61 protein-coding genes and 1 tRNA gene (1 of these 62 running past the window's edge) are annotated in these 56408 nt (G+C 48.1%); 32 read left to right on the top strand and 30 right to left on the bottom strand.

Annotated elements, in window-relative coordinates; translation table 11 throughout:
- The first annotated feature begins 218 nt into the window (after positions 1-218).
- From MPF33_08955 to MPF33_08990, 8 genes are all read left to right on the top strand, one after another.
- Positions 219-1550: a DEAD/DEAH box helicase gene (locus tag MPF33_08955; GenBank protein MCI2415350.1), complete on the top strand. Its 1332-nt coding sequence runs from the start codon at positions 219-221 to the stop codon at positions 1548-1550.
- Positions 1537-2982 (top strand): DUF790 family protein, encoded by a 1446-nt coding sequence (locus MPF33_08960; protein MCI2415351.1) that lies wholly within the window; start codon positions 1537-1539, stop codon positions 2980-2982. The genes MPF33_08955 and MPF33_08960 overlap by 14 nt, the downstream gene beginning before the upstream one ends.
- Positions 2946-3608 (top strand): HAD family phosphatase, encoded by a 663-nt coding sequence (locus MPF33_08965; protein MCI2415352.1) that lies wholly within the window; start codon positions 2946-2948, stop codon positions 3606-3608. The genes MPF33_08960 and MPF33_08965 overlap by 37 nt, the downstream gene beginning before the upstream one ends.
- Before the next feature lie 769 nt (positions 3609-4377).
- Entirely contained in the window at positions 4378-4563 is a 186-nt protein-coding gene (locus MPF33_08970) for a DNA-binding protein (GenBank protein MCI2415353.1), read from the top strand.
- A 142-nt stretch (positions 4564-4705) separates the two neighbouring features.
- Positions 4706-5020 (top strand): twin-arginine translocase TatA/TatE family subunit, encoded by a 315-nt coding sequence (locus tag MPF33_08975; GenBank protein ID MCI2415354.1) that lies wholly within the window; start codon positions 4706-4708, stop codon positions 5018-5020.
- Between the two features lie 45 nt (positions 5021-5065).
- Positions 5066-5443 carry a translocase gene (locus MPF33_08980; protein ID MCI2415355.1) on the top strand — a complete coding sequence of 126 codons (378 nt, stop codon included), beginning with the start codon at positions 5066-5068 and terminating at the stop codon, positions 5441-5443.
- Positions 5427-6260 (top strand): twin-arginine translocase subunit TatC, encoded by an 834-nt coding sequence (gene tatC / locus MPF33_08985; protein ID MCI2415356.1) that lies wholly within the window; start codon positions 5427-5429, stop codon positions 6258-6260. Before MPF33_08980 ends, tatC begins: the two co-directional genes overlap by 17 nt.
- 10 nt (positions 6261-6270) lie before the next feature.
- Positions 6271-6546, top strand: a complete 276-nt coding sequence (locus MPF33_08990) for an ATP cone domain-containing protein (GenBank protein ID MCI2415357.1) — start codon at positions 6271-6273, stop codon at positions 6544-6546.
- Here MPF33_08990 and MPF33_08995 read toward each other — a convergent pair whose 3' ends face one another.
- The 11 genes from MPF33_08995 to MPF33_09045 form a co-directional block, all read right to left on the bottom strand.
- Entirely contained in the window at positions 6547-7722 is a 1176-nt protein-coding gene (locus MPF33_08995) for a mandelate racemase/muconate lactonizing enzyme family protein (GenBank protein MCI2415358.1), read from the bottom strand.
- 145 nt (positions 7723-7867) lie between these two features.
- Positions 7868-8209: a transcriptional regulator gene (locus tag MPF33_09000; protein ID MCI2415359.1), complete on the bottom strand. Its 342-nt coding sequence runs from the start codon at positions 8207-8209 to the stop codon at positions 7868-7870.
- Between the two features lie 61 nt (positions 8210-8270).
- Complete coding sequence (locus MPF33_09005) at positions 8271-8711, bottom strand: GNAT family N-acetyltransferase (protein MCI2415360.1); 441 nt, start codon at positions 8709-8711, stop codon at positions 8271-8273.
- Positions 8708-10054 (bottom strand): pyruvate kinase, encoded by a 1347-nt coding sequence (gene pyk / locus MPF33_09010; GenBank protein ID MCI2415361.1) that lies wholly within the window; start codon positions 10052-10054, stop codon positions 8708-8710. Before pyk ends, MPF33_09005 begins: the two co-directional genes overlap by 4 nt.
- On the bottom strand, positions 10055-10552 hold the full coding sequence (locus tag MPF33_09015) for a DUF1955 domain-containing protein (GenBank protein MCI2415362.1): 498 nt from the start codon (positions 10550-10552) through the stop codon (positions 10055-10057).
- 44 nt (positions 10553-10596) lie between these two features.
- Entirely contained in the window at positions 10597-11688 is a 1092-nt protein-coding gene (locus MPF33_09020; protein ID MCI2415363.1) for an FAD-binding oxidoreductase, read from the bottom strand.
- Positions 11685-12326: a hypothetical protein gene (locus tag MPF33_09025; GenBank protein ID MCI2415364.1), complete on the bottom strand. Its 642-nt coding sequence runs from the start codon at positions 12324-12326 to the stop codon at positions 11685-11687. The genes MPF33_09020 and MPF33_09025 overlap by 4 nt, the downstream gene beginning before the upstream one ends.
- A gap of 1 nt (position 12327) precedes the next feature.
- The gene (locus tag MPF33_09030) at positions 12328-12534 is read right to left on the bottom strand and encodes a MoaD/ThiS family protein (protein ID MCI2415365.1); all 207 of its coding nucleotides are present in this window, start codon (positions 12532-12534) and stop codon (positions 12328-12330) included.
- 42 nt (positions 12535-12576) lie between these two features.
- Entirely contained in the window at positions 12577-13407 is an 831-nt protein-coding gene (locus MPF33_09035) for a hypothetical protein (GenBank protein MCI2415366.1), read from the bottom strand.
- Position 13408: 1 nt separating this feature from the next.
- Positions 13409-15106 carry a glycosyltransferase gene (locus tag MPF33_09040; protein ID MCI2415367.1) on the bottom strand — a complete coding sequence of 566 codons (1698 nt, stop codon included), beginning with the start codon at positions 15104-15106 and terminating at the stop codon, positions 13409-13411.
- A complete protein-coding gene (locus MPF33_09045; protein MCI2415368.1) occupies positions 15093-16439 on the bottom strand; it encodes a glycoside hydrolase family 57 protein in 1347 nt (448 codons plus the stop codon). The genes MPF33_09040 and MPF33_09045 overlap by 14 nt, the downstream gene beginning before the upstream one ends.
- A 34-nt stretch (positions 16440-16473) precedes the next feature.
- On the opposite strand from MPF33_09045, the gene MPF33_09050 reads away from it, so the two are divergent.
- Genes MPF33_09050 through MPF33_09060 form a run of 3 tightly spaced genes read left to right on the top strand, consistent with a single transcriptional unit; the run spans position 16474 to position 21443 of the window.
- Positions 16474-17718: an NDP-sugar synthase gene (locus MPF33_09050; protein MCI2415369.1), complete on the top strand. Its 1245-nt coding sequence runs from the start codon at positions 16474-16476 to the stop codon at positions 17716-17718.
- Between the two features lie 30 nt (positions 17719-17748).
- Positions 17749-19602 (top strand): glycoside hydrolase family 15 protein, encoded by a 1854-nt coding sequence (locus MPF33_09055; GenBank protein ID MCI2415370.1) that lies wholly within the window; start codon positions 17749-17751, stop codon positions 19600-19602.
- A 5-nt stretch (positions 19603-19607) separates the two neighbouring features.
- Complete coding sequence (locus MPF33_09060) at positions 19608-21443, top strand: glycogen debranching enzyme N-terminal domain-containing protein (protein MCI2415371.1); 1836 nt, start codon at positions 19608-19610, stop codon at positions 21441-21443.
- A gap of 23 nt (positions 21444-21466) precedes the next feature.
- On the opposite strand, the gene MPF33_09065 is transcribed toward MPF33_09060, so the two are convergent.
- Both MPF33_09065 and MPF33_09070 read right to left on the bottom strand, forming a co-directional pair.
- Entirely contained in the window at positions 21467-22885 is a 1419-nt protein-coding gene (locus tag MPF33_09065; protein MCI2415372.1) for a phenylacetate--CoA ligase family protein, read from the bottom strand.
- A gap of 32 nt (positions 22886-22917) precedes the next feature.
- Complete coding sequence (locus tag MPF33_09070; protein ID MCI2415373.1) at positions 22918-24084, bottom strand: 3-hydroxyacyl-CoA dehydrogenase; 1167 nt, start codon at positions 24082-24084, stop codon at positions 22918-22920.
- Positions 24085-24152: 68 nt separating this feature from the next.
- On the opposite strand from MPF33_09070, the gene MPF33_09075 reads away from it, so the two are divergent.
- Positions 24153-25241, top strand: a complete 1089-nt coding sequence (locus MPF33_09075) for a succinate-semialdehyde dehydrogenase (protein MCI2415374.1) — start codon at positions 24153-24155, stop codon at positions 25239-25241.
- Position 25242: 1 nt separating this feature from the next.
- Here MPF33_09075 and MPF33_09080 read toward each other — a convergent pair whose 3' ends face one another.
- Positions 25243-25632, bottom strand: a complete 390-nt coding sequence (locus MPF33_09080; protein ID MCI2415375.1) for a CBS domain-containing protein — start codon at positions 25630-25632, stop codon at positions 25243-25245.
- Between the two features lie 145 nt (positions 25633-25777).
- Between MPF33_09080 and MPF33_09085 the strand changes: the two genes are divergently transcribed.
- From MPF33_09085 to MPF33_09110, 6 genes are all read left to right on the top strand, one after another.
- Positions 25778-26086, top strand: a complete 309-nt coding sequence (locus MPF33_09085) for a hypothetical protein (GenBank protein ID MCI2415376.1) — start codon at positions 25778-25780, stop codon at positions 26084-26086.
- Complete coding sequence (locus MPF33_09090; GenBank protein ID MCI2415377.1) at positions 26077-26547, top strand: hypothetical protein; 471 nt, start codon at positions 26077-26079, stop codon at positions 26545-26547. Before MPF33_09085 ends, MPF33_09090 begins: the two co-directional genes overlap by 10 nt.
- Positions 26535-28091 (top strand): hypothetical protein, encoded by a 1557-nt coding sequence (locus tag MPF33_09095; GenBank protein MCI2415378.1) that lies wholly within the window; start codon positions 26535-26537, stop codon positions 28089-28091. Before MPF33_09090 ends, MPF33_09095 begins: the two co-directional genes overlap by 13 nt.
- 103 nt (positions 28092-28194) lie before the next feature.
- On the top strand, positions 28195-29196 hold the full coding sequence (locus MPF33_09100) for an alcohol dehydrogenase catalytic domain-containing protein (GenBank protein ID MCI2415379.1): 1002 nt from the start codon (positions 28195-28197) through the stop codon (positions 29194-29196).
- Between the two features lie 32 nt (positions 29197-29228).
- Entirely contained in the window at positions 29229-29840 is a 612-nt protein-coding gene (locus tag MPF33_09105; protein ID MCI2415380.1) for a hypothetical protein, read from the top strand.
- Positions 29837-30322 (top strand): hypothetical protein, encoded by a 486-nt coding sequence (locus MPF33_09110; protein ID MCI2415381.1) that lies wholly within the window; start codon positions 29837-29839, stop codon positions 30320-30322. Before MPF33_09105 ends, MPF33_09110 begins: the two co-directional genes overlap by 4 nt.
- Before the next feature lie 302 nt (positions 30323-30624).
- Here MPF33_09110 and MPF33_09115 read toward each other — a convergent pair.
- Positions 30625-30726 (bottom strand) — tRNA-Glu (locus MPF33_09115).
- A gap of 72 nt (positions 30727-30798) precedes the next feature.
- Between MPF33_09115 and MPF33_09120 the strand changes: the two genes are divergently transcribed.
- Both MPF33_09120 and MPF33_09125 read left to right on the top strand, forming a co-directional pair.
- On the top strand, positions 30799-31230 hold the full coding sequence (locus MPF33_09120) for a hypothetical protein (GenBank protein MCI2415382.1): 432 nt from the start codon (positions 30799-30801) through the stop codon (positions 31228-31230).
- A gap of 23 nt (positions 31231-31253) precedes the next feature.
- A complete protein-coding gene (locus MPF33_09125) occupies positions 31254-32459 on the top strand; it encodes an amidase (GenBank protein MCI2415383.1) in 1206 nt (401 codons plus the stop codon).
- Here the strand turns inward: MPF33_09125 and MPF33_09130 are convergent.
- On the bottom strand, positions 32422-33963 hold the full coding sequence (locus MPF33_09130; protein ID MCI2415384.1) for a phosphoenolpyruvate carboxylase: 1542 nt from the start codon (positions 33961-33963) through the stop codon (positions 32422-32424). The two genes, MPF33_09125 and MPF33_09130, sit on opposite strands and share 38 nt — an antisense overlap.
- A 56-nt stretch (positions 33964-34019) precedes the next feature.
- On the opposite strand from MPF33_09130, the gene MPF33_09135 reads away from it, so the two are divergent.
- Positions 34020-34463, top strand: a complete 444-nt coding sequence (locus tag MPF33_09135; GenBank protein MCI2415385.1) for a peroxiredoxin — start codon at positions 34020-34022, stop codon at positions 34461-34463.
- Here the strand turns inward: MPF33_09135 and MPF33_09140 are convergent.
- The gene (locus tag MPF33_09140; GenBank protein MCI2415386.1) at positions 34460-35965 is read right to left on the bottom strand and encodes an NAD(P)H-hydrate dehydratase; all 1506 of its coding nucleotides are present in this window, start codon (positions 35963-35965) and stop codon (positions 34460-34462) included. The genes MPF33_09135 and MPF33_09140 overlap by 4 nt on opposite strands.
- A 324-nt stretch (positions 35966-36289) precedes the next feature.
- Between MPF33_09140 and MPF33_09145 the strand changes: the two genes are divergently transcribed.
- The 5 genes from MPF33_09145 to MPF33_09165 all read left to right on the top strand — a co-directional run bounded on the left by MPF33_09145 (position 36290) and on the right by MPF33_09165 (position 43176).
- On the top strand, positions 36290-36838 hold the full coding sequence (locus MPF33_09145) for a rubrerythrin (GenBank protein ID MCI2415387.1): 549 nt from the start codon (positions 36290-36292) through the stop codon (positions 36836-36838).
- A 126-nt stretch (positions 36839-36964) separates the two neighbouring features.
- Complete coding sequence (locus tag MPF33_09150; GenBank protein MCI2415388.1) at positions 36965-38452, top strand: ATP-binding protein; 1488 nt, start codon at positions 36965-36967, stop codon at positions 38450-38452.
- A 5-nt stretch (positions 38453-38457) separates the two neighbouring features.
- The gene (locus MPF33_09155) at positions 38458-39597 is read left to right on the top strand and encodes an exonuclease SbcCD subunit D (protein MCI2415389.1); all 1140 of its coding nucleotides are present in this window, start codon (positions 38458-38460) and stop codon (positions 39595-39597) included.
- Positions 39594-42191 (top strand): AAA family ATPase, encoded by a 2598-nt coding sequence (locus MPF33_09160; protein ID MCI2415390.1) that lies wholly within the window; start codon positions 39594-39596, stop codon positions 42189-42191. Before MPF33_09155 ends, MPF33_09160 begins: the two co-directional genes overlap by 4 nt.
- A gap of 94 nt (positions 42192-42285) precedes the next feature.
- On the top strand, positions 42286-43176 hold the full coding sequence (locus MPF33_09165) for a DNA double-strand break repair nuclease NurA (GenBank protein ID MCI2415391.1): 891 nt from the start codon (positions 42286-42288) through the stop codon (positions 43174-43176).
- Here MPF33_09165 and MPF33_09170 read toward each other — a convergent pair.
- Genes MPF33_09170 through MPF33_09180 form a run of 3 tightly spaced genes read right to left on the bottom strand, consistent with a single transcriptional unit; the run spans position 43173 to position 45047 of the window.
- Complete coding sequence (locus tag MPF33_09170; protein MCI2415392.1) at positions 43173-43958, bottom strand: cation diffusion facilitator family transporter; 786 nt, start codon at positions 43956-43958, stop codon at positions 43173-43175. The genes MPF33_09165 and MPF33_09170 overlap by 4 nt on opposite strands.
- 17 nt (positions 43959-43975) lie before the next feature.
- The gene (locus MPF33_09175; GenBank protein MCI2415393.1) at positions 43976-44581 is read right to left on the bottom strand and encodes a class I SAM-dependent methyltransferase; all 606 of its coding nucleotides are present in this window, start codon (positions 44579-44581) and stop codon (positions 43976-43978) included.
- A complete protein-coding gene (locus MPF33_09180; GenBank protein MCI2415394.1) occupies positions 44550-45047 on the bottom strand; it encodes a hypothetical protein in 498 nt (165 codons plus the stop codon). Before MPF33_09180 ends, MPF33_09175 begins: the two co-directional genes overlap by 32 nt.
- A gap of 261 nt (positions 45048-45308) precedes the next feature.
- Between MPF33_09180 and MPF33_09185 the strand changes: the two genes are divergently transcribed.
- Positions 45309-46115 (top strand): CBS domain-containing protein, encoded by an 807-nt coding sequence (locus MPF33_09185; protein ID MCI2415395.1) that lies wholly within the window; start codon positions 45309-45311, stop codon positions 46113-46115.
- Here the strand turns inward: MPF33_09185 and MPF33_09190 are convergent.
- Complete coding sequence (locus tag MPF33_09190) at positions 46105-46407, bottom strand: MTH1187 family thiamine-binding protein (protein MCI2415396.1); 303 nt, start codon at positions 46405-46407, stop codon at positions 46105-46107. The two genes, MPF33_09185 and MPF33_09190, sit on opposite strands and share 11 nt — an antisense overlap.
- Before the next feature lie 89 nt (positions 46408-46496).
- Between MPF33_09190 and MPF33_09195 the strand changes: the two genes are divergently transcribed.
- Positions 46497-46913, top strand: coding sequence for a transcriptional repressor (locus MPF33_09195; GenBank protein ID MCI2415397.1), 417 nt, complete (start codon positions 46497-46499; stop codon positions 46911-46913).
- Here the strand turns inward: MPF33_09195 and MPF33_09200 are convergent.
- Positions 46882-47790, bottom strand: coding sequence for a nucleoside hydrolase (locus tag MPF33_09200; GenBank protein ID MCI2415398.1), 909 nt, complete (start codon positions 47788-47790; stop codon positions 46882-46884). The two genes, MPF33_09195 and MPF33_09200, sit on opposite strands and share 32 nt — an antisense overlap.
- Positions 47791-47957: 167 nt before the next feature.
- Between MPF33_09200 and MPF33_09205 the strand changes: the two genes are divergently transcribed.
- Positions 47958-49706: an AAA family ATPase gene (locus MPF33_09205; protein MCI2415399.1), complete on the top strand. Its 1749-nt coding sequence runs from the start codon at positions 47958-47960 to the stop codon at positions 49704-49706.
- Here MPF33_09205 and MPF33_09210 read toward each other — a convergent pair.
- The 3 genes from MPF33_09210 to MPF33_09220 are packed head-to-tail and all read right to left on the bottom strand — an operon-like array spanning position 49672 to position 51538.
- Positions 49672-49998 carry a hypothetical protein gene (locus MPF33_09210; GenBank protein MCI2415400.1) on the bottom strand — a complete coding sequence of 109 codons (327 nt, stop codon included), beginning with the start codon at positions 49996-49998 and terminating at the stop codon, positions 49672-49674. The genes MPF33_09205 and MPF33_09210 overlap by 35 nt on opposite strands.
- A 34-nt stretch (positions 49999-50032) precedes the next feature.
- Positions 50033-50530 (bottom strand): CBS domain-containing protein, encoded by a 498-nt coding sequence (locus MPF33_09215; GenBank protein MCI2415401.1) that lies wholly within the window; start codon positions 50528-50530, stop codon positions 50033-50035.
- Between the two features lie 33 nt (positions 50531-50563).
- Positions 50564-51538 (bottom strand): metallophosphoesterase, encoded by a 975-nt coding sequence (locus tag MPF33_09220; protein MCI2415402.1) that lies wholly within the window; start codon positions 51536-51538, stop codon positions 50564-50566.
- A 73-nt stretch (positions 51539-51611) separates the two neighbouring features.
- Between MPF33_09220 and MPF33_09225 the strand changes: the two genes are divergently transcribed.
- Positions 51612-52247 (top strand): 2,3-diphosphoglycerate-dependent phosphoglycerate mutase, encoded by a 636-nt coding sequence (locus tag MPF33_09225; GenBank protein MCI2415403.1) that lies wholly within the window; start codon positions 51612-51614, stop codon positions 52245-52247.
- Here the strand turns inward: MPF33_09225 and MPF33_09230 are convergent.
- On the bottom strand, positions 52206-52913 hold the full coding sequence (locus MPF33_09230; protein MCI2415404.1) for a D-tyrosyl-tRNA(Tyr) deacylase: 708 nt from the start codon (positions 52911-52913) through the stop codon (positions 52206-52208). The two genes, MPF33_09225 and MPF33_09230, sit on opposite strands and share 42 nt — an antisense overlap.
- Complete coding sequence (locus MPF33_09235; protein MCI2415405.1) at positions 52910-53800, bottom strand: FAD-binding oxidoreductase; 891 nt, start codon at positions 53798-53800, stop codon at positions 52910-52912. Before MPF33_09235 ends, MPF33_09230 begins: the two co-directional genes overlap by 4 nt.
- Positions 53801-53861: 61 nt before the next feature.
- On the opposite strand from MPF33_09235, the gene trxA reads away from it, so the two are divergent.
- Both trxA and MPF33_09245 read left to right on the top strand, forming a co-directional pair.
- Positions 53862-54281, top strand: a complete 420-nt coding sequence (gene trxA / locus MPF33_09240; GenBank protein MCI2415406.1) for a thioredoxin — start codon at positions 53862-53864, stop codon at positions 54279-54281.
- Positions 54282-54288: 7 nt separating this feature from the next.
- Positions 54289-54927: a hypothetical protein gene (locus MPF33_09245; protein ID MCI2415407.1), complete on the top strand. Its 639-nt coding sequence runs from the start codon at positions 54289-54291 to the stop codon at positions 54925-54927.
- Here the strand turns inward: MPF33_09245 and MPF33_09250 are convergent.
- The 3 genes in view from MPF33_09250 to yjjX are tightly spaced (at most 23 nt apart) and all read right to left on the bottom strand, a layout consistent with a single transcriptional unit that may run on beyond the window.
- A complete protein-coding gene (locus tag MPF33_09250; protein MCI2415408.1) occupies positions 54913-55890 on the bottom strand; it encodes an FAD-dependent oxidoreductase in 978 nt (325 codons plus the stop codon). The genes MPF33_09245 and MPF33_09250 overlap by 15 nt on opposite strands.
- Positions 55796-56059: an NAD(P)-binding protein gene (locus tag MPF33_09255; protein ID MCI2415409.1), complete on the bottom strand. Its 264-nt coding sequence runs from the start codon at positions 56057-56059 to the stop codon at positions 55796-55798. Before MPF33_09255 ends, MPF33_09250 begins: the two co-directional genes overlap by 95 nt.
- A 23-nt stretch (positions 56060-56082) precedes the next feature.
- Positions 56083-56408, bottom strand: partial view of an inosine/xanthosine triphosphatase gene (gene yjjX, locus MPF33_09260; GenBank protein ID MCI2415410.1) — the 3' portion only. The gene runs 184 nt beyond the window's last position; the window shows 326 of its 510 coding nt (coding positions 185-510); its start codon lies off the right edge, out of view; its stop codon occupies positions 56083-56085.

The following is a 56408-nucleotide window of genomic DNA, read 5'->3' on the forward strand; positions in this document are numbered from 1 at the left end:
ATAAGCTTCACAGCGACGTCAACGGAGCGTTAAACATTGTAAAACTTGGAGTGAAGAAGATTGTTAACGCGTTGAAGAAGCCTTTTTCTTTTCTCTTCACATCACGGAGTAACTCCCATAAAGGGGAGTAACGCCTTAGACCTAGGCAGAACCCTCGCATGGCGGGGAGTAGGTCAGTTTGATTTACGTTTTTATTCCCAGTTGCCGTTACTTATTCTGTGGTAACTTTAAGATACTACAAGGGACTTCTGCTGTCTGACCACTACGCCCCTGGATTAAAGTGGAATGAGAAGTTCGACGCATATGTTTCCCTTGCCTATAAGTACAGGGAAGTGCTCAACTTCTTCAGGGAGGGAAACGTTGAAGTAGAGGACTCTGTCATGGACCCCTTGCCTTTTCCCTTCGTCGAGGACAAACTAACACTGAGGGAATACCAAGAGAGGGCTTTGGGCGCGTGGCTGAAGACTAAGCGCGGAGTTATAGTAATACCTACCGGAGGAGGGAAGACTGCCATTGCCATAAAGGCCATGACAAAGCTGAAGGTATCCACGTTAGTTGTGGTACCAACCCTTGAGTTAATAGACCAGTGGTACGAGAAGATCCTGACCTTTTTGGGTACAGAGCCAGGAAGGATAGGAGGGGGATACGACGAGTTAAAGGGGATAACGGTGATAACTTACGACTCAGCCTACACTAGAGCTGAGGAACTAGGAAACAAGTTCTACTTCGTAGTCTTTGACGAGGTACATCACCTCCCCTCAGAAGGGTACTCGCAGATAGCCGAACTAATGGCCTCTCCTTACAGGATGGGGCTCTCGGCTACCGTGGAGAGAGAGGACGGGAGGCACGTGGAGCTACCCAGACTGGTCGGTCCCGTTGTGTTTAGGTTAGCGCCTAAAGACCTCGTGGGGAAGTACATTGCCCCCTACGAGATAAAGAAAGTGTACGTGGAACTCACGGAGGATGAAAAGGAGAGGTACAAGGAGCTGAGGAAAAAGCTGAAGAAGTTCCTAGAGGAGAAAAAGATGAAACTAGACAGTCTGAGGGCATTTCACAGGCTCCTCTATATGAGCGCGAAGTCCAAGGAAGCAAGGGAGGCCCTCCTGGCGTGGCACGAGGCTTTGAGGCTAGCTGTGAACTCCAGGGCAAAGATAGAGAAGTTGAGGGAAATACTAAAGGAAAATCCAGACAAGAAGATCATAGTGTTTACCAGGGACGTGGAGATGTGTTACGCCGTCTCGAGGGAGTTCCTCATACCTGCAGTGACCTATGTTACGCCTAAGGACGAAAGGGAAGAGATCATGAGAAAGTTCAAGGAGAACAAGTATAGGGTAATAGCCGTGTCTAACGTCTTCGACGAGGGAGTGGACATACCAGACGCCGACATGGCAGTGGTGCTAGGAGGGTACGGGACTTCAAGGCAATTCATACAGAGGTTGGGAAGAATACTCAGGAAGAGTGGAAACAAAAGAGCTACCTTATTTGAGATAGTGACCAAGGGCACTTCTGACTACAACTTGAGCAAGAGGAGGTCCCGTGCTCCCGTATGAACTAGGAAGGTTTAAGGTAGTTGGAGACAAGGTGTTTCCCCTCTTCGCTACGGAGGAGGATAAGGACGTCGCAGAGGAAGTAATAGGACTGTTTACAGTAGGCAAGAAGTTCGGAGAGATCCAGGAAGAGGAAAAAATGCTGGAGAAGGCCTACTCGGGGAACTCAAACGAGATAAAGCTAGTCAGGGGACTCTTTAAACTCATGGCTAGGAAGGTCGCGCTTTCCGGCAAGTCCAACGTCGAACCCGTGCTGATTAGGAGGGATGCGTTCTCCAGGGGCCCTGCGTTAACGAAGGAGGAAAGGGAGAAAATACTAAGGGAGGTCTCCCAGAAACTAGGCGTCAACGCTGAGGAAAACTTGTACGCTGACCTAGACAGCGAAAAGGTAGTGTCCTCGGTGCAACAGACCTCCCCAATCCAGCTAATCAAGGAGTACAACCTCTCCCTACTGCAGACGCTCATGTTTAGGTGTTATAAGCTTACGGTTGAGGTCCAGGACAACTGGAAGGAAATAGCCAGGAGAATAAAGCTCCTGGGCCTAATGTACACAGCCTATAGCGACCCAGTGAGGATAGAGGTCGTCGGACCAGCGACGCTCCTAAAGCTAACCGAGAAGTACGGGAGGAACATGGCCGTGCTCTTGCCTTACATTGTGGCGTCAAAGGACTGGAAAATAAGCGCCGAGGTAGTGCTGGGAAAGAGGAAAAAGAGAGTGTACGCAATGGAAGTCTCCGACTTCCCCTTAATAGATTCAAACACCGCGTTGTACGAGAGCGAGTTCGACAGCTCACTAGAGGAGAAGTTCTTCAAGGACTTCGTGTCGTCAATAAGGGACTGGAAGCTCAGGAGGGAGCCATCTGCCCTGGTCGTCAAGGACAGACTCTTCATACCGGACTTCTCTGCGACAAAGGGCAACTTGGAGGTCTATATAGAGATAGTGGGCTTTTGGACCAAGAACTACGTGAGAGAGAAGCTAGAGAAGTTGAGAGAGGTGAAAGTCCCCATATTAGTTCTCCTCAATTCCGAGTTGGGCAAGGAGGACTTTAACGGCTTTGAGGTCATTAAGTTCAAGGGAAAGGTGAACGTCGCAGAGGTCTATAAGTGGCTCAAGGAATACGAGAGGAAGAACGCCAACTACAACGTGACCTTTACCTTGGACAAGGACGTGGTGTCCCTAGAGGAGATCTCAAAGTCGTTAAACGTACCGTTGTATGTGGTGAGGAAAAACGCCAAGCCCGTCATTGGGTACACGCTCCTCAGAAACTACTACGTTAAAAACGAACTACTAGAGAAGCTAAAAACGGAGGACTTCCAGGGCAGGAGGCTCAGCGATCTTATAAGCGAGTACGGGAGCTACATAGTGGAAGTCCTAGAGTACCTCGGCTATAGGCTTAAATGGCTCAACATTACAGATGCTATAGTGCAGAGATGATCAAAGGAGCTATCTTTGATTTAGACGGGACTTTGGTCTCCACTGCTGTAGCTCACAAAACCGCGTGGGAGCTAGCCCTAAAGGAGATGGGCATAGAGAGGGAAGTAAACCTTGACATGCTAATGGGAATGAGAACCTTAGAAATAGCTAAAATCCTAGCAAACGAGAGGTACATGGAACTCTACGAGAAAAAGAACAACCATTACAGGGAGTTAGTAAAGAGATTGGCTAGCCCCACTTGCTGTGCAGAGGAGATACTCTGGGAGCTAAGAAAAAGAGGAGTAAAGATTGCAGTAGTGACTTCGTCAATAAGATCGTCAGCCCAACTTTCCTTAAGCGTCCTTAACTTTAAGCCCGACCTCATCGTAGCAGGGGATGATGTTGAAAGGGGAAAGCCAGACCCCGAACCCGTCATTAAGGCACTAAAAGCCATGAATCTAAGTCCTAAGGAGGTCTTTGGAGTAGGCGATACATTGCAAGACGTAATAGCTTACTACAAGGCTAACATAGAACGAATATTTCTTGTTGTAAGCGAGTTAAACATAAACAGAGAAGAAGGTGTAAAGTATGGGGCAAAAATCATACAAACTTTATGCAAGTTAAGGGACTTAGTTAATACATCTTGACCACCCTCTCAACTTCTTAATCTCCTGTAGTTCACCCCATATTGGTAGTTCTTTCGTAAACTATTTCATGGCCCGTGTTTGACCCTCCGCAGATTTGTTAATTCAAGGCGGAAGTTCTTTGCCTTGAATGCATTTTTGAACATTTTTTGGTCAATACTAGCTATGTGCTTATCCATTTATGTTAGTTTTCAGGATAATACCAAAAACCTATTTTCTCTTTACGTAAATTAGATAAATAGTTTTTATACTTTTGCACTTTTCATAGACTAAGAATAAAATGAGTTTTAACATAATCTATCATTTGTTTTGCAGTTTAACGGACATGGAAAATTTTTATTACTTAGAAAAGGTAACACTTTGATTTCCTAATCAAAACGCTAGGTAAGTTTTCTCACAAAGTGCCCCCATATTGAGAGGTAAAAAGGTTCTCAGCTGGATTTACGGATATGGGGCTAGCACTTAACATCGAAAAGGAAACTAACTCAACGTCCAGTCACGAGTCTTTCATCGCCAGGCCAATTTTAGTACCTGCCTAAAATCCTTAATGCGCTAAGCATAAGCCTAAAGCTTTCGTCTAGGACCCTTTAATCTAATCGCTACTCCTGTTTTCTACTGTAGTAATACTATTACCGTGAATCCCTTGAAGCTTTGTCTTTAGACAATGTCATATTAAAGTCTCAACATATTCTACAGTTAGTATCATAAGTAGTACTTGAGTTGTTAACGTAAGGTTTATAACCCTTAAAGTTAACTATAATCTTGACCTAAAATGGCTGCCAAAGTAAAGTTCAAGTACAAGGGAGAGGAGAAGGAAGTAGAGATCTCCAAGATAAAGAAGGTCTGGAGAGTAGGGAAGATGATATCCTTCACCTATGACGACAACGGCAAGACCGGAAGGGGAGCAGTAAGCGAGAAGGACGCTCCAAAGGAGCTGTTGGAGAAGCTAGGCAAATAAATAAATATTCTTTCTTCTTTTTATTTATGCATTTCTTTCTTTTATTACAATTAAACCGTGTTAAAGTTTTTTCTTTTTTGTTTCCATGATAACAATCTTTATAAACTTACCCGCCAATTGGTAGTTAGGAAAAAGTGAGACAATGATTGGCGATCTTAACCCTTCGAATATAATAGTTTTGTTGATTGTAGCAGCTGTATTGTTTTTCGGAGCCTCTAAAATACCCGAGCTATTTAGGAACATGGGTAGAGCTGTCGGCGAATTTAAGAAGGGTAGGATTGAAGCTGAAATGGAGCTAAATCAGATGCAACAAACTACCCAAGTAACGCAACAGCCTCAAGTGATTCCAAGCAGTGCATCATCACAGAGCCACGTATCTCCTGAAGAGCTAGAGAAACAGATAAAGGATCTACAGAGCAAGCTCGAGCAATTAAAGAAGAACGGTTCTACGTCGTAACATCCCTTTTTGTTTTCATAAAGTCAAAAATTTTTGGGGTTTGCTATGATAGACAACATCTCAGACTTTCTAATTATCCTTGTTGTAGGTATACTGCTTCTGTCAGGCCAAAAGGACATAAGCGGCACTGTGAAAAACATTGGGAAGACCTTGAACCAATTGAAGAGGACACAGGAGCAGTTCAGGCAAGAGCTAGCTAGAGAAATCAACGGACTAGGAGACGTAGTAGAGGAGACAAAGAAGAGTGTGGTAACTGACGTCACACCAACGTACAGGAGGATTAACAAGATCTCTCCTCAGCCTATAACGACGCTCCCCAGCAACGGTAATAAGCAAGAAGACAAGATAAAGCAGATAGAGGACGAAATCAAGAGATTACAGATGGAGTTAGAAAGGTTGAAGCAAAATGGTAACAAGAACTGAACAAATAAAGGACCAAGAGAGGCCCCTGCTTGATCATCTAAGAGAGCTCGCTCTTAGGCTAAGAAGGGCACTAATCGTTCTCGCTGTTATCTTTGTCGTCCTGTTTGCTTTTGACTTCACTTTCGTAAAAGTCTACGGTTTTACGTTACCTGTCATCTACCCTAACCTCTTCCACAGTATCTCCTCTAGGCTCATTGTATTCTTTATACATCACGAACTACCTAAGGGTCTAGAGCTGATTAACATTAACCCGTTTGATACGATCTACGCTTCCGCATACATCTCCTTTTTCTTCGCTCTCCTCGTGTCCATCCCTGTAATATTCTACGAGCTTTGGGGCTTTATCGCCCCTGGGCTTTACGAGAACGAGAAAAAGGCGATAAAGAACTTCGTGCTCCCTTCGTTCGTGCTCTTTCTCGCAGGGTCCAGTTTCGCTTACTTCATTATCATACCCTTTATGATGAAGTTCATCGTTATATTCACCCAGTCACTAGGAGTTGAACCAACCTTAGGACTCAAATCCTTTATCAGTACTTTGGTCACCCTTATGCTAGCCACAGGACTGGCCTTTGAGTTCCCCCTTGTAATGATCTCCCTCACCTACGTTGGACTAGTTAAAGCTGAGACATGGCAAAGGAACTGGAGATGGGGGGTTATGGGATCTTTCATAATAGCATGGATGATTTCCCCTGGCACTACAGGCGGAATTATTGAGACGACCATAGGCGTCATACTGTCGACGCTGTTCTTTATAGGAGTAGGGGTATCTAAAGCGGTGGAGAGGAGGAGAAATCAAAATATTAATCGGGTGAGTTAACACTTAAATCATGAAAGTTATTAAAAGAGATGGGAGCGAGGAAGATCTAATATACGAGAAAATAGTGGTCAGCGTCCTGAAGACCGGGGCCCCCATCTCAGTCTCGAGGAAAATAGCAATAATTGTCATAGGTAAGCTCTACGATGAGGACAGGAAAGAAGTAACGACAAAGGAACTTGCCTCCATGATCCTTAGCCTCCTTAAGAAGGAGAACGAGGAGTGGTTTAGAAACTGGATAGTCTACGATAGAGTAGCTAAAAGGAGGGAAACCGAGAAAGAGCTCTAATTACTTCCACGTCCCCTTCACTACCCATACGGGCTCCTCTTGTACCTCCAACTCCTTTGGCTCTACCTTGAGTTCCTCGAGTAGTTTCTCGTTAACCTTAACCCCAATTCCGGGAGCGTCAGAGACGGAAACATGTCCGTTGCCTACCGTTATTGAGTTGTAGATGAGATCCCTCTTCCACTGGGGGAACCAGTCGTAAAATGACTCCATTAGCAGTAGGGTAGGAGTTGCTGCGCTTAGCTGTACGGTAACGGCATACTGTATTGGCCCAAAAGCGTTGTGGTACGCTACTTCCACGTCAAAGGCCTCCGCCAAAGCGATAACCTTCCTCGCAATAGTTACGCCCCCAATGTTAGTTATATCAGGCTGTAGGACGTCTACTAGCCTCTCTCTCACGTAAAACGCTGTCTCCTTTAAGCTCAACAACCTTTCGCCCAGCGCCACCCTAGATGAGGTAGCTGAGCGATATCTCTTTAACCCTTCCACGTCCTCGTGGTGCACTGGTTCCTCCATGAATAACGGCCTGTACTTTTCAAGGGCCTTCGCTATCATGATTGCTGAGTCGGCGTTAAATCTGCCGTGGTGCTCTATCATAATCTCCCTCTCCTTCCCTATTGCCTCTCTGACAGACTTGACCCTCTCCTCTGCGTCCCTCAGCCCCTTAAAGTCAATCCAGTTGTAGTACCTGCCAAACGGGTCGAACTTCATGGAGCTGTAACCCATCTTGACTACTTCCTTTGCCTTTTCAGCGAAGTCCTGTGGGGAGACGCAATCCAAATACCAGCCGTTGGCGTATATAGGAATCCTTTCTCTTACCTTCCCGCCGAGGAGTTTGTAAATGGGAGCTCCCAGCTCTTTACCCATGATGTCCCACGATGCTATGTCAATTGCGCTAAACGCCGTTACTGACTCAAAGGACCTCGAGTAGTAGAAGTCCTGCTTGTACCACTCTTCGTAATTCCTCTCCACATCTTCTACCTCTTTTCCCACGAATGCCTTACTGACTTGCCTTACTGCGCTGTAGACCGGTAAAACTCTAAGCGTCGGAACTGCTTCTCCAAAGCCAACCTCTCCCTTTGTAGTGACTACCTTTACTATAATCGAAGTTGAGGCCCAAGTGGCGCTCCCCTTTTCCTTGTGTGTTACAACTATGGGCTCGATCTCTGAGATTTTCATATTACTATTTTTAACGGTACCAATATAAACCTTCAGAGCTTGCCTTAGAGACGTGATTTAAAGCTAAATACCCTGAAAGGAAAGACATAATGGATGATGAGCTTTCAGGCTAGTGAGAAGTGATCAGAGGTGCAAACTCTGAAAATCACCAGTCGAAGGGGCAACTGTTTCCGTCCTTAAGCGTCTTTTTCCTCGCCAAGCTGCAAAGGGGACAGAGGTTTATTACCTCGTCCTCTTTGACTATCTTCTCGGCCGTAATCCTCACGGCCTCAACGAACTCCTCGTCCTGTTGAAGTTTAAATATCAAGTCCGAGTTTCCCCTCTTCCCTTTTATGTAATAGTTTACCTCTGCAGTGGTTATACCCAGGAAGGAGGCTATTTGTGTCTGTGGCACTTTCCTCCTATAGAGCTCTATAACTATCATTGCCTTTATCGCTGGGATTACACTTCTACTTACCACTTCACAAGGTGCAATAACTTTCTTCAAGGTTAAAATTACTTAGCATTAACAGTATTAAAGATTATTTTAGATAAAACTAAAACTTTAGTTATACCAACAGTTTTAAACCAAATACCTCATCCTCGCTAAACTTAAGATAAAAACCCAATCTTTTCCCTATTTTGATCATGGGTATGTTGTCCGGGAGCGTGTAGAACTTTACTTTCTCCATTTTTAGCCTCTTTGCTTCCTTTATTATGCTCTCTACTAGTTTGGTCCCTATCCCATTTCGTCTATACGCTGGGGATACCACCAGCGAAAACTCTCCGTCGTCGTAAAGGGATATCTCCCCCACCACTTCACCGTCTAGCCTTGCAATGAGCATGACTAGGGCCCTCTTGATTATTAACTCCTTTACCTCCTCTTTCGAGACCTTCCTAAACGAGAAAAACCTCATGTAGAGGTCGTCTGGACTGAGGGAGTTATAGAGCTTGTATACCTCCTCCACGTCGTCTGGAGTAGCTTTGGATATTCTTAACTTGGAGATCACTTTTGCTTCCCTATGACGTGAAGCTTTATGAAGTTAGTCCTTCCCTCCTCTAACTTGGGGTCTCCGCCAACCACTACTATTTCATCACCCTCGTTTACGTAGTCCCTAGAGCACTCCTCCGCAAGCTGGGTTACTTCGTCTAGGCCCTTTGCCTCCCTTACGTGTACTGGAAGGACGCCCCAACAGAGCCTCAAGCGCCTTACAAGCTTCTGGTTAGGGCAAAGCCCAAGGATCACGCTCTTTGGCCTCAGTCTTGATATCCTTATCACGGATATTCCGCTCCTGCTGTGGACTGCAATAACTTTAGCCTTGGATAGCTCTGCCACGTTAATAGCTGCAAAGGCAATAGCGTCGTCGCTACTACTCAAGGGCGACGGCCTAGTGACCTTGACCCTTTTCTCCACTGAGACAATAATGTCGTGGAGGTACTTCACCGCCTCCAATGGGTAGTTACCTATGGCCGTCTCGTCGCTCAGCATTATGGAGTCTACTCCTTGATAGACGGAGTTAGACACGTCTATTACCTCAGCCCTAGTAGGGATTGGATTGGTAACCATCGACTCCAGTACTTGTGTTGCCAGTATTACCGGCTTTCCGTAGAGTTTGGACGTCCTCACTATCTTCCTCTGGATAAAGGGCAAGTTCTCCAGCCCTATTTCTACACCTAGGTCCCCTCTTGCCACCATTATTCCGTCACTGGCCTTTACTATCTCCCTCAAGTCTGCAAGGGCGTTTTTCTTCTCTATTTTCGCAATTATCCAAGTGTCTCCTCCAGCTAAGTCCCTGGCCTTCTGTACATCTGCGTGGCTTATCACAAAGGAAAGGCCAACGTAGTCGGCACCCAGGTTCAACGCCTCCTTCAGCAGTTCTAGGTCCCTACTGGTAATTCCCTCTGACAGTGAGATGTCTGGGACATTTATGCCCTTCTTCGAAGTTATTATACCACCTTCTAGAACTACTCCCTCAACCTTGTCCCTCTCTACCGAGGTCACCTTCACCTTGACGTTTCCGTCAGCTATGAGAACGAGGGTACCCGGCTTGACCCCCCGGTAAAACAGTGGATCCTCTACCGGTATACCTTTATTCTGCGAAAAAGTTACCTTCTCTCCGGGCTTTACCTCAATCCTTCCCTCAATCTGGCCTACCCGGATCTTTGGACCAGGGAGGTCAACCAAAATAGAGGAGTCCTTTGCGTAGTCGTGGATTAGGTCAAAGTACTTCCTGCGGCTCTCCTCGTCTCCGTGGGCGAAATTTATCCTAAAAACGTTAACGTATTTGGAGAGCTCCTTTACTTTTCCCTCGCTAGAGGGCCCAAGGGTTGCGACAATTTTCGTCTTCCGCATTTAAGAATATGTGGAAACTTGATTTATATTTTCACAAGCCTCCCTCTCTCCCTGCTCGCACGCCTTCTTCATTAGCTCCTTTGCCTTCTTCTCCTCGAACCTCGCGTAGACTTGAGACAACTTTAGCAGTATCTTTCCGTAGGTAAGCTCTGGGAGGAGCTTGTCTAGCTGGTCCTTCTTCCCCCTGGCTATAAGTGCGTTGATGGCTATATCCACGAACTCGCTGTCCTTCTTTGCCGAGTCGTAGCACTTTATTACCCTCTTTACGTTGCCACATGCGGAAATGTCGAATATCTTACCAATCGAGTCCAGCACGCTTACGACAGCGTTGCAATTGGCAGCGTCTATTATGTTGCATATGACCCAGTTCGCCTCCTTTATGTTGCTTGAATTAACGGCCTTTTCTATTACCTCGATACCTTCCTTCACGTGACCGTTTATTATTAATTCCTTAGCGTAAGTGAGGCTCTTAAATAACTGCCTAGTTTCGCTCGCCATTAATATCATTATCCACTCCCCAGATTAAATACATTTCATCAAAATTAGTTTGAACCGCTAAAGTCCACTAGCCTCGATATAAACCCTAAGGAATTTTCCCTTCCTAATACTAGATCTGTTGCCTTTTTACCCATAGCTGGGGCGTAGCTCCACCCTAACCTGCACGCCCCTGTGGCTACAACAACTTTTCCCCTTTTACCTATGATGGGGAACCCGTCTGGCGAGCAAGGCCTAAATCCCATGTTCAAGTCGTAGACGTAATCAACGTCGACTATCCTCTTTGCCTTCTCTAGGAACATCTGAGCTCTGGTGGAGTCGTAGGAGAAGTCTGCGTCGAATCCCCCAGTTATTTTAACGTGGTCAGAAAGGGGTGATATTGCTACTCCCTCGTCTGCTATGACTACGGCATTCTTAAACCTGGAGGTCCCTTTAACCCTGTAACCATACCCCTTGAACGCTGTCAAAGGAATCTTGAGGAACTTGGTTGTCCACACGCCAGTTGCCAGCACAACGGAATCGAACTCCTTGAGCTCCTCCAGCGAGTTAACTTCCCTTTTTACTACCTTCGCCTTGTTTAGTTCCCTTGTTATCCTCTCTACGAACTTCTCCGTGGAAAGCCTTGAGAGCTCTGGAAAGTAAATTGCCCCCGCGAAGCCCTCCATTTCGACGACCTCGAACTTTGCGTGGAACGGGCTCCTCTTTTCTTCCTCTATTGCCCTCTCTAGGCTGTTCTTCCCGTAATGGGCCTCGTAGAGGCCGTCTTCGTAGTAGTCAAAGTCGTTTTTCTCCTCACTTTTGGCCTTGTAGAAGGATAGGGAGAACTTGGCCATTTCCCTTACCGTGTCCCACGCCTCTTGTGGCGGTTTCACGTTAAGTTCCCTCAGGAGCGCAAACAGCCAGTCCCTGTTAACGGACTTAATTACCGTGTCCTTCTTGACAACGTAGTTCAGCATTTTCACTATCATCCCAGTGGTGTTTATCCTGTCAAATCTGTAGGGTTCAATGAGTCCTGCAGCGTGAATCGAGTAACTTCCGAGTTCAGCCTTTTCGAAGAGCGTCACGTCAACGCCTTCTTGTTGGAGAAAATAGGACGTGAGTAGACCTACAATTCCCCCTCCGACCACTGCAACTTTCAAACACCTAGCACCTTCAATATACGTTGTGCCATTTTCTTTATATTACTTTCCTTTGTTAAAAGTTCATTTATATAGTTTAGATTATTTGAAATATCTTCTTTAGTTAGAAATCCTAGATTTACGAGTACTACTGCCTTCTGCCACGCCTTGATCCTGATGCTGGGTTTTGGGCTCCTCATAAAAGAGATGTACCTCTCCCTGTCACCTTTCTGGAACACTCCCTCCTTGACGAGGACCGGAAAGACGTTCCAAGCCCTCTTCCTTATAGTGGGATAGTAGCTCTTGAGGAGTTTCCAGAAGTGCTCCCTCTCCTTTATCAAGTCGTCCTTAGTCACTATTTCCAGGTTGAGCAGGTCATAATAGTGCGACCACGCCTCTATTTTCACCTTGTCAGATTTAGCTGACAACGTCTTTTTAAGGCCCTCAATGTAAAGCAACTTATACACTGCTAAGTGCTTCCACGCGTCCTCCCTAACGCTCTTCAGCCTGTGCCAGAGGAGGGATCTTAGGTACAGCTTGTACCTAGCCAAGTAGGATATGTCGTATTCGGCTATCTTCTCCACTTCTTCCCAAGACCTTTGCCTAACCTTCTCGTCAGGATCTCTCAGCCCATCTAATATCTTCCTAATTCTCGACAACTCACCCACCTGAGGCCGTTAATATAATCTTGAGCTCGTCTCCGTTCCTGAGGAAATCGTCCTCCACGATGGGGACGTCATTTCTCAGCACAACCACTCCTTGGACGTTGTAACCAAGGCTTTTTACTAGATCCTTCACCCTCGAGTTCTCCGGCAGGTCTACTAGAACTTCCCTCTTCTCCCTTACCAGTAATACCTTGACCTTCATAAAATTTCACTCTTAAGGCGTTTTAAGCTAAGGTATCGTTCCCTAGCTTTTTAATTTACCGCTTATTTCCCTTAACCTTTCCACGTCCTTAATAGCCCTCTCTAACGACTGCTCGATTGAGGAGTAAAGGGAGATTCCGTCGCCAAAGGCGCAGTAAGCTGGTTCCTCTAATCTAAACTTCCCGCATATCCTGGTCTTGCCCACGTGCTTAATGGAGACTGCCAAGAAAGGTTGATAAAGGTAGCCCTTTCCATTATCTAGCTCAAACTCCCCCTTGTATCCTCCTCTCAGTACGCTAAATAACGTTATGAACGCGGAGAGGTCGACGAACTCAGAGTATGGCTTTACAGGAAAACTGAGGGAACCTACGCTTACCTTCTCCCCTGTGACCTTGGCGTCGAGCTCTAGGCAGTTGACGAGGTCCCCGGCCTCGTAACTGAAGACGTTCCAGTCGACGTCGGAGCTGACAAGCGAGAACTCGTCCACGACCGTTACCGTATAACCCTTTAGCTTTGACCAGTCGACCTTAGAGAGTTCTAAGTTGTACTCCCTTTCCTCGAGAGAACCGTCGAGGAGTGCATGTGTGAGCCTTGAGAGGTTCTCATCTTCTAAGTCCACCTTCAGAATCCTGAACTCTCCGAAACCGAAGCCAAAGTTATACGTCAATAAGTACCCGTCAAGGAACGCGTACTTATAGCCCTTTCTCACAGCCTCCGTCAGCTTCCCTAAGGCTTCAACGTTAGTATCTCGAGACTTCCTTACCTCCACTCCCTTGGCTTTGATCAACACGTCTATTCCTCTGTCCAAGAGGAAGAAGTCCTTACCAATGTAGAACCTAAACCCGTCTGAAGCTCCGTTACCACAGACCTTCATTTTACATATAAGACATCGCCCTATACTTAGCCATTAATAAGGTTTTTTCGTAGCAGTTTAACGCGTCGTCCGCTACCTTGTCCCACCTAAAGTGGCTGTCAACTCTTCTAATAGCGTTCTGCCTCACTTTAGACCAGAACTTTGTGTCGTTTACCTTGACCAACCTAACTGCGGTAAGGTAGGCTGGGTCGTTGTTCTCCTCGGCTAGTGAGAGGTAGAGAGAGTCCTTTATGGCCCTGGCCAGGTAGTCTATACTGCCCTCGTCTACCAAAAAGCCAGTTCCCTCGGTGCTCCACCTCACGTCCTGGACGCTCTCTGAGAGGCCCCCGACCGAGGTAGCGACAACAGGAGCCCCCACAGACATAGCCTCAACTGCGTTTATGCCAAAGGGCTCCCACCTAGATGGGACAGCGAAGACGGATGAGGCATAATGGAACAGCTTGTACACGTTGAAGTCCAACCTACCTAAGATCAGCCTTACGTTGTCCCTGAGCTCTGAGGCCCTGTCTATGAGGTCTTGTAGGAGACCGTAGTCCCCTGCAGGTATCCCAAGGACTACCAACCTCGCGTTGTGTATCTCGTCCACTACCTGCCTAAAAGCCCTAAGTAGGATGTCAACTCCCTTCTGGTAAACTATCCTCCCGGTGAAGAGGACTAGGGGGCCTTGGCCTAGGCCCTCGTAAGTCCAGTCGTCGTTTATCCCAATCCTCCTCCTGTTGTTCCACAGCATCGAACCTGTGGAGAAGTCCTCTGGGACTGACTTTAAGCTGGTCAAGTATTTAAAGAGCCTCTCCCTGGCCTTGTGCCTCTCGCTCTCCCCAAAAAGCGAAATTGCGTAGTTTACAACTTCCTCTACCTTCCAGTCTGTGCCGTTGTAAGTTACACATCCCTTGTTCTCCATGAAGCTACTAACAAAAGGTAACACCTCCGAGGATAAGTAGTTCTTGCTAACGCTCGCTATAGTGTCCGCCTCGTAACACCCGAACCTCTCTATCTTTCCCTCGCACTTGTCCCACAAGTCCCTAGTCTTGTACAAGACGTGCCTGGAGACCATCCAGACGTAGTGGCCGTAGTTTTCGAGACCAGCCCAGTCCTCAGACGCGTAGTGCCACGGAGCCCCCACCTTATTAAGCAAGTGGACGGTGTACATTACCGGTACTACTATCCTCCTCTCCTCGAAGGAGAGCTTCGCCTTCACCCCTGGGAGAACCGAGTGCCAATCGTTTATGTGTATGAGGGAAGGCACATCCTCGAAACCGAGGTGAGAAATGTAGGTCTCAATTGCCCTAGTCATGAGGGCTGACTTTTCCATGGCGTAGTCGTATACTCCCCAGCTGTCCATGAGTTTCCCGGTCTCGTAGTCCAACCCCTTCACCATTAGCACCTTGACGCCTTCAATCTCTCCCTTTTCAAAGCCAAGTCTGTAGCCGTAGTAGTTCCCATCCACGCCTCTCCTGGCTCCGTATGATACTAAGGACAGGGGCTGTAGCTTCAGCCTCTGACGGTAGTACTCGTTCAAGTGCCTCCCATGACTGGGCATAATGACCGTTACGTCTATGCCCCTCTGCACTAGGGCCTTGCTCAAGTTAAAGACAGCGTTGCCCAGACCCCCCATAGAGGCTATTCCCTGTAGCTCAAAGGAGAACATCCAGACTTTGTCTACCTTTTCCGGCAACCAGAGGGACTCAATCCTTTTCATGCCCAAGCCACTCTTTCAAGTACTTCTCGCTATCCTTTAGGCTCTCGTCCCTTTTAATTATTTCATAGAATTCCTTTACGTTCCAGGCTACGTCCACCCTTTTGCCGTCCTTAACGAAGAAGAAAGGTTCGTTGTTCACCTTAAGCTCTTTCAGTTCGTCAAAGAGAAACGAGTTTACGGCGTAGAACTCGTTAAGGAAAGCGTCAACTGGAGAAGAGTACGAACTAAAGTAGGAGTGGACTTCCCCTGGGCCCCCTCCTCCAGTGAACAAGTAGTAGTAGTTGTCGCTGGTCGTGAAATACCTCCATGCCTTTAGGTAGTTCCCGCCCAGCTCCCTCGATGGCATTTCCGCCCTCCTCACAGCCTCGTCGTAAGCCCACTGCATCAAGTTTCCTAACCAAGAACTCTCGTCCTTGTTTATGTCCGCCCACGAGGAAGTAGACGTTATGTCGACCTCGTCGTACACGTCGTTGAGCACTTCTCTGGGCATCACCATTTTCACCCCCCTCCTGTTGAGTTCCCTGGGCAACCATCTTAGGAAGTCTAGAATACCGCTTTCGGGCCAGTGGTGTTCTCCAAAGGTCTCGTAGTCGACAAAGACTGTAACCACTTCCCCTAGAGAGTCCCTCACCCACGTAGCAAACTTCTCAGCAGTTAAAGGGTATTGGTCCCAGTTCCTGCTAGAGAACCTAAAGGCTATGTCGTCGCTCAGCCTGAAGTTCCTGAACAAAAGGGATATCTTACCGCCCTTTAGCCTGTACACGAAGTTTGGGCTCCTGCCGTTTAAGGTAGTCTCCTTTCCCTCGAGCACGTATCCCTTGAACCCCATCCTTTCCGCCTCTTGCACTATGTCCTTCCTCGTCAATAGCTCTGTGTTCTCAAAGACTACAGGTTCCTGTTTAAAGTATTCCCTTATCAAGGAAGTGTGAGCCTTGACCTGCTCCTTCCACTCGTATTTGTCCTTCCAAAGCGACGTGACTGAATGATAGTAGGTCTGGGCAAGGAATTCCACCTTTTTGGTGGACGCCAGGAGCTGTAACAGTTCAATTACCTCTTTTCCCCACCTCTCCGCTTGTTCGATAAAAGTCCCAGAAATCGAGAAGAAGAACTTTACGTCCTTACCCTCGTTCTCCCCGTTCTCTATTTCCTCGAGGATGATGTTGGTAGCAGGTATATAGCACTTTTTCTTGACCCTCTCGAAGATCTCCCTGTTTAGCTTGCTGTCAAAGTACTTTTCCGTGGGGTCTCCGGTGAATCTGGGGTTCCAAAAGGCGTCCTTCCTCACCCTGAAGGGCTGGTGTACTTCAAATCCAAGGGCAATTCTCTGTGTCATAAACTCTTATATGATTAATTATAAATAAAATTACATGGATTGGAGACCAGAGGACATTAAAGTTGTAGTCCCAATAGGTGGAGAGGCTACAAGGCTAAGGCCACTTACCATAGAGACGTCGAAGGCCACAGTAAGGCTATTGAATAGACCCCTACTAGAGTTCCCCATACTTGAGTTGGCGAAACAGGGAGTAAAGGAGTTCATCTTCGGCGTCAGGGGCTACATAAACTACAAGTCGTTGTTCGACACGTTCAAGGAGGGAATTGGGTTCTCCGCTAGGTATAAGATAAAGCCCAGGGTGCACTTCAAGTACCAACCTAGGGTAGACAGCGTAGGTAACGCAGACTCCTTGAGGATAAACATGGAGTACTACAGGGTCGAGGACATAACCTTGGTGATACAAGGGGACAACATCTTCAGGATAGACCTCAAAAAGCTAATTAACTTCCACCTTAGCAAGGGAGCAATGATGACCATAGCGCTGAAGAAGTGGGACAACGTGGAGGATTTCGGCGTTGCAGACGTAGCTGGGGACATGAGGATAAGGAGGTTCGTGGAGAAGCCCAAAAAAGAAGAGGCACCCTCCAACCTAATAAACACTGGCATTTACGTCCTCTCTCCAAAGATCCGAGAGGTATTTGAAAACGACGACATGAGGGAAATGCTGAAGCTGGGGAAGATGGACTTCGGGAAAGACGTTATACCGTACTTGATAGAGAAGGGGTACTCAGTCTACGGCTTCGAAATGGAGGACGTGTGGTTTGACGTCGGAACTCCGGATAGGTACTTAGACGCCATGGAGACCCTCTTGGCGACCTTGCCCGACAACGAGATAGGAGGTAAGAGGATAGACCAAGATAAGAGGATATTCGTCCAAGGCTCTAGCCCAGACTCCATTAGGAGGAGGAATATAATCATCAGCAAGTACAAGAAGGGCAGGCTGGACATTCAGGGAAACGCGTTAATAGGTCGCCACTGCCAGATAGGTAACGAGATATTCATACAGAACTCCACCATAGACAACTTCTCCATCGTGGAGAACAACGTGAAGATAATAAGGAGCGCTGTAATGGACAGGGTATACATAGGTAGGAATGTGGTTATTCAAAATTCCATAATAGGCAGACATGCAGAGATTAAGAGCGGTTCGAAGATAATAGATAGTGTCATTGGGGACGACGTCTCCATTGGAGAGGGAAGCGAGATCATTAGGTCCAAGATTTACCCGCACAGGGTTATAAACGCCGGTAGCAAGATCCACGACACAATTTTAACATAAGTAACAGAGTTAACATAAAGTAATAGGAACATGAGGTTCGCTACCCTTGGCAACGGGAGGTTGCTGGTAAACCTTGACGAGATAGGGAGGATCGTCGACCTTTATTACCCTTACGTAGGAATGGAAAACCAGACCTCGGGAAACCCAGTCAGGGAAGCCTTGTGGGGTAACGAAAGGCTAATCCTTGACGAGCAGTGGAAGACAAACGTAGAGTACATGGACGACGTTAACATAGTCGAGGTCAATAGCAAGGTAGATCCCTTAGGGCTGTCGATAAACAGCTACAGCTTCGTAGATCCCTCTGAGCCGATCTACTTCTCTATCATAAAGGTGTTGAACAACGGCAACAATAAGGCTAGGTTTAAGCTGTTTTATTACCACGACTTCAACATCTACTCTAACCCCTTTGGGGACACCGCGTTTTACGACCCGTATACGTTCTCTTTGGTGCACTACAAGTCCAAGAGGTACATTGCGGTAAAGTTGTTTACAACTGGGACTGCGGAACCCGACTTCTCCACATCAAAGGACAATCTCATCGATGACATGAAGGACGGAAAGCTTGGCAAGAACTCAATAACCCACGGGAACGTCCAGTCAGCTATGGGGATCGAGGGAGAAGTCGACCCAGGCTCCTTTACTAAGCTCTACTACGTAATCGTAGCTGACAGGACACTAGAGGGCGTCAGGAACGCTATAAGTAAGGTCACGCCAGCGCAGATAGAGTCCAAGTTCGTCTCCACTTACATGTTCTGGAAGAGCTGGCTGAACAAGGGGGGCAAGGGAGAGGAAGACCTCCTAAAGCTGTACAACGTGAGTCTGATAGTCATTAAAAACCACATGGACATCAACGGCTCCTTCATAGCCTCCTCCGACTACTCCTTTGTAAATTTGTACGGCGACTCCTACCAGTACTGTTGGCCGAGGGACTGCGCATACGCTGCCTACGCTTTGGACATCTCGGGCTACGGGGAACTGGCTGTGAGGCACTTCAACTTTATAAAGGACTTGGCCAACGACGAGGGGTTCTTGTACCACAAGTACAACCCCAACAAGACCTTGGCCAGCTCCTGGCACCCCTGGCTCTACAACGGCAAGAGGATATATCCCATACAGGAGGACGAAACGGCCCTAGAGGTGTGGGCAATAGGTAACCACTACGAGAGGTATAAGGACCTCGACGAGCTCGTTGAAATATACAAGAAGTTCGTTAAGCCCGCCTTACACTTCATGATCAGATTTACGGAGGACGGGCTTCCTAAGCCTTCATTTGACCTCTGGGAGGAGAGGTTCGGCATACACATTTATACCGTAGCAACCGTCTACGGTGGGCTCATAAAGGGCTCCGTCTTGGCCAGGGACATGGGAGATGAATCCCTGAGTGACGATGCTAAGGACGTGGCAAAGGTAATGGCTGAGCAGACAAAGAAGAGAATGGTCAAAAACAACGTGCTTGTGAGGAGGATAGACGAGTACGGAAACCTCGACACTACAATAGATGCAAGCATGTACGCACCGTACTTCTTTGGCATGTACAGCCCAAGAGACCCAGTAGTGGTAAACACGATGAAGGCAATCCAACAAACGTTGACCGTGAACGGCGGGATAATAAGGTACGAGAACGACTACTACCAGAGGAGGGATACCCAGCCAAACCCGTGGATAATAACCACGTTATGGCTTTCTGAGTATTACTCGGACATAGGCGACCTCAACAACGCAAAGAAGCTCATAGACTGGGTAAAGGGGAGGGCCACTCCCTCTGGCCTACTACCAGAACAAGTCCACCCAGTGACTCTAGAGTCCACTTCGGTAATACCTCTGGTCTGGTCGCACGCCGAGTATATAATTAGTTTAAATAAATACTTGAACAATAAAAGGTAAAGCAGATGATTAGCCCAGAGGAGTGCGAGGAGAGGGAGTGGATAATCCCAAACGGGGTCGGGGGTTACGCTTCTTCCACCATATGCGGTATTAACGCCAGGACGTACCACGGCTACCTTGTCGTCCCCCTCAACCCTCCTCACAAGAGGTACCTTCTGCTTTCCAAGTTCGAGGACTTCTTTCTCCTCGACGGCAAGGAGTACCCAATGAGCACTAACAGGTACAACTTTGACGTATATTACCCCCAGGGTTATAAGTACATAACTAGGACGACGTTCGGGGAAAACTTCGTCACGTGGGTCTACGACTTTGACGGCAACGAGGCGAGAAAAACCCTCGTTGTCAATAGGGGCTCAGACTCGGTAACTGTTGAGTACTCCTCCGATTCGGGGAAGTTTAGGATATGCCCGCTGGTGACGTTTAGGAGCCACCACTTAGCGTTGAAGAGCAGGCCCGGGTTCTTTTCCTACGCGGTTTCGGGGAATAAAATAACGATATTCCTAAACGAAAGGCTGATCCTCAACTTCGAGATATCTAGCGTCTATAAGGTTGAGAGAACTGAGTACTGGTACTACAACTTCTTTTACAAGCTCGACTACGAGAGGGGAAGCAACTACTTGGAGGACTTGTACAATCCATTTTGCATTACCACTGAAAACAGCGAAGTAACGATAGATGCCTACATGACTTCCTTGAAGAAGTGCGGTTTGGTTCACTTGAAGAGGGATATAGCTAAGCTACTAGCCTCCAGCAGTAAGAATTTTGTGGTCAAGGGGAAGGAGTGGGCTATAATTGCGGGCTACCACTGGTTCGACGAGTGGGGTAGGGACACCTTTGTTTCCCTCGAAGGAGTGCTTCTGCTCAACGGCGAGTACAATATAGCCAAGGAGATCATCTTGAGGTATCTTTCCTACGAAGAGAAGGGGTTACTGCCAAATAACTTCCTCCACAACGGCGAACCTCAGTACAAGGGAGTTGACGTGTCCCTCTGGGCTATAAACGCCATATACAAGTACTACCAATACACAAAGGACAAGGAACTAGCCAAGAAGGTGTTTCCCAAGGTACTCGACATAGTTGACTGGTATTGGAAAGGCAACGGCATCGTGATAAACAGGGGCGGCCTAGTGTTTCACTACGGGGCCCCTAGGACGTGGATGGACGCCCAGTTCGACGGCACGGTAGTGACGCCCAGAGAAGGGGCTGCAGTGGAGGTAAACGCCTTGTGGTACAACGCGTTAATGATAACCGCCAAACTGGCAGACGAGATAGGATATAAAGGAGACGAGTTTAAGGAAAAAGCGATGAAGGTAAAGTCGAGCTTCTTAGAGCATTTCGTCGGCAACTACGGCCTCTACGACTTTATCGACCACGACATGAAGCCTGACGAGAAAGTAAGGCCTAATCAGATCTTCGCGATTTCCTTGCCTTTCCCCGTTATAGACAACCCTAACACTGCTAAGGGCGTCCTGAAAATAGTGGAAGAAGAACTGCTAAGGCCATATGGGCTCAGCACTTTATCTAGGAACGACCCCTCTTACATACCATATTACAGGGGGGGCAGGGCAAGTAGGGATTTGGCATACCACAACGGGCCAATATGGCCGTGGCTAATAGGAGCATACGTAGACGCAAAGCTCAGGTTTGAGGACAACGTCATAGAGCTAAAGGGGTTGCTTAACAAGCTGAGGCCATTGCTTGACGTAGCGGAGAAAAACAACGGCTACATTCAAGAACTATTCGAGGACATCCCGCCCTATAAGCCTGGAGGTTGCTTAGCACAAGCTTGGAGCGTAGCTGAAGTGTACAAGGCGGTTAACAAGATAATTCAGTTCACATGAGGAAAAAAGAAAGACTAGACACTTTACTTCTTCCTCTGGTCCACGAACACTTGTAGCTTGTACCCTGTCCAGATTGTCTTCCCTGGCTCCACCCACTCTATTTCTACGTCGTCCGGTTGTAGCCCTATCCTGTTTGCCAGGATTTCCCTAGCCTTAGCGTCGTAGTCCTTGTCTACGCTGGTCTTGTAAGTTTCTATCCTTATCTTTAACTTTTCCATTTCGTTGGCGTAGACGAATATGTTAAACATTCCAGTGGTGTCAGGTATCTCGTTAACGGCGTCCTCAACGTAAATGGGAAGCAACAACTTCCCCTTAACCTTGAACATCCACTCTACCCTACCCGGTATGGGCTCTGTGAACTTCATGTGCGTAATACCAAACTGTGGGTCTGGATCAGTGGTGAACTCGTTCTTGACGTAGTCCCCAAGGCTGTACCTAATCAGGGGCATCGTGAAGTGGTTAAGCAGGGTAGCGATCAGTTCTCCCCTCTCCCCCTCGCTCGCCGGTTCGTCTGTCTTAGGGTCTACTATGTCGAAGATCTCCATGTCCTCCCACACTACTAGCTGGCCGTCTAGGCCAGGGACTTCTACTGCCATGTGGCCGTCAGTTGTACCCCAGACGCTTATGGCTAGCTTGGCGTTGGGGTGCACTTGGAACAGTTTCTCTTTAGTGTTCTTTGCAGCAGCTCCGCCGTGAAGCAGGAGGACTTTAAACGGAGTCTCCCAGCCCTCCTTCTTAGCCTCTTCCCCTATAAGCCTGTGTAACCAAGGGGTCGTTGCTAAAACATCAACTTTCCAGAGTCTAAAGATCAAGTTGTGTCTGCTCTTCCAGCTGAAGTACGTCTCTCCTCCTCCTGCAATCGCCGTGGCCCCGCACCTCCAAATAGCAGCCTCAACTACTGGGGGTCCCCAGCTGTAAAAACCGCTCATGTTCAAGTAGTTGGCGTATACGGTGGTCGGCTTCACTCCAGCGAAGGTCCATAAGTACCTAGCTTGGGCCTCCTCGAAGTAGTCCAGCTCCAGTGCGCCCCAACCCTGGAAGGTAGGCATCCCTGTGGAGCCAGAGGTAGCGCCCACGAATCTAATCCTCCTGGCCAGCTCCGGAACCATTATCGACCCAAAGGGCGGGTTCGCGGACAGGTCGTTCCTGAGGTCGTCCTTCCTCAGGATGGGGATCTTTACGACGTCCCTCCAGTCCTTTATTACTTCAGGGTCGAAGCCCTTTGACTTCCAGAACTTCCTATAGAACTCCGAGTTTTCCCAAGCCCACTTAACTATCCTCTTGAGCCTCTGGGTCTTCAGCTTGTCCAGCTCTTCCCTCTTCATTGTCATTACTTTCCTGTTCCACAGCTTCTCTGAGGGGTCTGGCATCGTCGTTGTTATGAAGCCCTCTCTCCTTAGCTCCTCGTGTACCGACTGGTAGAAACTTAAAACTGAGGACATGAATCTAATATTGCTTAAACTACTTAAAAACTTTAAGAGTACTTGTAGAAGCCCTCTCCTGCCTTCCTTCCTAGCTTCCCCTTTCTCACCATCTCGTCCAAGAGCTCATTTGGCTTGTACGCCTCGTAGCCCTTGGAGTAGATATCCCTTAGCTCCTCAACTATCCTGTCTAACCCTATGTTGTCTGCCATTTCCAATAGGCCCTGCGGGAAGTTGAAGCCGTACTTCATTACTGTATCTATCTCCTGGGCGTTCACTATCTTGTTCTGGATGAGCCACGCAGCCTCGTTCACAGCCAACGACAGCAACCTAGACTCTCTAACCGGCGAGTCAGCAGGTAAGGATGGCTTTACGTACTTGCTTCCCGGATACTCGTAGAAGCCCTTCCCGGTCTTAACGCCCAGCTGCTTTGCCTCTACCTTTTCCCTAAACATGTTACACTTAACGTCGCTAGCACTCCTCCCCACTATCACCTTCCACAAGTCTAGGGCGACGTCTAGGCCCACGTAGTCGGAAAGCTCAAACACCCCCATGGGCAACTTTAACTTGTTCCTAGCTGTGCTGTCTACCTGCTGTATTGTAGCCTCACCGCTCTCAACCTCCCTACAAGCCTCTTGCATGAGCCTCAAGTAGATCCTGTTTGACACAAAGCCGGGGACCTCTACCCTTAGCCTCACCGGTATCTTGTTCATCTGCCTAGCTATCTCGACGACCTTGTTGGTGGTCTCCTCTGAGGTGTACTTGCTCGGTATTACCTCCACAAGCTTCATAATGGGCGGTGGGTTGAAGAAATGCATCCCAATCACCTTGTCCTTCCTGTTGGTCGCCTCTGCTATGTCGGAGATGGGGATGGAACTAGTGTTGGTCGCCAGTATAGCGTGCTGAGGGGCTATCCTGTCCAGCTCCTGGAAGACCTTCCTCTTGAGGTCCATGTTTTCTGGTACAGCCTCTATAGCTAGGTCTATGTCCTTAGCGACGTCGTAGGACACCGACATGGTCACCTTGGACATTACAGCCTCTGGAGTCTCCTTTATTGTGCCCCTCTCGTATAGCCTCCTAAGTGAGTCCGTCATCCTCTCCTTAGCCCTGTTGAGTATGTCCCACGATATGTCCACTAGCTTTACCTCAAAGCCAGAGATCGCCGCTACTTCTGCTATTCCGTGGCCCATTGTCCCAGAGCCAACAACTAAGACCTTCATTTCGGGGTCTGTTTAATAAAGAATAAACTTGATTAAATAATTTATACTCGACGGCATTACTTCATTATGTGAAGGCTGCAGTTCTTTTCAAATACAACGAGCCGTTAAAGGTAGTTGACAACGTCAAGATATCCCAGCCAAAGGCAGGGGAAGTAAAAATAAAGGTGGTAACTACTGGGCTCTGCCACTCGGACGTAAACGTGTTTGAGGGCAAGACCCCTGTGCCGCCTCCCGTTGTGGCGGGACACGAGATAGCGGGAATAGTGGAGGAAGTAGGAGAAGGGGTTACCAGGGTTAAGCCCAGGGACAGGGTAGTCTCAGCTTTCATACACCCCTGCGGCAAGTGCAGGAACTGTGCGTCCGGCAAGGAGAACTTGTGCGAGACGTTTTCGCAGGCGAGGCTAAAGGGCACTATGCCCGACGGCACTACGAGGCTGTCGCTGGACGGCCAAGAGATAAGGACGTTCTTGGGAGGGGGGTTCGCAGAATACGCCATAGTTGGGGAAAACGCCCTAGCTGTAGTGCCCCCAGAGATGGACTTGGAGAAGGTAGCTGTCCTAGGATGTGCTGGGCTTACTGGGTATGGGGCTGTGAACTCGGCCAGGATCGAGCCCGGAGAGACTGTGGCGGTAGTAGGGGTTGGAGGAGTTGGGCTCTCTGTAGTCCAGATGCTCAAGGCATCTGGAGCAGGAAGGATCATAGCACTTGGCACCAAGAAGTGGAAGCTCCAGAGGGCCATGGAACTAGGGGCTACTGACGTGGTGAACACAGAGGAGGTCGACCCCGTGAAGGTAGTTAAGGAGATTACGAACGGAGGAGCTGACGTGGTCATAGAGGCTGGCGGTAACGAAAAGACTGTACAGATGGCGCTTGACTTGGTGAGGATTGGGGGAAGAGTTGTACTTGTTGGCCTTCCACCAGCTAACGCCATGATACCAGTAAGGATCGCGTCCATAGTGAGGAACGGCGTTACGATCATTGGGAACTACGGCGGTAGACCAAGGGTAGACATGCCCAGGCTACTGGAGATGGTAAGGCTAGGGAAGTACGACCCAACAAAGCTGATTACGGGCAAGTACAAATTGGAGGAAATAAACGAAGCGGTTAAGCTATTGGAACAAGGAGAGGCCATAAGGAGCTTAATAGTGATGAAGTAGCTCACCACACGGATAGGTCGGCAGTCACAAGTCCTAGAGCTCTAGCAACGTCCCTCAACGAGATAACCCCTATTATTTTTCCCCCTTCGACTACAGCCAAGTGCCTAATCTTCCTGCTCGTCATGATGAGCGCTGCGTCACTGACATCAGTTGTTGAGTCTACAGTAACCAAGTTTGAGCTCATAATGGACGACACTCTCTTCGTAAGGGGGACTCCGTCTGCTATAGCATACACCACGTCCCTCTCCGTGACTATTCCCCTGGCCACACCGTCCATGAGGACTAGCAATGAGCCAACTGACTCCTTTTTCATTAACCTACACGCATCGACTATTGAGCTATTCCCATCTATCGTGATGGGGGCCCTTGTGACAAGATCCTTTATTATCATTTTTGTCATTAGAGATACTTACGTTGAATTGCATTAAATAGTTTACGTAAAACCTCATCATCTAGCGTCGTTCAACTTCAGTTACTTGTTCATTATTCAAAAGTTTCGTCCAAGTCTGGCATTTTATTTACTTATTATGCATGACATGCTAGAGCACAAAGGCTCAGTTGTGCTTAACCTTGATCTTGAGACATCCAAGGGTCTGGTAGCTAAAAGGTTACATAAGGTGAAGGAGATTATGGGGAAGAGGGGATTCAAGTTAGGCGTAAGCGCGATAAAGGATCTGTTCGAGGTCAAGGTAGAGAAGGATGACCTAAAATACAACGTTGTTATAATCTTCAGGGACTTCCATCGTTTTACGGTACTTGACTTCTTTGCTGAGTCTGGTAGCATTAATTTCAAAAATAATGGAAAAATCGAAAAAATTATGTTAGGTGACTTGGGATGGAAGTAGTATCGTCTTTCCTGATAGTCGTTGCTACTGTGGTCATAGGGCTGGTGGTTTTTTCTCTCTTCTCAGTATACAGCGTGGCCGAGTACTCTAGGCAGGTAACCCTTAACGAGGCAAGGAGTTACGCGGAAGGCCTCTACTACCAAGTTGGCACGCCAGCAGGTGACGAATATCCCGTCGTGATAAAGGACTTCAACTACAATGGGACGCTCTACTTGTACTGCTTAACGTTTAGCCCTAGCGAGGCTAACTCCGCCCAGTACTTGACACCTACCCCTGGGAAGGGCAACACGTTTATATATAGCGTGACTGGACAAGAGCTATATCAGGGACAACTACCCCTAGTAAAGTACGAACAGGGGACTCCCGTGTTAGTGCAGAACCTTACGGTGGTGTGGGTAATAGCCAACGTCTCTGGGGGGCTATTTAGGATAGGCGAAGTGGTGGTGGGGTGGCCACAGTGAGGACAGGGAGGAAGCCGAATAGGGAGGACAAGGGCATCTCTGAAGTAATAGGAATGCTCTTCGTGTTGCTTATCATGTTGGCTGTATTGATACCGCTTATCACTTACACGGAATCGTCCCCCACTGTGCAGGAGCAGGCAATACAACAAGCCCAACCCTACTTACAGCAGGCACAGGAACAGCTAAGAGAAGTTAACCAGCAAAACTCCCCTGTGCACGTCTATTACTACAGCGGTAACGTGTACTTGGTTTACTCCTCTACTCCTCCAGTGCCAGTTAACGTCTCTTACTTCTTGCTCTACGATGGAGGGACAGTAAAGGAGGTGATGGCACCACAGCCCACCAAGACCACCTTCAACAGCTACGTAGCTTATGCCTACCAAGTAGGTAACGGCTATTCCCTAGTGGCGCTAGTCACTACCGTGGGCAACATAATCTACGCCGATCCTTACACGCTCCCAGACAATGCGTCCACAAGCAGTACGTCTGTAAATGGGGGAGCCTTACCGCCACTGCCCTTGGTTATTAGCTTGAACTCTAACACCACCCCGCAAGAGATCAGGTTTGACATGAACCAGAACCCCATAGAGGGCTATTTCTCTTCCTATAATGCCATCTCTAACAAGGGATTGCTGTTTACCTTCACGGGCAATAATTGGGTCAACTTGACCTTTTCGTTGCTTTATAGATGGGGGCCCTTTGACCCCTCTATGGACACTATAGACCTCCTACTTCCGACCACTGGCAACCCATGGCCTGTGATAGTGACGTTTAACGACGTAGGAGGTTATTGGAATTACACGACGTGGCAATACGTTCCAGGGAGCTGGTACATGCTAATATGGACTCCACAGCCTGGAGGTCAACCAACAACTTGGGGGAAGTACTGGTCTTTCGGAATGTTTGACGTGGTTAAGATACCGAGCTACGAATATTCTTGGCAATTTTATCCCCGCACCTACCCAATAAAGCTAGCGTTCCACATCACGCAAGGTGGTGTTACCCTCTACGCTTATTATCAAGACAATGGGCAGTGGTACCCAATACCCTTACCAGACCAGCAACTACCCCAAGAGTTATGGAACAGAATACAGAGTGACTGGTGGGGCGATTTGCTTGAATTATTACCTTACTCAGCGTGGCTCAACTATGTAGGCTCATTCAATATTACAAATCAACAAATGATGGAAGTTTTTAAAGTGAGCTATGGAGGATACGAGCAGAAAGTTAACGAGTGGGTTACCAATTACTCGCTAGACGGTAAGCTTGGAGGTGCGTCTAACAGCAATCAGATGCCGACCGCATTAACGGACTATTATGGTTCGCAGTGGTGGCAGGCATATTATAATATCTATAACCCTAGTGAGTACGGGTTCATAACAGTCCCCGGCTACAACCTCACCACTGACGGCATGCCCATAGGGATATACCAAGGGGCCGGCTACCCTACCCTACCATCTTTCGTTGTTTTAGACCCAGGGTTGAGCGAGATAATGGTCGCTTGGGGACCCGGTATAGGAGTTGAAAACTACGCAATAAGCTAAATGTTTTTTGTCTAATCGTGGTTTTTGTAAAACACCCTGTCCCTACCTACAGTTCCTCACGCTTTCCATGTATGCTTTTAAACAATATAAGCATGCTTAAATTATGAAAGCCGTCATTGTAGTAGGGCCTAAACAGGGTTACAAGGTTCAGGAAGTCCCAGACCCGAGGCCTGGACCAGACGAGGTAGTAATAAAGGTAGACAGGGCAGCGCTGTGCTACAGAGACCTCCTACAGCTACAGGGGTATTACCCAAGGATGAAGTATCCCGTAATCCTGGGCCACGAGGTAGTTGGGACGATAGTGGAAAAGGGATCACAAGTGACGGACTTTGAGGTGGGCGACAAAGTGACCTCTCTGCTTTACGCCCCTGACGGTCACTGCAAGTACTGTAAGATAGGGGAGGAAGCGTACTGCCACAACAGGCTAGGTTACTCAGAGGAATTGGAGGGGTTCTTCTCAGAGTACGCGAAAATCAAGATGACAAGCCTTGTGAAGGTGCCCAAGGGAACCCCAGATGAAGGAGCCGTTCTGGCTCCATGTGTTACAGGAATGATCTACAGAGGATTGAGCAGAGCTAAGCTGAGACCTGGAGAGACAGTTTTAGTAACTGGAGCTAGTGGTGGTGTTGGAATACATGCCTTACAAGTGGCAAAAGCAATGGGAGCTAAAGTAATAGGCGTCACAACATCTGAGGAAAAAGCTCCTATTGTAAAGAAATTCGCAGATCACGTTATCGTTGGCAGAGAATTTTCAAAGGAATCAAAGAAAATAGGAGACGTTAACGTGGTCATTGACACGGTAGGAACTCCAACTTTCGACGAAAGCTTGAAATCACTATGGTTGGGGGGCAGAATAGTGCAAATAGGCAACGTAGATCCCTCACAAGCTTATCAGCTAAAGCTGGGATATGTAATACTCAAGGACATTGAAATCATAGGCCACGCTAGCGCGACAAAGAAGGAAATAGAGGCTGTACTTAAGCTTACGCAAGAGGGAAAGATAACGCCAGTTATAGCTGGGACAGTTTCCTTAGAGGAAATAGATAAGGGTTATGAAATGCTAAAAGATAAGCACAAGATTGGAAAAGTATTACTCAAAGCGTAAAAATTTTTATTGAGTTATCCAAATACTTGATTGTGGAAGTAGAAATCAGATGGGCATTTCTAAACTCTAGCGAAATTCCTATGGACAAGAAAAATACAGAGAAAGATCTAAAGGAATTCACTAAAGGAATGGCATCAAAACTAGAGAAGGAAAGAGGAGAAACGTTAAGGCTAGATCTAAAGCTGCTTTATCCTTTAGGCATATTCTCTGGAAGGATCTTGGAGGGAATAGCTGAAAATATTGGGGCCTATGGGGTGAGGTGGGCTGGTAAACTCTTCTCTGGAGACATTTCCTCAGTCATAGGAGAAACAATTACCTATGCAGTTTTGGATAGCAAGTTTAAAGTCGACGTATCTTCGCTAGTTCCATTTAGATTAGTAAAGTACTTGGGAATGGGGCCTGACCTAGTTGTTCCGATAGCTGAGTACAAGGAACTAAAGGACTTCTTGAGAGCCAAAGGAAACGAGCTACTTTTGGTGAACTCTAGGTCAATGGTGAGATTTTCCTTATCTACTTTGGTAAGTAACCTAGTGAAGGACTTAAGCGTAACCGAAGTTCTTAGATATCCAGATAATTTTTCTCTCCTCTCCTACGTAACTTACGATAAAGGAATAAAGGACTTAATGGTGGTGGTGAGACCTTGAATTGCGTTGAAGAGTTGAACAAGGCTTTCCTTTTAGCCTGGGTAGGTGATTTGGAAGAGGCAAAGAAGATTGCTAGGGATTGCGAAAACGAGCTCAAAGACGTAAAGGAGGTAAGGGAAAAGCTAATTAAAGTGAAGGGAGAAGTTGACTACGATTTTCAGCTAGCTAAGGCTTTAAGGGAAGCAAAGGTTGAAACTGAAGACATACTTAGGTTGGCTTTGTTTGCTCTATCCAAAAGGTTAAGGAAAGGGGAGTTTAAGGCTGAAGTAAAGAAAGAAGGAAATCTAATTTACTCCGTGATAGACATCGAGTTCAAGAAAATGCTTAGAGGAGTGATTTTCAACAGAAAGGGATATAGTTACTCATTACTTAACACTTGTCCAGGGTTTTTCGTGGCTTATAACCAAATTGTGTACGGAGAGTTTCAGTGCAATAAAGTGGAGGATGTGGTAAAGGAGATCGTGGGGAAAATCAGAGCGTAAAATTGTTTGAGGGAAGTTTAGAAGGGTAAGCAAAAAGGCAAACCGAAATATATTATATGCCACTATCTATTTTATGTGGAAAATTAGCTAACTATTCTATACCTAAGCGATCTTTTGTACCTTTCGGCCAGACCAATGTTCTCATGCATATACACTATAAGTAACTGAAACAGTGCTTTGTCCCCTCAACTCTCAGTAAGACAGACCTAAGCATCTCATTATGCCCTTATCCAGAGAAAGGGTGAGGTAATCGAACTTGATCGAAGAGGAGATTTGAGAAAAGCACAAGGGTATTAAGGAAGTGCTCCGGCCGGGATTTGAACCCGGGCCACGGGCTTGAGAGGCCCGCATACTCTCGGTGCCCTAGTAGATGGCAGGGCTTGACCGGGCTATACTACCGGAGCACTGTGATAATAATTGATAACTTAGATTTAAAGTTTTCGCGTATATTAACTCCAGATGAGTATATCTAGTTAATGAAGTTGAAGCTACCTCCCCGGATAAAGATCCTCGAGGCCCTAGGCGCAATAGCCGACGGAAGGGTAAAGAAAGTGGATGATCACTACGAGGTGGTGTCCTCGGAGGGCGACAGGACTTACATCGTGAAAGTTGACGGAAACAGGGTCTCCAGCACAGACAACGGCACCACCTACAGGGGATACGTGGGCTACCCCATCATTGCAGTGCTGATGTCAGAGGGCAGGCTTCCGTTCAACGAGAGGGTCTCTAAGGCCTTGAAGGGGATAGACTGGAGGAGGCTAAACGAGTACTACAAGAGCTACGCCAAGGTAGAGGAGCTCGTGAAGAAGGTGGCAGAGGAGAGAGGAGTTAAAAGGGAGGAAGTCGACTCTACTGTGGAGGTAGTCCTAAACGAGCTCAAGCGAATCCCTCTCGAGAAAGCTCCCTGAACCCCTCTTCACGGTGAGCAGGGATGTCGTTAGAGGAATTAAATACAAAGTACAACGCGTTCATAACGCTTAAGGAGATGAAGGGGGGAGAGGGCCCCCTCTCTGGCCTCACCTTCGGCGTTAAGGACGTCATCTTGACCAAGGGAGTGAGGACGACTGCGGGCTCGAAGATACTCCAGGACTACGTCCCCGAGGAGAACGCGTGGATAGTAGACAAGATACTCTCCCTGGGCGGGAGGATCATAGGGAAGACCAACACCCACGAGTTCGCGGTGGGCGCTACAAACACCTCGTCCATTGCAGGCCCTGCGAGGAACCCGGTCGACCCAGAGAGGATAAGCGGGGGCTCAAGCGGTGGCTCGGCAGTTGCAGTAGCGCTGAAGATGGTGGACGTGGGGGTCGGGACGGACACTGGGGGCTCGGTCAGGATCCCCGCCTCCCTCTGCGGGGTGATAGGCTTCAAGCCCACCACCGGCGTCATACCTACCAGTGGGGTGATACCCTTCAGCTGGACCCTCGACACGATTGGCCTCCTGACCAGGGACTTAGCTACCATGAGAAAAGTTGTGGAAAGCCTCTTCCCCAACGAGCACAAGGACGTGTTGGTCTCCAAGTCCAGGCTGAAGTACAGACTTGGCCTCTTCCTCTTCGAGGACGACCCCGCTTCGAGGGCCTTCAAGCCCGTGGTAAACAAGCTCACCGAGAAGTTCGACGTAGAGGTCGTGGAGCTCAACTTCCTCCGATTCTTTGGGGGCAACATAAGGAGGACTATAGCTGTAGCCGAGGGGGCAAGTTACCACAGGGACTGGCTAGAGTCAACTCCTGGCATGTACTTCCCAGACGTAAAGGGCATCCTCATGGAGGGGCTCAAGCTAAGGGCAGTGGACTACTTGGAGGCCATGAGGGCAAGGAGGGTAGTCCTGGAGGAGTACTTGAAGGCGTTCGACAGGGTTGACGCCCTCGTCTCCCCCACTACGAAGGTCCCAGCCCCAAAGATATCCGAGGTCGTGGGTAAGGAGGCAGAATTCAGGGAAAAGCTCATATCCAACACGGAGCTCTTTAACGTGGTAAACGCGCCCTCCATAAGCCTTCCCCTGGGGAAGGTAGACGGCCTCCCTGTGGGCCTGATGGTCAGCGCCGAGCCCTACGAGGACGGAAAAGTGCTGGACATAGCTCAAAAAATCCTTGAGGTCAGCCAATCGACTTCCTTATTACGGCCATCTCCTTAGCGTACTTCCTTATTTCGTCTTCTTTCTCCTCCTTGAAGGCCAACAGCAACAGAGACGAGAGTAGGACGTGCTTCCTCGAGTTGAAGTCCTTGTTGTCCACTTTTATCCCTAGGTTGTTCTGCAGGAACTCCACGTCCTCCCTTATTGCCTTTATTACCTTCTCGTCCATCTTCCAGACCTCTAGTATCAAGTCGAGGGCCTCCACGTTCAAGTACTTGGCGCTCTGCTCTAGGTCCCTCCTCATGTTCACGTAGCTGTCCTTTAGTAGTTCCCACTCCCTCTCGCTGAGGGACTGTAGTGACGCTAGTCCAAACAGCTCCGGGGGAAGGCCTATGGAGTAGAGCGTCCCCACAAACGTTATGGCCCTAGGCAATGTCACCTTCCCTGTGCTCCTGGCGTAACCGAACAAGCTAATGTGGAGCTTCCTCGCCCTCCTCTTCGGCAGGAAGAAGGCTATCTGGTTTATTGCTGTAGCCAAGTTCTCTATTATCATCTGGTACCGGGCCACGTACTTCTCCACTATCCCCTTCAGCACCTTCTCCTCCTCTTCCGTGTAGAGCCTAGGCTCGCGGATCGGGGAGCTGTTTATATTGTTAACTGCCTCCTTCACCTTCCCCTCGTCGTAGTCGTACTTGAAGGCTGACTGCACGGTGTAGGTGTAGACTCCCCTGTACTCCAGCAACTGGTTCTCGTAGTTCTCAGGGTTGAAGTGCCCCCTGAATGGCAGGGATCCCACGCCTATTATCGGGAAGATCGGTAGGTTGAGCTCTTCCCTTATCTTGTAGAGCTCGCTTATGGCGAACTTAGCTAGCAGGACTGCCGAGAGCATGCCGTAGTTCATTGCTGGGTCTGACCTAGCTATGAACACCCTCATGTAGGCGGGCTTTATGGCCTTCACGTAACCCGTGATTATCTCCCTAACCTTCAGCAGGGAGTCCTTGTCCTCTATTAAGGGGATTACTTCCACCTTCTTGGGGTTAATCTCGCCCACGAAGTCCCTCACGCTGATATCGTCCACTAGCTTTACGTCCTCCTTTCCTGCCACGACGTTCTCGTAGTACTTTGCCACTGCTATGACTTCCTTGTAGTCCGTGGTAAATGGTAGGATTACCTCAAAGACCGGGGTTACGCTCTTACCGTAGAACTTCTCCGCCAAGTCGTAGGCTATTGGTATGCCCTCCATGGTCTCGGCGAAGACCTTCCTCTCCGCCCCCTCTATCCTTGGGTTTGGAAGGCGGTAGGTCAAGAAGACGTCCTGCCCTAGTACTTTCTCCTTGAAGAACTCTGGGTAGTTGGAGAGGAGCTTCCTGACAACGTGGGTGTCCACGTCCTTGCCCTCTGCGTCCCACATGTCTTCGTGTATCCCTAGAGTCATGTAGGCGTAGTAGGCCTCAACTACCTCGTCATCACCCTCTATTACCTCGCTCCTACTCCACTCCGGTACCTTGGCGTTGTCTGGGTGTTGGGTGGACATTGTCCTAGGTATTTTTCTTGAGAGACTCATTAGGCAAACTTTAGGCATGCCTTTTTAAGCGTTTATTATAAGGTTTACACATGGCCATAGAAATAGGCCAAGAGGCTCCGGACTTCGAGGCGGAGAGCAACCAAGGCACACTCAAACTCTCTTCACTAAGGGGAAAGAAAGTAGTCTTGTACTTCTACCCCAAGTCCTTTACGCCCGGTTGCACTAGGGAACTGCAGAGATTTACGGAGCTCTACAGCGAGTTCAAGCAGAACAACGCTGAAGTAATAGGGGTGAGCGTCGACTCGGTGTCGACGCAGAAGAGGTTCGCCGAGAAGTACAACTCCCCCTTCCCCCTGGTGTCGGACAAGGAAAAGAAAGTTGCAACCATCTACGGGGTGTTAAACGAGAAGGGCACAAGCGCCCAGAGGGTCACCTTCGTAATAGACGAGAACGGGAAAGTCGTAGCAGTGCTGAGGAACTTGAAGAAGGCGGAGGAGCACGCGGACAGGGCGCTAGAGATAATCAAGGGAAAGGCCTAATCCAAGACCCTGACGTACGCCTTCTTTTTAAACGCCTCCACTGGGTTCTGCAGGACTGTGGGTATCTCAGCTACTAGCTCAGTTGGGGTGAAGTGGTTCCCCACCCTGGAGTAGACTAACGACCCTGCCAGACCGTTGACGAAGGCGCCTAGGGCTGCGGCGTAAAATGGCTCTACCCCTTGGGCCATTAGGGTAGCAACTATTCCCGTGAGCGTGTCGCCCGTCCCCCCGACCGTCATGCCCGGGTTTCCGGTCTTGTTTAACTTCGTCCTCTCGCCGTCAGTTATGACGTCAAAGTAGCCCTTGAGCAAGACGACGCAGTTGCAGTCCTTAGCCCTCGCCTCAGCTTGGGCGATCCTCTCCCTTGGGTCTTGGGAGGGCTCCTCGCCGAAAAATATCTTGAACTCGCCTGCGTGGGGCGTTATGACGAAGTCCTTAGTGAGCCTCGTCCCCTTTATCGCCTTTAGGGCGTCGGCGTCGACAACGGTCTTCATTCCCCTTTCCTTTAAGTACTCCACTATGGCCTTTGAGGCCTCCACGGTCTCCTCCTCCAAGCCCATCCCGGGGCCTATCACCACTACGTTCACTTTGTCTATCCACGGTTTCAGCTCCTCCAAGTTCCCTGGGTTGACGTTCTCTCCCTTCAGCTTGATAGCTATTAAGTCCGGGGAGTAAGACGCTACGATGTTCGCAGTGTTCACGGGGGACGCTACGTATACCAGATCTGCCCCAGTCTTCAGAGACGCTAGAGCTGAGAGCAAGGGGGCTCCGCTGTAGGTCTTACTCCCCCCTATTATTAACACCCTTCCCCCAGCTCCCTTCTTGCTCTTCATGTCCCTCTTCTTTACCCTGGTGAGCAAGTCTCCAGGGCCTACGTATACATAGGCCTCCGGAGGTATCCCTATACCCTTGACCACGATATTGAAGCCCCTTCTCGCCAAACCTGGCTTTAGGTCGTGGAAAGTAACCACCAAGTCTGGAACCACGAACTCACCAGGGGCCTCTCCAGTGTCGCTGTCGATCCCTGAGGGAACGTCTATTGACACCTTAAACCCCTTGCTCCTGTTGAACACATTTATCGCAGTCCTAAAGGGCTCCCTGGGCTTACCAGAGAAGCCTGTCCCCAACATCCCGTCTATTAGGACGTCCCCCTCTACCGGAGCCAATTGCTCCACGTCCTTTATCTCAACGAGCCTAATCGAGTAGTCCATCTCCCTTATTGCAGAGAGGTTGAACGCTGCGTCCCTGTGCTTGTTCTCCCCTAGCAAGAAGACAACTGCTCTTGCCCCCTCTCCCACGAGGTGCCTTACCGCTACTAGGGCGTCCCCTCCTTTCCCTCCGTGGCCCACAAACGCGTACACGGTCTTTCCCTTTACGTCCCCTAAGGCCATCGCTACCTCGTCCTTTACTGACCGGCCCGCGTTCTCCATGAGGAGCAAAGTCGGCACGCCAAGGGCTTCGCTGTTGACCTCGAGAGCTCTCATTTCCAGGGAGGTTATCATTAGCCCACCATATATGAAATAAACGTAGTAGTTTTAAATTCCGCACGGTCAGCTTCGAGTTACCTCGTCACTGCTAGGAATTGGAGTCACTCATCACTCTTAAGTGCTTTCGCTTCCCCTCTTTTTAAATGCAAATGGCTGAAAGCTCCATATAGGAAAGGTTAATTAAGGTAAATCATCACTCTAATTTCATATATAAGACTAGGAATTTTAAAACGAACAATGAATAAATTAAACAATATTGATTAATTGACAGTTGTGTTATAATGAACTATTGATCAAAGTTTATAAACTACCATATTTACTTATTTAAAGGGATCAAATATGGCCCTCGGAAAGGAAACCGAAATGGGATTAAAGGAACTATTTAAGGCAAACGCAGAGGACTACATGTTGTTAACCCTTCTCGCCAATAAGCTGGAGAGAATGGGAAAGGTAGAGGAGGCCAAGATACTTAAGGAGAAGGCACTCGTGGAGTTAGCCCACGCCTCCGGGATTTTCGAGAAGCTACTGACCAACTACGACGTAAGTGGGGCGCTAGAGCAGTTTGCAAAGGAGGAGGGTGAGGAGCACGTGAGCGAGTACAACAACGTTGCCATGAAGGCTAAGGCTGAGGGACACGCAGACGTGGAAGCCATGCTATGCGCCTACGCCGAACAGGAGAAGGGCATCGCTGAGGCTACCGCCAAGGTCGTGGCAATGCTCAAGAGCTTCGCCAAGGAGGAGGGTGAGGAGCACGTGAGCGAGTACAACAACGTTGCCATGAAGGCTAAGGCTGAGGGACACGCAGACATAGAGGCTATGCTGTGTGCGTACGCTGAGCAAGAAAAGGGAATAGCTGAGGCAGTGAGCAAAGCCGCCAAGGCACTTTAAATCTAGTAGTTTTTCTTTTTCCTAGTTCTTTCAGCGTTTTCCCTTATCTAGCCCGTTTTCTCAGCGTACCGTATTACCTAGCCTACCCTAGAATAGTTTTTATTTAAGGTATCTATTATAAAAATGATGGAGCAAATAGTTGGATACGTAATAGGCACTTCCACTACCCAACAAGCGACAATGCTGGCAAAGCAGGCAGTGAGACTAGGGAGGTACGTAACCCTGGAGTACGACGGGCAAAAAGTGTTGGGGCTCATAACCTCAGTGACTAGGGGGAGCCCTCTCATCAACGACAGCTTAGACGACGTGGAGATCTTGGACGACATCATATACGTCCAGAAGGTACCTAGGTTCATAAGGGCTGAAATAAAGTTGCTTTACGACCTTACCTCTAAGTCTCTCCCCCAAGTGCCCCCTCCTCCCGGGACTCAGGTTAGATTTTCCCAGGAGAACGAGCTCCAGTCGCTCTTCTCCGAGGGCGAAATCGAGATAGGCAAGCTAATAGGCACAAATGTTGCTGTTAAGATCAAGGTAAATTCCCTAGCAAGGCACTTAGCCATCCTGGCGGCCACTGGGAGCGGAAAGTCAAACACAGTGGCGGTGCTGACTCAGAGGATTTCAGAAATTGGAGGATCAGTATTAATATTTGACTATCACGGCGAGTATTACAATAGCGATATAAAGAATTTAAATCCTATTGAACCAAAATTAAATCCTAGATATCTATCTCCCAGAGAATTTGCAACACTTTTAGAAATACCTAGGAATGCAACTATACAATATAGGATTTTAAGGAAGGCATTCACGGAGTACTTGAAGGACCTGGAGAACAGCTTTAACTCTGGGCAAGTTGACCTATCTAAGCTAAACGAGACCTTTGTTGCTGACCTAGAGAGCAGGATAGAGAAGTCCTTGGAAGAGTCCTCCAGGAAGAACAAGGACTCGGCAGAGGAGGTGGAGAACAAACTAGAAGAGTTCTTTGAAAGGTACTCCAACGTCATAGACTTGACTGCCCCGGACATAACGTCTAGGATAAGGAGCCGCAGCGTAAACGTGGTGGACATAAGCCACCTCGACGAGGACTCGATGGACGCCATAGTCTCCCACTACTTGAGGAGAGTACTTGACAGCAGGAAGAGCTACAAGAGGACTGGAAACGGACTTAGATTCCCCGTCATACTGGTCATAGAGGAAGCTCACGTGTTTATCTCCAAGACGGAGAACACCTTGACGAAGGCTTGGGCTGGGAAGATAGCCAGGGAGGGGAGAAAGTTCGGCGTCAGCATGGTCATCGTGAGCCAAAGACCAAAGGGATTAGACGACACGATCTTGAGTCAGATGACTAACAAGATAATCCTGAAGATAGTTGAGCCTAACGACAAGAAGTACGTCCTTGAGTCCAGCGACAACTTGAGCGAGGACCTCGTGAGTCAGCTCTCCTCCCTCGACGTAGGGGAGGCTATAGTCATAGGCAATCTCGTGAGGATACCCTCGTTCGTGAAAATCGATAAGTTCGAGGGAAAGCTAGGAGGCTCTGATCCAGACATGATTGGGGAGTGGAGGAAAGAGGAAGAGGAGAACAACGTCCGCTCCTCTGTGGCAGACTTTGGGTGATTGACGTGCAGTTCCTCCACATCTCAGATACCCACTTGGGTTCTAGGAGGTATAACTTGGAGTCCAGAGAAAAGGACGTCTACGATACGTTCAACAACTTGATCGAAATCGCCATCAAGGAACACGTCAAGGCAGTAGTGCACACAGGGGACTTGTTCGACGTCTACAATCCTCCCACCAGCGCGTTGAAGGTGTGCGTGGAGGGGCTGAAGAAGCTGAAGGACAAGGGGATACCCTTCATCTCTATACCCGGGGACCACGACACGCCAAAGAAGAGGGGAGAGATCTACACCCACAGGCTCTTGAGCGAGACCCTCGAGCTCCTCCGCTTCCTAGACGGGGAGAACAACAAGTTCTACGAGGCCACAGACGGCAACTTGAGGGTTAGATTCTACGGGGTGAGGCACATACCCACGGTCGCGAGGCAGAGGCTCCTCGAGATCCTCTCATCCCTCAAGCCCGAGGGGGACAGGAACGTGCTAATGCTCCACCAAGGGCTTAGGAGTAAGCTACCCTACGACGGGGCGTGGCAGTTAGAGGAGGGAAACCTACCCAAGGGCTTCAACTACTACGCCCTAGGCCACTTCCACACTAGGTTTAAGGAGAGGTTGCCGTTTGGCACCTTGGCGATAGCCGGGTCTCCAGAGATCATAAGGGAGGAGGAAATAGAGGGCTACCAGAAATACGGGAAGGGAGGCTACCTTGTAGACATGTCGAAGGACGAAGCTACGACCCAGGACGTAAACGTGAAGATAAGGCCCCAGGAGGTGGTGACAATCAACACTAACACCCTTGATTTGGACGTCCAGAACTTAATCAGGAAGTACCAAGGGTACCAGAGGTTCAGGCCAATCCTCCACATTGTCCTAGAGGGAGAGAGGGTGGGTACTAGAGCCCTTTACGAGAAGCTTTCCGCGCTGAACAGAGTGGCGGAGTTCTACAGGATATACAAGGACAACACCAAGGACAGCAACGAGAAGAAGATCGAGGTTCCAACCGGCTCCACAGTAAACCAGGTCATATCTAGTTTCTTGAAGTCAAGGGGCTACACCGAGGAGGAGGTCAGCCAAATCATAGAGTTGATAAACAACTACGACTCCGACTCGGTAGGCGACATCCTGGAAAGGATAGGCGGTCTAAAGTGAGGATAGACAGGATAGACCTTAAGAACTTCCTGAGCCACAGCGAAAGTTCGGTCAATTTCAAGGGGAGAATAAACGTCCTAATTGGCCACAACGGGGCGGGAAAGAGCTCCATAATCGACGGCATCGTTTTCGCCCTCTTCAGGGAGAGCAGTAGGGGCAACGCCAACAAGAACCTAGTGAGGATGGGCAATAGGTCGGCTTCGGTCAGGCTGACCCTCGCCAACGGTAACCAGATCATTATAGAGAGGCACTTGCCAGACTCCGGTAGCGACCTACTTATAGTCGGTTCCGTGCCTAGGGCCAGGGGAGCGGAAAAGGTAACCGAGGAGGTGCAGAAGATCATTAACATAGACGAGGAGGTGCTGCTCTCCACCCTGATAGTGAGACAAGGGGAGATAGAGTCCATATTTGAGGACTTAACGAACGTGCTGAAGAAGGTAATGAAGATTGAAAACTTGGAGAAGTTGACCGAGGCCTCTGGCCCAATATATTTCAAGATGAAGGAAATCCAGGGTAAGTTGGAGCAAATCCAAACCTTTGAGAAGGAATACACTGACACAAGCAGGAAACTAGATGATTTAATTAGAGAAAAGAGCAAAATTGAAGAAGAACTAGAAGAACTTAGAAAATCTGAAGAGACCTTAAACGGGCAACTACAGGAGGCTCAAAGGTCGTTAGATGACGCCCAGAGGAAAAGGGACGAGTACTTACTCTTAGTCAGCAGGAGGAACCAGCTGACAAGGGACAAGAAGGAGGTTGAGGATCGTCTCTCACAGCTAGCGGGGGCAGAAGAGAAAAAGAGCGCGATAGAGGAGAGGATAAGGGAACTGGAGAAATACGAGGAAGCAAGGGGCCTTTTAGACCAGTTAAGGGAAGTAGAAAAGGACATCGTTAGAATAGGGCAGAGCCTAGAGAAGGCCATGAAGGAGAGGGACGCCATTAAGGACAAGCTAAGGAGGAAGGAGGAACTCTACCCGGACTACTTAAGCTACGTTGCCAACAAAGAGGAACTTGAGTCCATTGAGGAAAAGGAGAGGGAATACAACGGCCTCAAAGCCACATACAAGAACATCCAAGAGGAGATCTCGAGGATAGACAAGGCCTTGAGTTCGCTCAAGGTGATCGACACAAGCAAAATAGAGGACGAGATACGTAAGGTTGAGGACGAGATAAGCGAGCTAAACAGCAGGAAGGGGAAGCTCACGGCACAGCTGGACGAAGCAAAAAAGATCTTGAGTGGCTTAGAGCAGGTAAAGGGGGGACAGTGCCCGGTCTGTAGGAGGCAACTGGACGAGTCGCACAGGTTAAGCCTAATCCAGGAGGCAAAGAGCGTTATTAAGTCGTCTAAAGAAGAGTTGGACAACGTGTCCAGGAGGCTAAGCGAACTTGCCAAGAGAAAGGAAGACTTGAGGAGACAGCTCAGTAACGCCAACCAAAACAACTCCAGGTACAACACGTTAGCGGAGAAAAAGACAGAGCTAGAAAAGCAACTCGCAGATGTGCAATCGAGGCTAGAGGAGCTAAAAAAGGTACACGAAGAGTACGTTAAGCTCAAGGACATCCTAAACAAACTGGAGCCTGCATATAAGGAATATCTAACCTTAAGCAAAGTTAACGAAGAGGATCTTAAGGAAAAGGAAGAAGAGATATGCAAGTTAAACCGGCAGATGGAGGAGAAACAGACCAAGAAAAATGAGATAATGAACAAACTGACTGAAATGGACCTGGAGTCCATTGAGGAGAAGTTGAGGGAACTTGAGGAATTGAAGAAGAGGCTAAACGACGTGCTACAGAAGTTGGGCGAGAGGTCATCGCTCGAGATGAGACTAAACGACATACAAAAGAGCCTAGAGGAGATTGGGAAGAAGATCGCCGAGTTAAACTTCTCGGAGGAAGAGTACCAAGAGGCTAAGAGAAAGGTGGAAGAGCTTCGCAATAAGTTACTGGATACCTCTAACAAGATAGCTGAGTACAATGGCAGGCTTAACCAAATAAGGAAGGACATAGAGGAGAAGGAGAAGAGGCTAAAGGAGCTAGAGGCTTTGATAGACCAGAAACCCAGGCTAGAGAAGGCGTTAAAGAAGCTCGCCAAGCTGAGGGAAGACCTAGGCGAGAAGGGGCTTCAAAGTTACATCATCTCCGCAGTAAAGAGCAAGATAGAGAACAACTTGAACGAGATAACCTCAATGTTTAACCTGGCGTTCACAAGGGTGTCCTTGGAATTCAATACCTCGACCAGGGGGCAAAAGATCAAGGCTAGCTTGTCCGCTTACGACAATTACGGTAGGGAGTACGCCGTGGACATGTTGAGCGGAGGAGAGAAGATATCCATTGCCCTAGCTCTAAGGCTGGCAATTGCCAAGTCCCTCATGGACTCCCTGGGGTTCATAATCCTAGACGAGCCCACAGTCCACCTAGACGAGGAGAGGAGGAAGGAGCTCATGAACGTCATTAGGGGTGCCCTAGACGTAGTTCCTCAAATAATAGTAGTCACACACGACGACGAGATCCTCGAGATAGGCGACTACATCATTAGGGTAGAGAAAAGGGGTTCAGAGAGCAAGGTAACCGAGGAGGTGCCGGGAAACGATTGACGAGGTATACAAGGAGCTCTCAGAGAACTTCGCCGAGCTAAGGGAGAAGATAAGGCTCTTCCACAGGGACCTAGGGAAAGAAGTTGAGGAAGAGGTGAGGAAGAGGTGGATCTCCTACACTCCCAACAAATCCCTGAAGAGGTACTTGGCAATAGATGGAGGGGAATACGTCAAGGAATTGAGGGTAGGAACAATTTACGTGGTGAACGCAGAGGCCCTCTTAAGTGAGGGCATGGAAACCAAGCCAGTGGACAAGTTCAGCAAGGTTGGGGTGTTTAGGCCAGCCAACTACGCCAAGGAGAGGGTCTCTGAGCTCATGGCCACTGCGGAAGTCAAGCTGGCGCTCAAAAACGGGGAGAGGGCAGACCTAATCCTCATGGACGGTAGCTTCTCCAAGAAGCTCGGGAACGCAAACGGTATGGAGAGCAGGCTGGACTTCAACGTCGACGGGATAGCGTCACTCTCGCTAAAGGACGAGAACGAGATGTACAGATCCCTCGTGGTGGAGAAGCAAGTGGTTATATCTAGGCTACTCAATACTTACGGTAGTAAGGCGCTGTGGATCTCCAAGACCAGCAGGAACATGGACATGTTTCACAGGGGTCTCCCGGACATAGTAGTCTTGGAGACCTTCACGGAGGAGGTGGGCTATACGAGCCCCGAATGCAAGGGGGTAGACGTGACAAAGCTAGCTTACCACCCCGAGGTGAACCTCCAGAGCTTCGTCGTGTGCAGGTCCTTTATAAGGCTAAAGAGGGCGAGCAAGGTATTGAAGCTTGACGTGGTGTCGAAGCTCCCTATAGACGAGGCGTTTGTAAGGAAGGTGATAGACGACCTATCTGCCGTGGCGGTGAAGGGCTATCCTTATCCGCTCTTGAAGGTCCACTTTGACGTGAAGATCAAGAAGGGGGACAGGGAGAGGATTACTAGGATGCTAGGCCTGCACAAGCCGGGGGTAGACTGGTGGCCAAACCAGTTCTTCTAGTCCTCCTTTTCTGATTCGAACTGTATAGTTACGTGAGTGATGTTGTACTCCTTGAGCATCTCCTCGATTTTCCTTCTCTTCTCGTCCAGTTCCCTCAGCGTGATGTTGGGGTTCTCCCTCACGTGAAGAGTTGCCAACTTGGTGTGCTCGCATACGGCCCAGACGTGGACGTGATGGACACCGGGAAACACCGTCTTAACTCTCTCCACGACTTCATCAACGTCAACTGGCGACCTCTCCATCAGTACGTAAAAGGAGTCCCTGAGGTCCTTATAGTTAAGTATGAAGACGGTCAACACAACTGCTAAGGCCACTACCAAGTTAGCCAAGTCACCCAGTCCTAAGAGGAGTACAGCCAGCGCACCTACTCCCCCTATTACGTAACTTACTACGTCTGAAACGGCGTGTAGCTTCACTCCCCTGTCCTCGTGACCTGTAGCCAGCATAAGGAACAGCGCGATGGCAAACGACGACAGGATAACGGGGAGCTCCTTTTCCTCAACGTGAAATTCCAAGTATATTAAGGACAGGGCTACCGATATAACGCTCCCCACAACCACTACCGAAGTGTTGACCAAAGCGGATAGAACCTCCAGCCTGTGTACTCCGTAGGTGTAGTTCTTACCGTTAATCGCTCTATAGGCGTAAATGGACAAGCTCACTACGAGGGCGTCGAAAAGGGAATGGATAGCCTCTGAAAGGGCTATCACGTTATTGGTTATTAGGAACACTAGGACAAGTATAGCAAAGGAGGCCCAGAACGCTATTAGCCCTTTGTCCATCAGTACCTTCTCGGAGTCTAGGCTTTTATTCCTTTCACACAAAAGAACGCTCCGGAAGCGTCGTCAACTAGGGGCTCCTCGTCCCTCTCGTCCTCAAGTGGCGAAAACGTCAGAGTGGACACGATTTTCACCACTTTAAAGTACTTGCTGACGACTTTGATCAGTTCATTCCTCGTAATGAAATGTGCCCTAGAGTAGTACTTGTGACCCCTTTTACCTAGCTCCTGGTAAAACTCCCCCCAAGGGGAATCTGCAGCCACTATGCACACGTTGACAGAGCAGGACACCCTCGCAACCTCCTTAAGCAAGGCGTCTACGTCGTTAATGAAACACACGGTAACTGAAATGAAAATACAATTTAGCGAGTTGTCCCTTATGGGCAGATGTAAAGCGTCTGCCAGTATCTTGTCCTCGTCCTCTTTTCCTTCCTTCAGCATCAGCTCTGAGATATCAAGGGATATCACCCTCCCCTTTATCGCCTCGTGAAAAATTGACGGCCCGGACCCTATGTCTAGACAGTCCTTCAGTCCTAGAGCCTCTACCGCCTTCTTCTCCGTGTCGTATATTTTCTTGTGAGTTAAATACCACTCCCTATATTGACGCGGGTTGTTGAAAATCTCCATTACTCTCCTCCTTGAAAATCGACTTTATAAGCGTTAGAGCTACGTTCCTTTTCCCCTCTATGTCTTGGAGGACTAAAATGAGCTCTTCCCTTCTCTTCCTCAAAGACGAGGACGTGTGGAGGAACTCGTTAAGCCTTGCCTCAAGGTACTCTATTTCCTTGATAATATTCCCCCTTATCTTTTCATAGTATGATAAAATCTCAAACAAGTCTATATTTGAGTGAAGCCCCTCATCCCTTAGCGAGAAATAGGGACATAAGTAACACAGGATAGGATGGGGGTTGATTTTATCTCCAGATCTCCAGATGGCTAAAACCTCTTCCTTTATAGTAATTCGTTTGCAAAACTTCCCGTCAAAATAAGCACACGAGTTCTTCTTGTTCAACCCCTCGTTGTAGGCCTCACTAAAGTTCTTAATCCTCGAGGAGAGGTAAACGTCTAATATCTTTTGCCGGAATTCCTCCATTAGATACTAGTTACTCCTCTACTCTATTAATTCTTTACTGGACGTGGACACACTAACCATTTAGCGAAGTCTCCACATTCTCTAGCCAATAACTGAGCTCACTAAAACCGTTATGTTGTCCTCTCTTAATGCTTAATGCGCTAAAAGCTAAAACTGTTTTGTATAAATCAAAGCGTTTACTTTTCAACATTTATTCTCCCTTTTAGAACAGTAAAAATCCTACTACACTGGTTTTTTAAGCTAGAATTCTAAGAATAACATATGGGAATTATTAGGGAGTCCTTGATCCTCAGGCCTTACGATTCACTGCTATACGCCATAAAGGTCATGATCATGGAGTCCGTGCCAAAGGCCATAGTGACAGACGAGAAACAAATACCTTTAGGCTACATAACCCAGAAGGACATCATAAAGTTCCTTTTTGAGAGGACAGAGAAAAGACACTTAAGCCAAGCCTTTGTTTCCGAAGTGATGAGTAAGGACTTCGTGTGCGTCAACCAGAACATAGACCCACTTGAAGCAGCGGAAGTGATGGTGGACAAGAGGCAACCGCTATTGGTTGTATGCAACGACGACGGAAAACTAGTTGGGATGATAATCAAGAGCGATCTAAGTAGTTACTACTCTGGCCAGATTAAGGGCCTTCAGAAGGTCAGCGAGTTCATGAGCTCCCCTGCTGTGACTGTTAGCCCCGACGACGACTTGTCTAGGGCGATCAAGCTGATGCTGGATAAAAACATAAGCAGGCTAATAGTAGTAGGAGAGAGAATCGAGGGAACCATAACTACCACGGACATCTTGTATATGGCCCCTGTGTTAAAGTACAAGGAGAACAGGATTGACGTAGCTGACGTGATGAGCCCCAACTTGATAGTTATAGACGAAGAAGAGGACTTAGCTAACGCCGCAAAGCTAATGGCCTCCAGGAAAATCAAGGGTATACCAGTAGTCAAAAGGGATGGTTCTCTTTCCGGGGTGGTTACCACTACCGACATAGTAAGGGCAATGCTTGACGAAAAGGTAAGGAAGTACTTGTACGAGGTAAAGATGTACACGTCTACTTTTTAACCCCTATGACCTCTAGTTTATGGTCTATGGAGTTCTCCTTGTCCCGCCTGTCGTCTACCTTTAAGATAGTGACTATTCTCTTCACTCCCTGTTCTGCCAAGGCGTCGTCTATTTCCTTGATGAGGTAACCTAATTGTGTTATGTCGTCTAGCTCTACGCTAGTCATTGAGGGAGCAGGGTAAAACTTTAAGCCCCTTTTCCTCAATACCTCATATACCGTCTTTATATAAGGAGATAGGCTAGTTGATCCCGTGCCTATTGGCTCTACGCTTATGTCGACTATGTACTTCATAAATATTATCACTTCTAAATCGGTAAAAATGCTTTTCCCAGTTGACAATGGATAATTTTAAATCACTTCAAATTGATAATAACTATAGCATGGAGACCGATACCATCGAACTGCTGAGAAAGAGCGGATTGAAAGTAACTCCGCAGAGGATAGCAGTACTAAGGCTCTTAAGTAAAGGAGGCCACTACAATGGTGAACAGATATACGAGGAGCTCAAGAAGACCGAGCCTAGCATTAGCTTGTCGACTGTCTACAACACGTTGGAGGCGCTAGAGAAGGCTGGAATAATAAACTCATTTGAGGCCGGTGGGATAACGTGGTACGAAATGAGAAGAGTTCCTCACATAAACATATTCTGCGTGGACACCAACGAGATTGTAGACGCCGAGGCAAACGTGGAAACCATTTACAGACAGCTTGAGGAGAAGGGGATAAAAGTAAAAAGCTTGAGCATTGTAGCCTACTCCGAGTGCGCTAACTTGAAAGAACGCTCAGAAGGAAGTTGACGAACTTGTCCCTGTCCCCCTTTAGGACTATTTCAGCGTTCGGTTTTCCGTTAAGTCCGTACCAGTCCACCAACATGGCTCCCCTAGCGCTTGAGCACGTCTCAACGTCGACGTGGTGACTCTCCTTCCTGAGGATCGCCGACTGATCGTAGGCCAGGAACACTGTAAACGAGTCAGTCTGCACGCTTCCCCTCTGCCCGTGGGACTTTGAGTAGTCCCTCAATGTCCTGTTTACCCTAACGAAAAACTCAGACGCCTTGGACTTGAGCCCCCCAATTTTGCCCCACAAATCGTCGTCCACGTACGCGTATTCCTCAGTGACTTCCCAAGGGACGATCGTGATGTCAAAGCCAGCGTTGAGCACGATGCTTGCCGCCTCTGGGTCTACCCAGAAGTTAAACTCGGCTATAGGGGTCGTGTTTCCCCTCGAAAAGGTACCTCCCATTATCCAGACCTTTTTTATCCTTTTGGCAATTGACGGGTCCTTTAAGTACGCTAAGGCCAAGTTTGTGAGGGGAGACACAGCTAAGATCTCCAGGTTGTCGTATTCCTTGGACAGCCTAATTATTGCGTCCACAGCGTGTTCCCTCTCTGGCTTTACGGACGGTTCGCCGTAGTCCCAGTCCCCCATGCCGTTCTTGCCGTGGACTTCCTCTACCGTCCTCCATTTGCCCATGATTGGCCTACTACTACCTAGGAACACTGGCGACTTTATGTTAAAGTACTCCACTGTAAACAAGGCATTCTTAACCTCCTGCTCATAGCTTACATTACCTGCTACAATAGTTATTCCAACTAAATTAAATAGTCTGCTTGAAAGTAAAATTGCTATAGCATCGTCGCTCGCAGTATCAGAATCGATTACTGCGTTTCTCATATGATAGGTAAACGGAGTAAGGAATATTTATGTTTAGGACTATTACACAAGCACAAGCTCATGGCATCTTATTATCTTTAATACTACAATAATTTATAAAATTTGTAGTGAAGAGTACGATGTGCCGGATGAAAAGTTTTTTAACTTATAAGTTGAAAGCTTACTTGATGAAGTTAAGAGTATCGAATATAGGAGGTATAACGTCTCCGCTCGAGTTAGAGATATCAAAGGGAGTGACCGTCTACAAGGCGCCTAACGCCTACGGTAAGACCTCAATAGCTAAGGCTTTAATATCGCTTTTAACGCAAGAAATAAAGCCCGACGACTTACTTAACGTCTTCTCCAACAGCGGATACGTAGAGCTAGAGCACGAGGGAAGACTCTACTACAGGAGAATTACTAGGCGCAAGAACAGGATCTACGAAAGCGCCAGGTTGCTGATGGACGACAATAGGGTGCTTCTACTATCTTACTTCTCCCCAGATAACGCTCTGTTGAACCAGATCCTTGGTGGACAGGATAACGTAGAGTGGTTCATCTCCACTACCTCAAAGATAGACGAAATAAGGAAAAAGAAGGACGAGGTAGAGGCAAAACTAGCGTCGCTTCAAAAGGAAAGGGAAGAACTAAACGACAAGTACAAGCAGGCCCTGGATCTAAGGGCGAAGATAAGGAGCGTGGAGGAGGAGATAGCCAAGTTAGAGAAGGAGAAGGAGAGCGATAAGCTACTAAACAGGACAACTCACGCAGTAGCAACCACGTGGCAGAACAGGCTCAACGAAATAGTGGAAAAGATAAACGCTAAGAAGAGCGAACTAAACGAACTACAGAGGAGGCTGACGAGACTAGAACTAGAGATACAGCAAAAGGAAAGCATGATTAAGCCCGAGGTAATAAATTACTTCCAGTCCCAAATATCGCAGATAGACTCTGAACTGCAGAAGAAGAGCTCGCTTAGGAATGAAACGGAGATTGAGATAAGACTACTGGAGAGGGTACTTGACGAGATCAAGGAATCTGAGAAGAAGCACTTGTCCTTTTGCTACGTCTGCGGAAGCCACGTGGATCCAGAAACGTGGAGGGTCAGAATAGACGTAATAGCCAAGGAGCTCAAGGAGAAGATGTCCACGTTTGAGGGAATTAGGAAGGAGACAGAGGAACTGCTGAGACGGAAAGAAGAGCTTTCCAGAAAGATAAAGGACATAGAGAACCTTCAAAACGAGGTAGCCAGGCTAAAGAAGTCCAGGGAGGACCTGCTCTCAAAGATCGAGGCTGTCAAGTCGCAGATAGAGAACTACGAGAGGCAAAAGAGGGAGATGGAGGAGAAATTCAACAAGGGAAGTGAGACGTTGAGGGTGGTGGAGCTGGAGGACGACCCTGCTAAGAGAATTAAGGACTTGCAGAGGACGAAGAGCCAGCTGGAGTACGAACTATCACTATCGGGAGTCCCAAGCGCTCTCCTAGAAAAACTGGAAGAGAAGGACAAGGAAATCCAGGAACTGCAGAAGGTGGCTGAGGATCTAAAGAAGGAGTACATAAGAAGGTTAACAGCAGTTAAGGAGGAGTTCGTCAGGACAGCTAATTCCTTGCTAAGACAGCTAGAATTCAACCTAGAAGCTGAAATAAACGACAACTACCAGTTGGTTGTGAGGAGGAATGGGACCGTGATGGACCTCAAGAAGCTCTCGTCATCGGAGAGGACGTCCTTAGCGTTGATCCTAGTACTTACCGCGCTTAAGGCCTTCTTCAAGACCCCGTACTTCATCGTAGACGAGTCGTTCATGACCTTCGACCAGAAAAGGTTTGACGCTCTCGTAAAATACTTGGCTAACGTTACGGACTACGTAATAGTGACAAAGAGCGATGAAAACTTGCAGATAGCTAAGGAGACCATGGAACCTCAAGTTTCTTCATAAGTATCTTGTTTAGGTCAGTGTTTATTGCGTCCATCACCTGCGGTGGAACATTAGATATGGGCGTAAACCAGCCCACTGCAGTGGTCATACCGAGTTCTTCCGCCTTTGCCTTTAGCCATAAGGCAACCGCAAGACCTGCTAAAGTTGGCTTAAATATTACAATTGATGGGCCTATGGAGGAACTGGAGATTTTGAGGGCATGCTTGGATATGGTTTTCCACCTAGTCTTAGTTATTATTCTAACAAGTTCTTTTGCCCTATCTTTTTCGCCTACTGCGTAAAATATTATCATAATAAGAAAACAGTGGTAACCTTTAAAAATTTTTTCAACCGGAACCGGTTCCGCAACCACAATACCCGTATTCGTCTATCTCGATACCGCATACGGGACACACTACCCCGGTGCCCTTTACCTCAGTCCACTCCTTGCCGAACTGCAGGAAATGAGGATCTAGGACTCCCTTGACCAGATCCCTTATCGACACTATTCCACTCAGTTTACCTGTCTTTTTGTCTATAATTGGGAGGTGCCTAAAGCCGTTCTCTAGCATTATATTTAAAGCGTCCGCAACAGGAGTGTCGTCAGTGACGCCTTTCACGTCCTTAGTCATGTACTCTGAGACCTTCGCGTCGCACTTACTGTCGGCGAACGCCCTAACTATATCCCTCTCAGTTATAATGCCCACTACAGTGTCGTTGGCGTCTATTACGAGCAGAGAGCCGAGGTTGTGTTTTTTCATTTCCTGTGCAGCAGTCAAGACGCTATCGTCGGCCTTAATCACGTGGACTCTCTTCGTACTAACTTGAGAAACAGTGACCGCCATATGATAAGTTACCGTTCTATCGCTTAAAAACATTTACCCTATGATGAACTGGTAAGCCTTAACCTTCTTTCCCTCTAGCACTACGTAAACAGCGTGGAGAATTCCCTCACCGTACTCGCTACCAGGGTTTATTACAAGGGTTTTCTCGACCTTATCGAATCCCCTGGACTCGTGTATGTGGCCGTGAAGCCCTAGAAGGGGTTGGTACTCCTCTTCAACCTTCCTCACGGAAGTGGAACCTACGTGGGTCATAACTATTTCCCCTCCCCTAACTACTGGCCTTAGATCGTTATCTAAGAGGGGTGCGTTGTCTATGTTCGTGTTGTACGGTGGAGCGTGGAAGTTGAATATGGCCATCTCTGCGTCGCTTACCTTCTCCGCTTCCTCCTTTAACTTTACGTAAAGCTTGTCCTCTTCCATTTCCCTAGGCGTGTGCCAAGGCGTGGGGTTTACGTACCCGAAGGACACCATTTCGTACTTCCCTATCTGAATTACCCTACCCTCAGTTTTCACGAACTTGTCGCTCTCTGAGAGCACGTCAAACATGTACTCTGGGTCGTCGTTGCCAAGGTTGTAGTACACAGGAACGTTAAAGTCGGAGAGCTTCTCCTCCGCTATTTTCATCCAGTTCCTTAGAACGTCGGATATCGCGTTTTTGAAAGCTTCGTCCAGTTTCCTCTTGTCCTCTTTCATCAATTCAACCTCTTTCCTGTCGGTTATGACGTAGTAATTGCCCGAGTTTCTTATCTCGGCAATGACCTGCTGTAGCCCCTCTTTCCCCACTACTTTTCCATCAACTTCGTATTTTCCTTCGCCCAAGTCTACGATAGGGTACAGCGCCTTGCCCGCGAGGTCTCCACCGATTACGAGGGCGTCTACTTTATACATCTTCCCGGCGTTAAGGAATTTCTTGAAAACGATGTCGGAGCCGTGAACGTCGGAAGTGAACAACAGCTTTACTGTGCCGGCAGAAGACTGGGAATTGTTCTTCCTTCCAAATAGCCCCATACAGCTAATACCTATATCGAGTAATTAAAAAATTTAATTTACCACCGAAAACCGTAATTAGTGCAACATAAAAATGGTGGTAGTGGTATTTGTTAGACACGGTCAGAGCGAGTCCAACGTTAACAAGGTATTGTCACACGACGTGCACTCGTACCCTTTAACCGAAGAAGGAAAGGAGCAGAGTAAGAGAACTGCAAAGGAACTAAAGAAACTTAAGGTGGGCAAGATCTTCACGAGTCCTGTCCTAAGGGCCTACCAGACTGCCACTATAATAGGCAACGAGCTTGGCTTGATCCCCATAATAGACGACAGACTTAAGGAAAGACATTTGGGAGACCTAAATAACAAGAGGTTTGACCCTAACAGCCACTGGAAGCTCAAGCTGATTAGGGGAGAGATAGAGGTTAAGGACCTAGAGCCGTGGGAGTCAATGAAAAGGAGGATGACGGACTTCTTGAATTCGGTGCCAGAGTCCGACTCGGTAGTTGTAGCAGTTAGCCATTACGACCCTATACGGGCTCTAATAGGGCACATCCTAGACCTAGACGACATCTCAGCCTACGGGATCTCTTTACTCAACGCCAGCATGACAGTAATAGAACACGAGAGGGAGAAAGGTAGGTTCTACATACACTCAATAGGTTCTCCAGTAATATCTTCTACACTGTTATCTAAACTCAACAGATATATTATAAGTACTAATATATGATAGTATTTTTTGACGTAGATCTCTGTTTATACTATCGAAAATAATAGTATCAATTCTATCAATTGACTTTTCTATAGCTTGTAAAATAATGTTCGAGTCTATTTCTGTTAAATAGTGTTTAGAGATAATATGTGATATACAACTACTTTTTGCTAGATTGCTAAAGAGCCTGGAGTAGTGGGGTCCCCCAAGGCCTAACACCACCTTGTCGCAGGTCACTTTCTCGTAATTTTCCACTCCCCTTAGCACAGCCTCTGCCAGCTTCCTGACGAGTTCTTGGTTAGTCCAGTAGCTGACGTCACTCCCTATCTCCGCGAAGACTACTGGCTTATCTAACGTTGGTCCGTGGTGAGTAGCCTCTATCACCTTGTCTATTGGGATGTCAATTTTCAGTAACTCCCTGTATATGGAAGTGAGTAGCCTTGGAAAGGCGACGCCCAAGGTCCTTGGCTTACCCCCCATGGCCTTGTCAGAGGAGTTTCCGGGGAAGTGGACGGTTAGAGAAGGAATCCCGGCTGAGCTCTCGTGCCTGCTCAGGATAACAATCGCGTCCGCCCTGTCGTAGGTGAAATCGGTCACGTCTTCCCCTACAGAGTCGAAGCCAAATAGCTTCTTCGCGGTTTGCCCTACCGGGTCCTTTTCAGAGACTATGACCTTGATGTTCATAGCTGAGACCTAGCCCTCTCGACCAAGACTGGGGCCAGAGCAAAGCCAAATCTATACCCCGTTATAAGCAAGGCGTTCTCTGCCACCTTTCTCACTATGGGTCTGCCGTCCTGCGACGCTGTCCTAAAGCCCACCCTTATGGAGATATCGTGGGTGTCTATGCTTAAGACCTCAGATAACGTCCTCAAAGTTCTGTTCACCTCCTCGTAGTTCACTTCCTTTGAGGTGTCTTTTACGGAATCTCCGTTCAAGTATAAATACCTTCCCTCCACCGCTATCCTATCCTTGTAGATTAAGATGCCTCTTAGGCCAGCTTTTCGGGTGGTTATCAAGTGGCCTTTATACAGCTGGAGAGGGATCTCTGGAAACAGGGTGCTGGTCTTGAACCCCGTGGTGAACGCGAAGTTGCTCGCCCTTATCTCGCCCTTGCTAGTCAACACGGAGTCGACTCTATTCCCCTTTCTGACTACCTCCACTACCTCAGCCTTCACCACGTTGAGGTTCTCCCTTAGTTTCATCAGCAAATCTTCCCCCTCCACAAATAGGCCATTGTCAAAGTACTCAGCCTCGTCGAGGTCTATTGAGGGCTCCAAGGCTCTTATGTCTTCCCTACTGATCTTCTTCCCGTTCAGACCCTTTTCAGACTTTCTTATTATGTGAACCCTCCTGAAAGGCACTCCCAGTTTCTTGCACAGTTCCTCGTATGCCCTTACCACTGATAGACAGTCATCGTAGAGCTCTCCGCACAATGGTGGCATTATGCTCCATAAACTGGCCTTAGAGTTTTTGGAGTCGCTATCGTCAATGACAACTACTTTCTCGTGCTGAAACCTATTTGCCAGCAATAGCCCAGTTACTCCCCCTCCTATGACTGCTAGGTCATACATGTGGTATTAATTAATTTAACCGAATATAAACTTTTTAAACTAGAGATGAGAGTGATTGTGTATGAGCTCGGACTACGACTCTGAACTTGAAAAGCTCCTAAACAAAAAGCTTAAACAGCTCATCAACGAAAATAAGCGTATGCAAGAAAAACACGAAGAAAAGGAACTAGTTGCTCACCTCACTTCAGAGACATTCGACGATTTCATAAGATCGCACAAGGTAGCTATAGTCGACTTCTGGGCAGAGTGGTGCGCCCCATGTATAATCTTGGCGCCAATAATCGAAGAGCTAGCCAGGGACTACCCACAAGTGGGCTTTGGGAAGCTCAACTCTGACGAGAACCCAGACATAGCATCTAGGTATGGCGTGATGAGCCTGCCTACCGTGATATTCTTCAAGGACGGTGAACCAGTGGACGAAGTCCTAGGGGCAGTCCCCAGGGAAGAGCTAGAGGTAAGGCTTAAACAGCTGATAAAGTGATAGAGAGATGAAACCGCTTCTATTGGGAGTAGACGCGTTAAGTTACACTAGCTTTATGAAGTGTAACCCTAGGTTTCTCCTAGCGTTGTTCAGCAGTACGTTCAGGGGCGTCGTGCTCAACAAAAAACCCCAACACCCAGCGTCCTCATGGATGAGCGTACTGGAGATGCAGGAAGTAAAGGGAGACTCCTTCTTCAAAGACGTGGAGACCCCCAAGCTCATTAAGGAAACCAACGCAGTTGCGATTAACATTCCCATAACTAATCCCACGTACGGCGAGGTAAGTTTTGAGTACAACGACTCTGTGTCCCCACAGGAGGAGATATCGAAGGTCGCGGAGGCCATTTTGGAGGAGCTTGAAAGCAGACCAGTCATAGCTAGCATAACGGTACTTGACAGGATGCTCCACAAGAGCAAGGAAAACAAGTGCGAACTCTACAAGCAGGTGGACGACGCAATAAGGAAAATTGTAAACAAGGCAGATGACTTCGTGCTGTTCTCGCCCTTTGGGGAACCGACCTCAGATAGGCCAAAAGAACACGAAGATTACGGAGTCTACTTGTCTACTATGCCTAGGCCAAACGAACACGAGACCGTAAAGCTGTACGAAATAGGTGTGCTCTTTAAAAGGCTAGTGGGACAATAGCGGGGCTGCATGGTAGGGCACATCGAACGCCCTCCTAACCAACATAGCCGAATAAGTCTTTTTCAGCTGGACGAAGATCCTGCCAAAGGTAAACGTTAACCTAGTTTTATCCCCTTCCCTATCAAACCTTAGGAGCCCATCATCGTCGCCCGCGATCATCATGCACAGGATGCCCTGCGAGTAGAATGGAAGGTCTAACCCTTTCTTCTGCTTAACAAAGTCAGAGACGGCGTTTTCAGCAGATATCATAGCGCCCCTGGCGGTTTTAGCTGGGACCATACCCTTGGCGGAGTCGCCGAAAACGTATATGTTGGAGAACTTCTTGTGCCTAAACGTGGGCAACTCTACGTCAGCGAAGTTGCCCTCGACTAGGCCAGACTTCCTGAGAAATGAAGAAGCGCTCAGCTTGGGGAGTACAGACTTGATGTCTGCCTCAACCTCTGTACCGTTGTTTAACACTACCTTATCCTTCTTTATTTCCTTAACTCCCTTGCCTTTTAGCACCTTCACCCCTCTCTTCTCAAAGTACTTATTGGCAGTGTCGGAGACCCACTTTGCTGGAATCTGGCCGAACACCCCGTTGGGGCTCTGCGTGGACAAGTAAATTTCGCCCTTAATACCCCTCTTCCTTAGCAAATACTCGGCGATGAGGACAACTTGATAGGACGGTCCCTCGATTGGGTTTTCCGTATGGTTGCCCACAAAGACCTTCACCCCATCTTCTGCACTATTTAGCGAATCCCTCAGTCCCAGAAAGCCCTCCAATACGTGATGCATGAAGGCGTGCTCATGGCCGGGGATGGCGTTGAATGTCTCTTCATAGGAACCACCCAGAGCTACGAAAAGGTAATCGTAATCGTACTTGCCCTTACTTGTCTTCACCTCGTTTGACTCGGGGAGAACGTCTTGGACTTCTGCCTCTACAAACTCTATCCTCCTTTTTAGAGTCCTCAGCAGCGTCAAATTGGGTGTCGTTTACGTCCACCAACCCTATCAACAGACCAGGGAATATCGTGTTTTCCATGACGACTCTAGACTTGGATATTAATGTAATGTCGAAGTCGGTGAACTTCTTAAGCTTATACGCTGCTGTTAACCCTGCATAGCCTGAACCTAGGACTAAGATTTTCATGGAGTTTTTACAACAAAAACTAACTATTCAACATTGTTATAAAACGGGTATAATGCCATTATAACTGGGTCGACGTAGAGCCTCGTCCTGTCGATGTACTTGGTGAGAACGCCTATTGCTCCAACGTTGTACTTGGAGCCAGTGAGGGAAAACAACTTGTCCACTGCTTCTCCGAGCTCCACCCCCCTTAGTACCATTTCGAATACGCTCTTGGGCAAGGTGAAGGAGGCCGACCTCGACATGTTCTCCTTTCCCTCATTGCTTACAACGTACACTACCGCAAAGGCCACGGGAAAGCCCATATCTACGCATACTCCCCCTTCTATGCCTATCCCTAGGTCTGCCCCAG

The organism is Candidatus Aramenus sp. CH1 (genome assembly GCA_022678445.1).
Classification (GTDB): domain Archaea; phylum Thermoproteota; class Thermoprotei_A; order Sulfolobales; family Sulfolobaceae; genus Aramenus.

What these genes read in the sequence shown, in the direction of transcription:
- MPF33_08965 (MCI2415352.1), top strand. Translation starts at nt 2,946, where the DNA reads ATGGCTCAACATTACAGATGCTATAGTGCAGAGATGATCAAAGGAGCT.
- MPF33_08970 (MCI2415353.1), top strand. Translation starts at nt 4,378, where the DNA reads ATGGCTGCCAAAGTAAAGTTCAAGTACAAGGGAGAGGAGAAGGAAGTA.
- MPF33_08975 (MCI2415354.1), top strand. Translation starts at nt 4,706, where the DNA reads ATGATTGGCGATCTTAACCCTTCGAATATAATAGTTTTGTTGATTGTA.
- MPF33_08980 (MCI2415355.1), top strand. Translation starts at nt 5,066, where the DNA reads ATGATAGACAACATCTCAGACTTTCTAATTATCCTTGTTGTAGGTATA.
- tatC (MCI2415356.1), top strand. Translation starts at nt 5,427, where the DNA reads ATGGTAACAAGAACTGAACAAATAAAGGACCAAGAGAGGCCCCTGCTT.
- MPF33_08990 (MCI2415357.1), top strand. Translation starts at nt 6,271, where the DNA reads ATGAAAGTTATTAAAAGAGATGGGAGCGAGGAAGATCTAATATACGAG.
- MPF33_08995 (MCI2415358.1), bottom strand. Translation starts at nt 7,722, where the DNA reads ATGAAAATCTCAGAGATCGAGCCCATAGTTGTAACACACAAGGAAAAG.
- pyk (MCI2415361.1), bottom strand. Translation starts at nt 10,054, where the DNA reads ATGCGGAAGACGAAAATTGTCGCAACCCTTGGGCCCTCTAGCGAGGGA.
- MPF33_09015 (MCI2415362.1), bottom strand. Translation starts at nt 10,552, where the DNA reads ATGGCGAGCGAAACTAGGCAGTTATTTAAGAGCCTCACTTACGCTAAG.
- MPF33_09030 (MCI2415365.1), bottom strand. Translation starts at nt 12,534, where the DNA reads ATGAAGGTCAAGGTATTACTGGTAAGGGAGAAGAGGGAAGTTCTAGTA.
- MPF33_09035 (MCI2415366.1), bottom strand. Translation starts at nt 13,407, where the DNA reads ATGAAGGTCTGTGGTAACGGAGCTTCAGACGGGTTTAGGTTCTACATT.
- MPF33_09040 (MCI2415367.1), bottom strand. Translation starts at nt 15,106, where the DNA reads ATGAAAAGGATTGAGTCCCTCTGGTTGCCGGAAAAGGTAGACAAAGTC.
- MPF33_09045 (MCI2415368.1), bottom strand. Translation starts at nt 16,439, where the DNA reads ATGACACAGAGAATTGCCCTTGGATTTGAAGTACACCAGCCCTTCAGG.
- MPF33_09050 (MCI2415369.1), top strand. Translation starts at nt 16,474, where the DNA reads ATGGATTGGAGACCAGAGGACATTAAAGTTGTAGTCCCAATAGGTGGA.
- MPF33_09055 (MCI2415370.1), top strand. Translation starts at nt 17,749, where the DNA reads ATGAGGTTCGCTACCCTTGGCAACGGGAGGTTGCTGGTAAACCTTGAC.
- MPF33_09060 (MCI2415371.1), top strand. Translation starts at nt 19,608, where the DNA reads ATGATTAGCCCAGAGGAGTGCGAGGAGAGGGAGTGGATAATCCCAAAC.
- MPF33_09065 (MCI2415372.1), bottom strand. Translation starts at nt 22,885, where the DNA reads ATGTCCTCAGTTTTAAGTTTCTACCAGTCGGTACACGAGGAGCTAAGG.
- MPF33_09070 (MCI2415373.1), bottom strand. Translation starts at nt 24,084, where the DNA reads ATGAAGGTCTTAGTTGTTGGCTCTGGGACAATGGGCCACGGAATAGCA.
- MPF33_09080 (MCI2415375.1), bottom strand. Translation starts at nt 25,632, where the DNA reads ATGATAATAAAGGATCTTGTCACAAGGGCCCCCATCACGATAGATGGG.
- MPF33_09085 (MCI2415376.1), top strand. Translation starts at nt 25,778, where the DNA reads ATGCTAGAGCACAAAGGCTCAGTTGTGCTTAACCTTGATCTTGAGACA.
- MPF33_09090 (MCI2415377.1), top strand. Translation starts at nt 26,077, where the DNA reads ATGGAAGTAGTATCGTCTTTCCTGATAGTCGTTGCTACTGTGGTCATA.
- MPF33_09100 (MCI2415379.1), top strand. Translation starts at nt 28,195, where the DNA reads ATGAAAGCCGTCATTGTAGTAGGGCCTAAACAGGGTTACAAGGTTCAG.
- MPF33_09120 (MCI2415382.1), top strand. Translation starts at nt 30,799, where the DNA reads ATGAAGTTGAAGCTACCTCCCCGGATAAAGATCCTCGAGGCCCTAGGC.
- MPF33_09125 (MCI2415383.1), top strand. Translation starts at nt 31,254, where the DNA reads ATGTCGTTAGAGGAATTAAATACAAAGTACAACGCGTTCATAACGCTT.
- MPF33_09130 (MCI2415384.1), bottom strand. Translation starts at nt 33,963, where the DNA reads ATGAGTCTCTCAAGAAAAATACCTAGGACAATGTCCACCCAACACCCA.
- MPF33_09140 (MCI2415386.1), bottom strand. Translation starts at nt 35,965, where the DNA reads ATGATAACCTCCCTGGAAATGAGAGCTCTCGAGGTCAACAGCGAAGCC.
- MPF33_09145 (MCI2415387.1), top strand. Translation starts at nt 36,290, where the DNA reads ATGGCCCTCGGAAAGGAAACCGAAATGGGATTAAAGGAACTATTTAAG.
- MPF33_09150 (MCI2415388.1), top strand. Translation starts at nt 36,965, where the DNA reads ATGGAGCAAATAGTTGGATACGTAATAGGCACTTCCACTACCCAACAA.
- MPF33_09170 (MCI2415392.1), bottom strand. Translation starts at nt 43,958, where the DNA reads ATGGACAAAGGGCTAATAGCGTTCTGGGCCTCCTTTGCTATACTTGTC.
- MPF33_09175 (MCI2415393.1), bottom strand. Translation starts at nt 44,581, where the DNA reads ATGGAGATTTTCAACAACCCGCGTCAATATAGGGAGTGGTATTTAACT.
- MPF33_09180 (MCI2415394.1), bottom strand. Translation starts at nt 45,047, where the DNA reads ATGGAGGAATTCCGGCAAAAGATATTAGACGTTTACCTCTCCTCGAGG.
- MPF33_09185 (MCI2415395.1), top strand. Translation starts at nt 45,309, where the DNA reads ATGGGAATTATTAGGGAGTCCTTGATCCTCAGGCCTTACGATTCACTG.
- MPF33_09190 (MCI2415396.1), bottom strand. Translation starts at nt 46,407, where the DNA reads ATGAAGTACATAGTCGACATAAGCGTAGAGCCAATAGGCACGGGATCA.
- MPF33_09195 (MCI2415397.1), top strand. Translation starts at nt 46,497, where the DNA reads ATGGAGACCGATACCATCGAACTGCTGAGAAAGAGCGGATTGAAAGTA.
- MPF33_09200 (MCI2415398.1), bottom strand. Translation starts at nt 47,790, where the DNA reads ATGAGAAACGCAGTAATCGATTCTGATACTGCGAGCGACGATGCTATA.
- MPF33_09205 (MCI2415399.1), top strand. Translation starts at nt 47,958, where the DNA reads ATGAAGTTAAGAGTATCGAATATAGGAGGTATAACGTCTCCGCTCGAG.
- MPF33_09210 (MCI2415400.1), bottom strand. Translation starts at nt 49,998, where the DNA reads ATGATAATATTTTACGCAGTAGGCGAAAAAGATAGGGCAAAAGAACTT.
- MPF33_09215 (MCI2415401.1), bottom strand. Translation starts at nt 50,530, where the DNA reads ATGGCGGTCACTGTTTCTCAAGTTAGTACGAAGAGAGTCCACGTGATT.
- MPF33_09220 (MCI2415402.1), bottom strand. Translation starts at nt 51,538, where the DNA reads ATGGGGCTATTTGGAAGGAAGAACAATTCCCAGTCTTCTGCCGGCACA.
- MPF33_09225 (MCI2415403.1), top strand. Translation starts at nt 51,612, where the DNA reads ATGGTGGTAGTGGTATTTGTTAGACACGGTCAGAGCGAGTCCAACGTT.
- MPF33_09230 (MCI2415404.1), bottom strand. Translation starts at nt 52,913, where the DNA reads ATGAACATCAAGGTCATAGTCTCTGAAAAGGACCCGGTAGGGCAAACC.
- MPF33_09235 (MCI2415405.1), bottom strand. Translation starts at nt 53,800, where the DNA reads ATGTATGACCTAGCAGTCATAGGAGGGGGAGTAACTGGGCTATTGCTG.
- trxA (MCI2415406.1), top strand. Translation starts at nt 53,862, where the DNA reads ATGAGCTCGGACTACGACTCTGAACTTGAAAAGCTCCTAAACAAAAAG.
- MPF33_09245 (MCI2415407.1), top strand. Translation starts at nt 54,289, where the DNA reads ATGAAACCGCTTCTATTGGGAGTAGACGCGTTAAGTTACACTAGCTTT.
- MPF33_09255 (MCI2415409.1), bottom strand. Translation starts at nt 56,059, where the DNA reads ATGAAAATCTTAGTCCTAGGTTCAGGCTATGCAGGGTTAACAGCAGCG.